Source organism: Bradyrhizobium barranii subsp. apii (assembly GCF_011516635.5).
GTDB classification, from domain to species: domain Bacteria; phylum Pseudomonadota; class Alphaproteobacteria; order Rhizobiales; family Xanthobacteraceae; genus Bradyrhizobium; species Bradyrhizobium barranii.
Window position 1 is genome coordinate 9,317,818 of sequence record NZ_CP096255.1, and the last position, 57,671, is coordinate 9,375,488.

37 protein-coding genes and 17 pseudogenes (2 of these 54 only partly in view) are annotated in these 57,671 nt (G+C 60.6%); 16 read left to right on the plus strand and 38 right to left on the minus strand.

Annotated features, from left to right (window positions below; genetic code table 11):
* The 9 genes and pseudogenes from HAP41_RS44455 to HAP41_RS44495 all read right to left on the minus strand — a co-directional run.
* Nucleotides 1-988 carry the 5' portion of an IS1380 family transposase gene (locus HAP41_RS44455; RefSeq protein ID WP_166065068.1) on the minus strand. It extends 356 nt beyond the left edge of the window, so the window shows 988 of its 1,344 coding nt (coding positions 1-988); the start codon lies at nt 986-988; the stop codon falls past the left edge of the window.
* A gap of 190 nt (nt 989-1,178) precedes the next feature.
* The gene (locus HAP41_RS50855; protein WP_224580978.1) at nt 1,179-1,391 is read right to left on the minus strand and encodes a group II intron maturase-specific domain-containing protein; all 213 of its coding nucleotides are present in this window, start codon (nt 1,389-1,391) and stop codon (nt 1,179-1,181) included.
* Nucleotides 1,392-1,493: 102 nt separating this feature from the next.
* Nucleotides 1,494-1,931, minus strand: a pseudogene (locus tag HAP41_RS44465) (transposase); the annotation flags it as partial.
* Nucleotides 1,932-2,349: 418 nt separating this feature from the next.
* Complete coding sequence (locus tag HAP41_RS44470) at nt 2,350-3,576, minus strand: IS91 family transposase (protein ID WP_166061603.1); 1,227 nt, start codon at nt 3,574-3,576, stop codon at nt 2,350-2,352.
* A gap of 20 nt (nt 3,577-3,596) precedes the next feature.
* Nucleotides 3,597-4,457 (minus strand): tyrosine-type recombinase/integrase, encoded by an 861-nt coding sequence (locus HAP41_RS44475; RefSeq protein ID WP_029085027.1) that lies wholly within the window; start codon nt 4,455-4,457, stop codon nt 3,597-3,599.
* 214 nt (nt 4,458-4,671) lie between these two features.
* Nucleotides 4,672-5,507: pseudogene (locus tag HAP41_RS44480) on the minus strand (IS5 family transposase).
* Between the two features lie 835 nt (nt 5,508-6,342).
* Entirely contained in the window at nt 6,343-7,653 is a 1,311-nt protein-coding gene (locus tag HAP41_RS44485; RefSeq protein ID WP_224580572.1) for an IS1380 family transposase, read from the minus strand.
* 354 nt (nt 7,654-8,007) lie between these two features.
* Nucleotides 8,008-8,814 carry a glycoside hydrolase family 12 protein gene (locus HAP41_RS44490; RefSeq protein ID WP_166072609.1) on the minus strand — a complete coding sequence of 269 codons (807 nt, stop codon included), beginning with the start codon at nt 8,812-8,814 and terminating at the stop codon, nt 8,008-8,010.
* 684 nt (nt 8,815-9,498) lie between these two features.
* Entirely contained in the window at nt 9,499-9,798 is a 300-nt protein-coding gene (locus HAP41_RS44495; protein WP_166072566.1) for a hypothetical protein, read from the minus strand.
* 210 nt (nt 9,799-10,008) lie between these two features.
* Between HAP41_RS44495 and HAP41_RS44500 the strand changes: the two are divergent.
* Nucleotides 10,009-11,291: pseudogene (locus HAP41_RS44500) on the plus strand (IS256 family transposase).
* 138 nt (nt 11,292-11,429) lie between these two features.
* On the opposite strand, the gene HAP41_RS44505 reads toward HAP41_RS44500, so the two are convergent.
* The 4 genes and pseudogenes from HAP41_RS44505 to trpD form a co-directional block, all read right to left on the minus strand.
* Complete coding sequence (locus HAP41_RS44505) at nt 11,430-12,272, minus strand: IS5 family transposase (protein WP_166072549.1); 843 nt, start codon at nt 12,270-12,272, stop codon at nt 11,430-11,432.
* Nucleotides 12,273-12,433: 161 nt separating this feature from the next.
* A pseudogene (locus tag HAP41_RS44510) lies at nt 12,434-12,703 on the minus strand (M20 family peptidase); the annotation flags it as partial.
* Between the two features lie 1,925 nt (nt 12,704-14,628).
* Nucleotides 14,629-14,814 carry a hypothetical protein gene (locus HAP41_RS44515; protein ID WP_166072540.1) on the minus strand — a complete coding sequence of 62 codons (186 nt, stop codon included), beginning with the start codon at nt 14,812-14,814 and terminating at the stop codon, nt 14,629-14,631.
* A 240-nt stretch (nt 14,815-15,054) separates the two neighbouring features.
* The gene (gene trpD / locus HAP41_RS44520) at nt 15,055-16,065 is read right to left on the minus strand and encodes an anthranilate phosphoribosyltransferase (protein ID WP_166072521.1); all 1,011 of its coding nucleotides are present in this window, start codon (nt 16,063-16,065) and stop codon (nt 15,055-15,057) included.
* A 338-nt stretch (nt 16,066-16,403) separates the two neighbouring features.
* On the opposite strand from trpD, the pseudogene HAP41_RS44525 reads away from it, so the two are divergent.
* Nucleotides 16,404-17,239: pseudogene (locus tag HAP41_RS44525) on the plus strand (IS5 family transposase).
* A 142-nt stretch (nt 17,240-17,381) separates the two neighbouring features.
* On the opposite strand, the gene HAP41_RS44530 reads toward HAP41_RS44525, so the two are convergent.
* The 5 genes and pseudogenes from HAP41_RS44530 to HAP41_RS44550 all read right to left on the minus strand — a co-directional run.
* Nucleotides 17,382-17,609 carry a hypothetical protein gene (locus HAP41_RS44530; RefSeq protein WP_166072492.1) on the minus strand — a complete coding sequence of 76 codons (228 nt, stop codon included), beginning with the start codon at nt 17,607-17,609 and terminating at the stop codon, nt 17,382-17,384.
* A 471-nt stretch (nt 17,610-18,080) separates the two neighbouring features.
* Nucleotides 18,081-18,371 (minus strand): annotated as a pseudogene (locus tag HAP41_RS44535) (transposase domain-containing protein); the annotation flags it as partial.
* A 44-nt stretch (nt 18,372-18,415) separates the two neighbouring features.
* Nucleotides 18,416-18,768, minus strand: a pseudogene (gene tnpB / locus HAP41_RS44540) (IS66 family insertion sequence element accessory protein TnpB); the annotation flags it as partial.
* Entirely contained in the window at nt 18,765-18,977 is a 213-nt protein-coding gene (locus tag HAP41_RS44545) for a hypothetical protein (RefSeq protein WP_224581069.1), read from the minus strand. The gene HAP41_RS44545 and the pseudogene tnpB (HAP41_RS44540), both read right to left, overlap by 4 nt.
* A 74-nt stretch (nt 18,978-19,051) precedes the next feature.
* Nucleotides 19,052-19,222: pseudogene (locus tag HAP41_RS44550) on the minus strand (transposase); the annotation flags it as partial.
* 113 nt (nt 19,223-19,335) lie between these two features.
* Here HAP41_RS44550 and HAP41_RS44555 point away from each other — a divergent pair.
* Nucleotides 19,336-20,618: pseudogene (locus HAP41_RS44555) on the plus strand (IS256 family transposase).
* Nucleotides 20,619-22,172: 1,554 nt separating this feature from the next.
* Here the strand turns inward: HAP41_RS44555 and HAP41_RS44560 are convergent.
* Entirely contained in the window at nt 22,173-22,868 is a 696-nt protein-coding gene (locus HAP41_RS44560; protein ID WP_224580571.1) for an IS3 family transposase, read from the minus strand.
* On the minus strand, nt 22,865-23,155 hold the full coding sequence (locus tag HAP41_RS44565; RefSeq protein WP_208067552.1) for a transposase: 291 nt from the start codon (nt 23,153-23,155) through the stop codon (nt 22,865-22,867). The genes HAP41_RS44560 and HAP41_RS44565 overlap by 4 nt, the downstream gene beginning before the upstream one ends.
* Nucleotides 23,156-25,269: 2,114 nt before the next feature.
* On the opposite strand from HAP41_RS44565, the gene HAP41_RS44570 reads away from it, so the two are divergent.
* The gene (locus HAP41_RS44570; RefSeq protein WP_166072483.1) at nt 25,270-25,440 is read left to right on the plus strand and encodes a hypothetical protein; all 171 of its coding nucleotides are present in this window, start codon (nt 25,270-25,272) and stop codon (nt 25,438-25,440) included.
* 182 nt (nt 25,441-25,622) lie between these two features.
* Nucleotides 25,623-25,841 carry a DUF7694 domain-containing protein gene (locus HAP41_RS50980; RefSeq protein ID WP_420840919.1) on the plus strand — a complete coding sequence of 73 codons (219 nt, stop codon included), beginning with the start codon at nt 25,623-25,625 and terminating at the stop codon, nt 25,839-25,841.
* Between the two features lie 611 nt (nt 25,842-26,452).
* On the opposite strand, the pseudogene HAP41_RS44575 reads toward HAP41_RS50980, so the two are convergent.
* Nucleotides 26,453-27,256 (minus strand): annotated as a pseudogene (locus HAP41_RS44575) (IS1380 family transposase); the annotation flags it as partial.
* A gap of 83 nt (nt 27,257-27,339) precedes the next feature.
* On the opposite strand from HAP41_RS44575, the gene tnpA reads away from it, so the two are divergent.
* The 4 genes from tnpA to HAP41_RS44595 are packed head-to-tail and all read left to right on the plus strand — an operon-like array spanning nt 27,340 to nt 30,325.
* A complete protein-coding gene (gene tnpA, locus HAP41_RS44580; protein WP_166055731.1) occupies nt 27,340-27,762 on the plus strand; it encodes an IS66-like element accessory protein TnpA in 423 nt (140 codons plus the stop codon).
* Nucleotides 27,756-28,109, plus strand: a complete 354-nt coding sequence (gene tnpB, locus HAP41_RS44585; RefSeq protein ID WP_166065968.1) for an IS66 family insertion sequence element accessory protein TnpB — start codon at nt 27,756-27,758, stop codon at nt 28,107-28,109. The genes tnpA and tnpB (HAP41_RS44585) overlap by 7 nt, the downstream gene beginning before the upstream one ends.
* A 51-nt stretch (nt 28,110-28,160) precedes the next feature.
* Nucleotides 28,161-29,726, plus strand: coding sequence for an IS66 family transposase (gene tnpC, locus HAP41_RS44590; RefSeq protein WP_166055670.1), 1,566 nt, complete (start codon nt 28,161-28,163; stop codon nt 29,724-29,726).
* Nucleotides 29,723-30,325 carry a plasmid pRiA4b ORF-3 family protein gene (locus HAP41_RS44595; RefSeq protein ID WP_166055583.1) on the plus strand — a complete coding sequence of 201 codons (603 nt, stop codon included), beginning with the start codon at nt 29,723-29,725 and terminating at the stop codon, nt 30,323-30,325. The genes tnpC and HAP41_RS44595 overlap by 4 nt, the downstream gene beginning before the upstream one ends.
* Before the next feature lie 42 nt (nt 30,326-30,367).
* Here HAP41_RS44595 and HAP41_RS44600 read toward each other — a convergent pair.
* Nucleotides 30,368-30,887: pseudogene (locus HAP41_RS44600) on the minus strand (transposase); the annotation flags it as partial.
* A gap of 924 nt (nt 30,888-31,811) precedes the next feature.
* On the opposite strand from HAP41_RS44600, the gene HAP41_RS44605 reads away from it, so the two are divergent.
* The 3 genes and pseudogenes from HAP41_RS44605 (at nt 31,812) to HAP41_RS44615 (ending at nt 34,612) form a co-directional block, all read left to right on the plus strand.
* Complete coding sequence (locus tag HAP41_RS44605) at nt 31,812-32,261, plus strand: RICIN domain-containing protein (RefSeq protein ID WP_166072413.1); 450 nt, start codon at nt 31,812-31,814, stop codon at nt 32,259-32,261.
* A 1,236-nt stretch (nt 32,262-33,497) separates the two neighbouring features.
* Nucleotides 33,498-33,674, plus strand: coding sequence for a glycosyl hydrolase family 28 protein (locus HAP41_RS44610; RefSeq protein ID WP_248577157.1), 177 nt, complete (start codon nt 33,498-33,500; stop codon nt 33,672-33,674).
* 190 nt (nt 33,675-33,864) lie between these two features.
* A pseudogene (locus tag HAP41_RS44615) lies at nt 33,865-34,612 on the plus strand (IS5 family transposase).
* A gap of 704 nt (nt 34,613-35,316) precedes the next feature.
* Here the strand turns inward: HAP41_RS44615 and HAP41_RS44620 are convergent.
* The 3 genes and pseudogenes from HAP41_RS44620 to istA form a co-directional block, all read right to left on the minus strand.
* Nucleotides 35,317-35,690, minus strand: a pseudogene (locus HAP41_RS44620) (transposase); the annotation flags it as partial.
* 106 nt (nt 35,691-35,796) lie between these two features.
* On the minus strand, nt 35,797-36,558 hold the full coding sequence (istB, locus tag HAP41_RS44625; RefSeq protein WP_166063422.1) for an IS21-like element helper ATPase IstB: 762 nt from the start codon (nt 36,556-36,558) through the stop codon (nt 35,797-35,799).
* Nucleotides 36,559-36,574: 16 nt separating this feature from the next.
* Nucleotides 36,575-38,116, minus strand: a complete 1,542-nt coding sequence (gene istA / locus HAP41_RS44630) for an IS21 family transposase (RefSeq protein WP_166063394.1) — start codon at nt 38,114-38,116, stop codon at nt 36,575-36,577.
* A gap of 170 nt (nt 38,117-38,286) precedes the next feature.
* Between istA and HAP41_RS44635 the strand changes: the two are divergent.
* Nucleotides 38,287-38,484 (plus strand): annotated as a pseudogene (locus HAP41_RS44635) (IS3 family transposase); the annotation flags it as partial.
* On the opposite strand, the gene HAP41_RS44640 reads toward HAP41_RS44635, so the two are convergent.
* The 4 genes from HAP41_RS44640 to HAP41_RS44655 all read right to left on the minus strand — a co-directional run bounded on the left by HAP41_RS44640 (nt 38,454) and on the right by HAP41_RS44655 (nt 44,514).
* Complete coding sequence (locus HAP41_RS44640) at nt 38,454-40,523, minus strand: recombinase family protein (RefSeq protein WP_166065785.1); 2,070 nt, start codon at nt 40,521-40,523, stop codon at nt 38,454-38,456. The pseudogene HAP41_RS44635 and the gene HAP41_RS44640 overlap by 31 nt on opposite strands.
* Nucleotides 40,513-40,683, minus strand: a complete 171-nt coding sequence (locus HAP41_RS44645; RefSeq protein ID WP_206706209.1) for a hypothetical protein — start codon at nt 40,681-40,683, stop codon at nt 40,513-40,515. Before HAP41_RS44645 ends, HAP41_RS44640 begins: the two co-directional genes overlap by 11 nt.
* A 734-nt stretch (nt 40,684-41,417) precedes the next feature.
* A complete protein-coding gene (locus tag HAP41_RS44650) occupies nt 41,418-43,007 on the minus strand; it encodes an acyl-CoA dehydrogenase family protein (protein ID WP_166072377.1) in 1,590 nt (529 codons plus the stop codon).
* Between the two features lie 70 nt (nt 43,008-43,077).
* Nucleotides 43,078-44,514 (minus strand): IS701 family transposase, encoded by a 1,437-nt coding sequence (locus HAP41_RS44655; RefSeq protein WP_166105276.1) that lies wholly within the window; start codon nt 44,512-44,514, stop codon nt 43,078-43,080.
* A 161-nt stretch (nt 44,515-44,675) separates the two neighbouring features.
* On the opposite strand from HAP41_RS44655, the pseudogene HAP41_RS44660 reads away from it, so the two are divergent.
* A pseudogene (locus HAP41_RS44660) lies at nt 44,676-45,370 on the plus strand (IS5 family transposase).
* Between the two features lie 184 nt (nt 45,371-45,554).
* Here the strand turns inward: HAP41_RS44660 and HAP41_RS44665 are convergent.
* The 5 genes and pseudogenes from HAP41_RS44665 to HAP41_RS44685 form a co-directional block, all read right to left on the minus strand.
* A pseudogene (locus tag HAP41_RS44665) lies at nt 45,555-46,701 on the minus strand (IS1380 family transposase); the annotation flags it as partial.
* 162 nt (nt 46,702-46,863) lie between these two features.
* Nucleotides 46,864-48,504 carry a chaperonin GroEL gene (gene groL / locus HAP41_RS44670; RefSeq protein WP_166072356.1) on the minus strand — a complete coding sequence of 547 codons (1,641 nt, stop codon included), beginning with the start codon at nt 48,502-48,504 and terminating at the stop codon, nt 46,864-46,866.
* 78 nt (nt 48,505-48,582) lie between these two features.
* Nucleotides 48,583-48,897 carry a co-chaperone GroES gene (locus HAP41_RS44675; RefSeq protein ID WP_166072319.1) on the minus strand — a complete coding sequence of 105 codons (315 nt, stop codon included), beginning with the start codon at nt 48,895-48,897 and terminating at the stop codon, nt 48,583-48,585.
* 730 nt (nt 48,898-49,627) lie between these two features.
* Nucleotides 49,628-50,146: a helix-turn-helix transcriptional regulator gene (locus tag HAP41_RS50865; protein ID WP_166072295.1), complete on the minus strand. Its 519-nt coding sequence runs from the start codon at nt 50,144-50,146 to the stop codon at nt 49,628-49,630.
* The gene (locus tag HAP41_RS44685) at nt 50,143-50,466 is read right to left on the minus strand and encodes a hypothetical protein (RefSeq protein ID WP_166072267.1); all 324 of its coding nucleotides are present in this window, start codon (nt 50,464-50,466) and stop codon (nt 50,143-50,145) included. The genes HAP41_RS50865 and HAP41_RS44685 overlap by 4 nt, the downstream gene beginning before the upstream one ends.
* A 949-nt stretch (nt 50,467-51,415) precedes the next feature.
* Between HAP41_RS44685 and HAP41_RS44690 the strand changes: the two genes are divergently transcribed.
* Nucleotides 51,416-51,709: an AsnC family transcriptional regulator gene (locus tag HAP41_RS44690; RefSeq protein ID WP_166072244.1), complete on the plus strand. Its 294-nt coding sequence runs from the start codon at nt 51,416-51,418 to the stop codon at nt 51,707-51,709.
* On the opposite strand, the pseudogene HAP41_RS44695 reads toward HAP41_RS44690, so the two are convergent.
* Nucleotides 51,663-52,945 (minus strand): annotated as a pseudogene (locus tag HAP41_RS44695) (IS256 family transposase). The gene HAP41_RS44690 and the pseudogene HAP41_RS44695 sit on opposite strands and share 47 nt — an antisense overlap.
* An 873-nt stretch (nt 52,946-53,818) precedes the next feature.
* Between HAP41_RS44695 and HAP41_RS44705 the strand changes: the two are divergent.
* Nucleotides 53,819-54,466: an FkbM family methyltransferase gene (locus tag HAP41_RS44705; protein ID WP_166105386.1), complete on the plus strand. Its 648-nt coding sequence runs from the start codon at nt 53,819-53,821 to the stop codon at nt 54,464-54,466.
* Between the two features lie 209 nt (nt 54,467-54,675).
* Here HAP41_RS44705 and HAP41_RS44710 read toward each other — a convergent pair whose 3' ends face one another.
* The 3 genes from HAP41_RS44710 to HAP41_RS44720 form a co-directional block, all read right to left on the minus strand.
* A complete protein-coding gene (locus tag HAP41_RS44710) occupies nt 54,676-54,858 on the minus strand; it encodes a hypothetical protein (RefSeq protein ID WP_166072233.1) in 183 nt (60 codons plus the stop codon).
* Nucleotides 54,859-55,376: 518 nt separating this feature from the next.
* Nucleotides 55,377-56,137 (minus strand): IS5 family transposase gene (locus tag HAP41_RS44715; RefSeq protein ID WP_224580569.1). Its coding sequence is split into 2 segments (ribosomal slippage): nt 55,377-55,808 and nt 55,811-56,137, totalling 759 coding nucleotides; the frame shifts between segments, so codons are not numbered across the junction.
* Between the two features lie 413 nt (nt 56,138-56,550).
* A protein-coding gene (locus HAP41_RS44720; protein ID WP_166053869.1) for an IS91 family transposase crosses the window boundary here: on the minus strand, nt 56,551-57,671 show its 3' portion. The gene runs 106 nt beyond the window's last position; only the last 1,121 of its 1,227 coding nucleotides appear in the window; its start codon lies beyond the right edge, outside the window — the gene reads right to left on this strand; it ends in the stop codon at nt 56,551-56,553.

Genomic DNA, 57,671 nt, shown 5'->3' on the forward strand with positions numbered 1-57,671 from the left:
CCGAGCCGACATCGAGGCTGGTGACGACGAAGCGGATGTCGAGGCCGAGCATCGTCGCCTCAATACGGGCGACAGTGCGCCGTTCGTGATCCCAGGACTTTGCCTTGTGGCGCGTCTCGGTATAGCCGCGCAGAACAGGCAGGTTCTCGATGGCGCGTCGCGTGCGAATGTCGTCGGCGACCTCGTCGACTTTTCTGGCGAGAGGCTTGGTACCGGACAGACCGAAGATGTAGTCGATGCCGTTGTTCTCGCACCACGTCATGGCCTCCGGCCGAGCATAGTGCCCGTCGCCACGGAACGTAATTCGCGTCTTGTGCCACCGCGTCCGGATATGCCGTATCAGGCGGCGCAGATGGGCACGCACCTCGACGCCGCCCGGCGTCTTGCCGGGCCGCAGCACGACCGCCACGGGCCGGCTCTTCTCCGTGTCGTAGACGTGGATCGGCAGGAAGCAGCGTTCGTCATAATGAGCGTTGAACAGCGAGAGCTGCTGATGGCCGTGGACGACATCGCAGGTATCATCGATGTCGAGCGTGACGGATGCCGGCTCGCGCGGGTAGCTATCCATCCATGCGTCGACCAAAGTGTAGGTCAGTCGGATCACGTCGCGCAGGCGCGGAGCATTCTCCAGACGCGACAGCGTCGGTTGGGAACACAGATCGCGACCGCTGTCCGGCAGCCGTCCGCAGGCCAGCTTGAATGCGGGATCGGACCGCAGATGATCGAGGTCGTCGGCGTCCTCGTAGCCGCAGCAGATCGCGAACATGCGCGCGCGGAACATATCGACAAGGCTGTGCACGACCCGCGTCGGATCGCGCCGATCCGGGAACACCCGGGCCAAATTGTCGGCCAAACCGAGACGCCGCTCGGCCATCGCCAGAAGCATCACGCCCCCATTCGAGGTTAGGCGTCCACCATCGAAGGCAGCTGTGACTTTCTTGGCGTGAACGGCTGGAAACGAGAAGGGCAGAATCGTATCATCGGTCATGGCGGGCGTGGCGTTCGCGGTTGAGGTGATGGGGTTGGCTTCGCAACCGAATCCTACGCCGCATCAGCGCTTTACACCACGCTCGCCAGCCTCTCAGGCGCCCTCTCGCGAATAAGGCGGGCTAACCGATGTGCGTCTAACTGTGATTTTTGCGGATGGCGCGCCGACAACACGCAGATGGGGCGCGTAACTATCGATGAAGAACTTGCCGATATTCAAACTCAATATTTGCTTGAGAAAGGTGTTCAGGATTCCGAGCCAGCTTTCGCAAGAACAGCGAAGCACCGGTTTTGTGGAGCCGGAAGCGCTTGTACTTTCGCATGATCCACGCCTTCAGCTTCTGATTGACGTAGTCGACCAGAGAGAACAGCGCTGAACGGCTGAACCGACCATAATAACCTATCCACCCCGGAGGAGCGGATTGATCTGTTGGGCAAGCTCAGCCAGCGTCCCCGGCGTTTGCCGGGGAATGTGCAAGCTTCGGATCGTTGCTCGCATGGCCTTCCAGCCGGCCCGGATCAAGTCCGGCCTGCCAGGATTGCCAACGCTGGCGCCTACGAGAGACGTCGGCGCGCGCTTGTTCGAGGGCGAACAATGTTTTTTTTGAACCGCAGTCCTTCCCCGGCGCAGGAACAGCCAGACCGCGTTGTGTGAGACCTTGCCCCCCCCGAGCTGCCAGTTCCGCCTTCAGACCATGCAGCGTCAGGTGCGGCGTCTGAGTGATCCGCTCGACAATGAAGGCACGATGCGGATCAAGCACGGGCTTGCGGTGACCGCCCATCTTGCCAGGCGCAACCGAGCCGGTCGCCCGCTGCCGCTGTGACCACTTCACAACCGACGAGACCGCAACACCAAACCGTTCCGCCACAGATCGGCAGCTCTCGCCCGCTAAAACCGACGCCACCACACGCTCGCGAAGATCCAGGGAAAGAGGTCGGGTCATGCGATGCTGGCCTCCAATCCAGTCAGCACCTTGAATCATAAACCGCCAAAAACCGGAATCTGGAGGGTTCTGTGAGGTCGCGCTCACGCGAGGGCGCGGCAGGCGCTTATGACGCGACCTCATTGAAGCCGGATTGAACGAAGGCGCGGGAGGCTATTCGCGGTTTTGCAGCTATGGGGATTGTTCGAGATCGCCATGCCCGATCTGCTGGCTCGGCGCGTGAGGCAGAGACACAGGAGTGCGCATCCTGGAAGAGTTGAGATCAGACGCGCTTCGCCTGAGATCGCGATAGGCCTTTTGCTGCATCGGACGGTTGTTGTCGCGCAGTGTGACAGCACGGATTCGACATCGTCCGCGATGATCGAGACGCTGGGAGCGAAATGACGAATGATGATCGTCGTGCACGACATGACTTGGCTCACGATGTGTCGCATCGGAACGGTGATGTTCGAGGGCTGGGGCGTCTGAAGCTATGTCGAAAGCGCTCAATGATGCGCATGACGCCACCACAATCGGGACAGGCAGGAACCTCGGCCCAGGTTTGAGCCTCCGAATCCACAGGCGACGGCTGGCCATCGTTTGGGGCTGTTCGCTCATGATCGAGAAGTTCGCGGCAAAGGGCGAGCTTGGCAGCGCGATGGCGGTTGGCCATGAAGCCGAAGTGGCGGATGCGGTGGAAGCCGTCAGGCGGCGTATGAAGCAGGAAACGGCGAATGAACTCATCGGGCTTGAGATTCATGATCTTTGTCGCGCTGTTTTGGCGATAGTCCTTCCATGAGAAGGCGACATGATCGTCGTCGAGTGCGACGAGCCGGCTGTTGGCGATCGCGACGCGATGGGTGTAGCGGCCGAGATAGGCCAGGACCTGTGCGGGTCCGCCGAAGGGCCGCTTGGCGTAAGCAACCCAGTTGATGCGTCGCATGGCGTCGAGGTGGGCCGCAAAGGCAGCCGGCTCGGCCAGAGCTCCGAGATCGCCGAAGAAACGCAAGGCACCGGAGTTGAAGGCTGCCGACAGACGTTTGAGAAAAAGTGTGCGAAATAGTCTGGACAACGGTTTGACGGCCAGGAAGAAGTTCGGTCGGCAAGCGGTCCAGCGCGCGCCATCGGGCGAGAGGCCGCCACCCGGAACGACGCAATGGACGTGGGGATGATGCATCAGCGTCTGTCCCCAGGTGTGGAGGACGGCGACGCCGCCGATCGCACCGCCGAGCCGGCGTGGATTGGCGGCGAGCGTCGTCATCGCCTCGGCGGCAGCCTTGAACAGGATGGCATAGACGACGGCCTTGTTCTGGAAAGCGATCGCGGCGATCGGTGCGGGAAGTGTAAAGACGACGTGGAAATAGGGAACCGGAAGCAGGTCGGCTTGACGCGCGGCGAGCCACGCGGCTCGGGCTCTCCCCTGACACTTCGGACAGTGCCGATTGCGGCAGGAATTATAGGCAACGCGTGTCGTGCCGCAGTCGTCGCAAGCCTGCATGTGGCCGCCGAGCGCCTCGGTCCGGCACGCAACGATCGCGCTCATCACGCGCCGCTCGACCCGCCCCAGATGACCGGCATGTACACGGCGATAGGCGTCGCCATGCCGGCGCAGAATATCGGCAATCTCGATGGCGGGCCTGTTGGAGCGGATGTCGGAGCGGGTCATGACCCGCATCCCGCTGCGGGTCATCCAGGTGGCGTCACCTCCAGCGACAGGCGATCGAGCGGGCTCTGCGTCGCTCGGATCGTATCGGTGGCGACCTGCGTGTAGCGCGCTGTCGACGACAAATTATTGTGCCCGAGCAAGACCTGGATGATCCGGATATCGGTTCCGTTCTCGAGAAGATGTGTCGCGAAGCTGTGGCGCAGCGTGTGCAGCGTGACGCGCTTGGTCAGGCCCGCAGCCTTCACCGCCGACCGGCAGGCGGCATGCAGCACGGTCTGATCGATCGGATGATCTTCGTCACGACCAGGGAACAGATAAAGCCGCGGCCGGGCGAGCCGCCAGTAGGTGCGCAGGATGCCCAGCAGCTGGGGCGACAGCATCACGTTGCGATCCTTCGCGCCCTTGCCGTGGCGCACCTGGATGACGCCGCGGGCGCTGTCGATGTCTTCGATCCGCAGTCCCGCAACCTCCGAGGCCCTGAGCCCGGCCGCATAGGCGGTGGTGAGCGCGGCGCGGCTCTTCAGGCTCGATACCGCTTCAAGAAACTGAACCACTTCGTCGGCGCTGAGAACGACCGGCAGCTTGCGCGGTTCTCGCGCATAGGGAATGCGCTCTGGGATGAGCGCCTCGCCGAGCGTGACGCCGTAGAAAAACCGTAGCGCACAGACGATCTGGTTCAGCGCCGGCCATGAGATGCCGGTCGAGACCAAATGCACCTGGAAGGCGCGGACGTCTTCCAGCTCTAACCGGTCAGGCGATCGGCCAAAATAGCGGCTGAACTTCGAAACCGCGCTGATGTAGGATCTTTGCGTCGCCGGCGACAGATTGCGGACGGTCATGTCTTCGATCATGCGGCGGCGAAGAGGGCTCAAATCGGCCATCTCGATACTCCTGTCTGAGGGGGTGGGCTCCAACACCCACATCCTCTCAGCCAGGAGGCGATCTATGCCACCTTGCCCCCTACGCCGCGGCAGCGGCTTCGTTCAATCCCTAGAGTCCACACCGCCTAGGGTTGCACGTTCAAAAACAAGACGCGATGAAAACATCGTGCGGCACCTTTCCGCGCGATGAAGTCTTAGAGTCTGTCCGGAAAGATTACCTTGGATTGCATAGCTTTCGCAGCATGAGTCGGATGGAGGCCAGCTTGAGAAAGGCGAGCGCCCTGTGATTGAAGCATTCCCAATCTTTGGACAGTCTTCGGCATCGCCCGAGCCAGGCAAAGGTACGCTCGACGATCCAGCGTTTGGGCAAGACGACGAAACGGTGAGCCTGATCGGAGCGTTTGACGATTTCGAGGTTCACGCGCTTCAGAGCGCTACGCAGCCCCTTCTGGAAATGTGGCCCTTGATATCCGCCGTCGGCGTAGAGCTTCAGAAGAAAGGGATAGAGGCCGAACAACGTTGCCATCAGGAGCACGCCGCCGTCGCGATCCTGGATGTCCGCCGCATGCACGATGGCGTGCATCAAGAGGCCTTGCGTGTCGACGAGAATGTGCCGCTTCTTGCCCTTGATCTTCTTGCCCGCGTCGTAGCCATGGAGATCATGAGGCCCCCTTTTTCAGCGCTTTTCACGCTCTGGCTATCGATGATGGCGGCGGTGGGAGAAGCCTCGCGCTCGGCCCTTTCGCGACATTCGACATAGAGGGCGTGATGAATTTTATCGAGCGTGCCGTTCCAGCTCCACAGATCGAAGTAGCCATACAGCGTCGAGCGCGGCGGCAGGTCCTTGGGGATCGCGCGCCACTGGCAACCTGTGCTCAGGATGTACATCAGCCCGTTGGCAATCTCGCGCAGGTCCACCGTACGCTTGTTGCCGCCGCGCTTGGCCGGCGGGATGCGAGGCGCGATCAGCGCCCACTCCTCGTCGGTCAAGTCGCTCGGATAGCGCAGGCGGCTGCGGTCGTAGCGTGCACGGTTCTCGGTAGTCCACATTGGCGGCGCGTCCCCATCGAATCAGGCCGCTCACCTTGAATCACAACCGATTCATTCGACTCAACATGTTTTGGAACAGACACTTAGCGGTTCCGACGCTTGTCATCGAATTCCATCACCGCTCAGGAAGAGTATCCCTTGCAGATATCGGGAATGAACTCTTCCGCGCGGAAGCCCGGAGTTTCGCTGAACTGACGCTTGGGGCCGGCTTTCCGGATCGACATCACCGGATCGGGTGACTTCGCTTGACCCGCCGCAAAACACCACCAGCATTTGCATGCTGAAGCCGCGGCAGCGGAGCCGCATTCGCACCGGCATCTCCACGCGCCGCTTCGCCACAAGCATTCGCACTATCCAGATTTGCATTATCGACATCAACACTGTTGCGACTACGCTCTCCGCAGATAACGGCTGCTTCGCGACGGCTCGGGTCCGAATCGGACGAAGGCGATACATCGCATCACCTTCGCAGATAGCGGCTGAACCGAAAACGCTGCGTGTTGCCGCTGGGGGTAACATGATCGTGCCGCTTGGAATCGACCAGGTCGAACTCGGGTCCGAGCGCGGAGGCGCGGCAGCGCAATGGGACGCAGAAAATTAGGTCCACGCCTTCCGGGATCGCAGACCTCGTCAGCTTCTCGAAAGTTTGCCCGATTAGGCTGTTTAGCCGGTCCTATTCGTGAGAGTGCGTTTTTTTTGGGTCCGATTGATGTGGCCACACATCTGCTCTGACGAGGCGCGCGGGATTGCCTTCGGCTTTTCACCGCCTGACGACCGGCACTTTGCAACGCGCTTGAGGTGTAGGTTGGGCGAACGGGGGCGGACGCCTCGCCGGTCAAGGACCGAGCGGCAGCAGCGCGCCTGGCAAGCCGCGGATCAGGTCGGCTTCGGGACATGCCGCGGCAAACGCAAGGCGAATGCGGCTCGTGGTCTCGACGACACGGGCAGCGAGTTTCAAGAGACGAAGACGCAGCGTCGCGAACTCGGCTGTGGCCAATTCCCGGGCTTTGGGAATCGCGTCGCGCACGGTCAGCATCAGCCAATAAGCGGCGGTGTCGAGAACGAGGCGGACTTGATTGGCGAGCGCCGAACGGCAGCTGGTGCGATCGGAGGCGAGCTGCGTCTTATGCAGCTTGATCAGATTCTCGGCTTGGCCGCGCGCGCAATACAGGCTGTCGTAGATCCACTCGGCCGAGCCGACATCGAGGCTGGTGACGACGAAACGGATGTCGAGGCCGAGCATCGTCGCCTCAATACGGGCGACGGTACGTCGTTCGCGATCCCAGGACTTTGCCTTGTGGCGCGTCTCGGTATAGCCACGCAGAACCGGCAGGTTCTCGATGGCGCGTCGCGTGCGGATGTCGTCGGCGGCCTCGTCGACTTTTCTGGCGAGCGGCTTGGTGCCGGACAGACCGAAGATGTAGTCGATGCCGTTGGTCTCGCACCACGCCATTGCCTCCGGCCGGGCATAGCGCCCGTCGCCACGGAACGTAATTCGCGTGTTGTGCCACCGCGTCCGGATATGCCGTATCAGGCGGCGCAGATGGGCACGCACCTCGACGCCGCCCGGCGTCTTGCCGGGCCGCAGCACGACCGCCACGGGCCGGCTCTTCTCCGTGTCGTAGACGTAGATCGGCAGGAAGCAGCGTTCGTCATAATGAGCGTTGAACAGCGAGAGCTGCTGATGGCCGTGGACGACATCGCAGGTATCATCGATGTCGAGCGTGACGGATGCCGGCTCGCGCGGGTAGCTATCCATCCATGCGTCGAAGGCGCGGAGCATTCTCCAGCCGCGACAGCGTCGGTTGGAACACAGATCGCGACCCGTGTCCGGCAGCCGTCCGCAGGCCAGCTTGAATGCGGGATCGGACCGCAGATGATCGAGGTCGTCGGCGTCCTCGTAGCCGCAGCAGATCGCGAACATGCGCGCGCGGAACATATCGACAAGGCTGTGCACGACCCGCGTCGGATCGCGCCGATCCGGGAACACGCGGGCCAAATTGTCGACCAAGCCGAGGCGCCGCTCGGCCATCGCCAGAAGCATCACGCCCCCGTTCGAGGTCAGCCGACCGCCATCGAAGGCAGCTGTGACTTTCTTGGCGTGAACGGCTGGAAACGAGAAGGGCAGAATCGTATCATCGGTCATGGCGGGCGTGGTGTTCGCGGCTGAAGGTGATGGGGTTGGCTTTGCAACCGAATCCTACGCCGCTTCAGCGCTTTACACCACGCTCGCCAGCCTCTCAGGCGCCCTCTGACGAATAAGACGGGCTTTAGAGGCCTTGACCGCGAGGGCCGGCCGTCAAGCAGTCGACGCGAGTGATCCTTCCAGCGAAGCCATCACCGAACGCGTACAGAACGTCCGCGACATTTCATCAGAGGCTGGTGCGGCGGGAATGTGTCCATTACGGCCGCGAGCGAGACGGTAAGCGCAAGCTAGGCCGTCAGCCAGCGTGGCTCATTGGCATAAGCGCAGCTCACCTTGCCGCCCGCACACGGATCTTCACTTCGAGGTCACAGACCAGTTGTTGAAATTGAAGTTCTTTCCCCCCGGGGACGAGGTAATCTCGACGCCGTATTGGACGCTACCGACGTTTATGTCGCCAAAGTACCCCTTCGATTTGATCCACTGCAGGATACTCTTGATGTCCACTGTCCCGCTGTTGGTCTTCGAAGTGCGCAGCAATGAGATGACCTTGTGACCGTCGGGGCCTTCACCTTCAAAAACGTTCCAAGTCGCTCCGCCTACATTGACATTGCTGTAGACCGGAATCGCCGCACCGGAAGGGGCATAATGATATGAAATGGGCTTAACGTTGCCGCTCCCGTCCGAGTTTCCGGTGTAGTTTGTCCAGAGCATTACCTCATGCTGGTTTGAGCTGTCCCAGATATCGTAGGCGACATCCCAGGCGCCGCCAGTAGGAACCTCCTGATTGAAGCTCGAGCTCAGAGTGTTGATTGAACTGAGCGGTTTCCCGATACTAAAAGCCTCGTGCGGATAGCTCTTGATGCCCGGCGTATTAGGCTGGTTCGACCATACGCTCCACCGGTTGACGCCACTCACCGAAATCGTCTGAGGCCCAGGGCGCGGACCCCATACGTCGTTGTTCCAAGAGTAGCCATCGCGTGAAAAGCTTCCGTATGGAGCGCTCGAACTCCAAATCGGAGCCTGCGCCGATACAAGCGCGGCAGATGATAATGACCCGGCTTCATTCGCGGCCTGCCTAAATAGATCATGATGCTCCTGTGTCCGGACGTGCCCCGGTGGGGACCCTTGCGCGCCGCCACCGCTTATCCGATTGGAATCCATAAAGCTCTCCTTTCGATTATAATAACAAAGTCTCCTGCAGATCCGCCCAGCGGGGACCCTAGTTCAGCATAGGCGGCATTGGCATCTTGAGACCGGGTGCGAATGCTAGGAAGGTTGGCTTTCGAGAAGCTGACGAGCTCAAGGAGAAAGGCGGAGCCACGCCCGGGTTTGCCGTCTTTCGGATGACAACAGCCTGCTGAGACAGTGGCAACGATCCACTGGATGACGAACCTAGTTCGAACATACTTAGAGCGAACGTCCAACAAAGAGTGTGGTGCTCTCGTTCGACTTACCGAAGTTCGCAAATTTATGGGTAATGCCGTGACTCCTTCTAAAGGTCGGATTCGCCTGGTTCGTTCATGGGGGGACTCTTATATCTCATAGCCAGACGGTCTAACCAGCGCTGGCGCGCAGTCGGTTGTTCGTCCGTGGCGGGCGACGGCTTTCGTCCACGCTGCCTCTACCCTGAATGCGAACTGACCGAAAGTACGCGGCAAGGTGAGGCCGTCAGGCGGCCGCGTTCCATGGCATAAGCGCATCGATTTCGCTGCTCGGCCAGCCGTTTGGCAAGCGCACGGTCGAACGGATCTGAGCCGGCATCGCGCACAAGCGCAACAAGGCCATTGATACCCTTGCGGAAGTCGACTGGATGGCTGGCGAGGAACACCTTCACACCAGAGGGGATCATGCCGAACGGGCCGCGCGGATCACCCGCTGCAAGTACGCTTCGTCGATATCCACGCCGGCACGCACGACTACCTCGCCTTTGGCAATCTCGATCACTGCGCCTTCCACAGACGCCACCACAACCTCGCAACTCGAGTGCCGCGAGCGATAATGCCGCTCGGCCCGAGCGTCAACGCGCCAGGTGTCCGCGACAATCTGCGCCTTCAAATCATCTGGCCACTGTTTCCGGCCGCCGCCGGCGTACACTTCTATGCGCGGTGACAACGGTCGTCTTATGTCGTCCGAATGGTCGTCCATTGTGAGCACCCTTGCAGAAGATGACTCTTCTAACGGCGCTCACAGGTCTACGCACAAACAATCTGATGGGGCCTCGCAGCCCCGCTTACTGCGTATCTCTTGCCCTAGGTAGGAGCTATCGCTGAAAGTTGGTGACGGCGGGAATCGGGAAGGCGGCATATCGTGGGGGTGCTTGACGCCTCCACTTCTCCACCGAAGGAGCGATATGCCGTGTCCAAAGATAACATCATCAAGTTGATTCAGCCAGGAAACGTCGACGATCAACTCACCGAAATCTTGCGCAATGGGGCGCGTGCTCTGTTGGCCCAGGCGATCGAGGCCGAGGTCGCGGACTTTCTCGGCAAGCATGCCGATTTGAAGACTACGGACGGCCACCAGCGCTCGTGCGCCACGGTCACCTGCCGGAACGCGAGGTGATGACCGGTATCGGTCCGGTCGGCGTCCGCCAGCCGCGTGTACGCGATCGCGAGGCGGAGGCTACCGATCCCGACCGCATCCGGTTCTCTCCGTCGATCCTGCCGCCCTACATGCGCCGCTCGAAATCGATCGAGACGCTGCTGCCGATCCTTTACCTGAAGGGTATCTCCACCGGCGACTTCTCCGAGGCTCTGGCGGCGCTGCTCGGCAAGGATGCTGCCGGGTTGTCGGCATCCGCCATCGGCCGTCTGAAGGACGGTTGGCTTGACGAACACACCGCGTGGCAGAGGCGCGATCTGTCGGCGAAGCGCTACGTCTACATCTGGGCCGATGGCATCCATCTCCAAGCACGCCTCGAAGACGAAAAGCAGTGCATCCTGGTGCTGATCGGCGCGACGCCGGAAGGCCGCAAGGAACTGGTCGGCTTCACCGATGGCGCCCGCGAGAGCGCGCAGGACTGGCGCGATCTGCTGCTCGACCTGAAGCGGCGCGGGCTCGGCGTGCCGCCGCGGCTCACCATCGCCGACGGCGCGCTCGGGTTCTGGAAGGCCGCCGGCGAGGTCTGGCCGAAAACGCGCGAGCAGCGCTGCTGGGTACACAAGACCGCCAACGTGATCGCCAAGTTGCCGAAGAGCCAGCAGCCTAAAGCCAAACGCGCGTTGCAGGAGAGCTGGATGGCCGAAACCAAGGCCGCCGCCGAGCTGGCGTTCGACGCCTTCATCGAGAGCTATACGCCCAAATACGAGAAGGCGGCCGACTGCCTGAGCAAGGATCGGGACACGCTACTGGCGTTCTACGACTTCCCGGCCGAACACTGGAAATACCTGCGGACCACCAATCCCATTGAAAGCACCTTCGCTACCGTGCGCCACCGCACGATCCGATCAAAGGGCTGCCTGTCCAACAGAACGGCGCTCGCGATGGTCTTCAAACTGCTTGAGGCCGCGCAGAAAAGCCGGCGTCGTCTCGATGGCCACAACCAGTTGCCAAAACTCGTTCTCGGTGTGACATTCAACGACGGGATCGAGCTCATCGCCAAACCGACTGACCGTCAGCCCATAACCGCCGCCGCCTGACCGGCCGCGCCGTCACCAAAATTTGGCGATAGCTCCCTAGGTAGTGGACTGCTCTCCTCGCCGGTCAAGATGACATTTCTAAACCCACCGGCTCCATTGTCCAACTTAACAATTGCGCTGCCGGTCTCAGAGCCTGACTCAAAATTGCATTGCTGTTTTTATCGCTGCGATGCGCCTTGTCATGAGTTGGACAGAGGCGAGGAAGAGCCAGGCAGTTGCGCTTTCGATGGTTCGCTCGAAGTCCTTGGCCAATCTGCGGTTGCGGCCGAGCCAGGCGAAGGTTCGTTCGACCACCCAGCGGCGCGGAAGCACCTCGAAGCCCTGTGCGGCATCGGAGCGCTTGATGATCTCGACAGTCCACCGGCCGATCTTTTCCAGCACCGCCTTGAGCTTTTCGCCGGCATAGCCGCCATCGGCGAAGATATGGCGCAGCCAGGGGAAGCGGTAGCGAATGCTGCACAGGACATCTGGCGTGCCGTCACGATCCTGGACGTCGGCAGCGTGAACGATCGCTCCGACCAGGAGCCCTTGGGTGTCGGTGACGATGTGGCGCTTTCGACCCTTGATCTTCTTTCCCGCGTCGTAGCCGCGAGGGCCGCCACTTTCCGTGGTCTTGACCGATTGGCTGTCGATCACGCCGGCCGTCGGCGAGGCCTCCCGGCCGATCGCCTCGCGCGCCAGCATCAGGAGTGCGTGGTTGATCGATTGCCACAATCCGCTGTCGCGCCATTGGTAGAAATAGTACTGCACCGTGGTCATTGGTGGAAACAGAGTGGGCGGCAGCATGCGCCACGGCAATCCGCCGCGCAGCAGATAGAGTACTGCCTCGACGATGTCGCGATAGCTCCATTTCGGGCGCCGCCCGCGATTGGCCCGCACAGGAAGCAACCTCTCCAGCACGCCCCATTCCGCATCCGTCAAGTCGCTTGGCAAACGCAGCTCCTCTCGGGCAAACTGTGCCCGGGTGATATCAGTCCACATTCTCGATCCCTTTGATGCTTCGCAACACCGATGGAATCAGAACTCGCTGATATCACTCAACTTATTTTTCGGTCGGACACTCAGAGCTCAGGGAGGTGACCGCTCTGAATAGTTCGTCTGGGTTCGTCGTGACGCGTCCGTTGGGCAACGGAAGGCCAACACACGTCGCCAATGCCGGGACCGAACGCGCTGTCGCCATCGATCCGGAACGGCAGGCGCTCGATGAAGCCCATCCGGTGTACGGTATCGAGATGGCTCAGCGCCAGGACGCCCGGTGCCTCCTGGCCCCAGGACGAGCGTGCGATCAGGTGATCCCCTCGGCCGTCGCGTCCCGCGACACGTTCCACAGTTGCCGGCAAGTCGCCATAGCCTGCGGCGACGAGGTCGACGAGCTTGTTGACCTGATCCGGCCGCTCCGTTGGAGACTCGATCCCAACCCAACGTCAGATACCCTCGAGGATTGCCGTTGCTCGAAACGGATCGCTGGACGTCGCCTGACGCCTGTGAACTCGCCTCTCATCGCTCATACAAGATCAGGATAAGACCCACGCTAATTCTATCATGATCTCGCGCGAAGGTCTTAAGATGCGCAATTGTTGTGGGGCACCTGTGCCTTCTGAAGCCTGGTCTTGTGAAGCCGGTCTTGCCGCGGCAATGATGCTACGCGGCTATCGATAGTAACTGAGCTACCAGGGCTGGTAGGTGTCGGCGCAATTGTAGAAGCTCAGGAGCGCGCCCTGGTATGGGCCGTCCTCGCATTGCTGACCTGCCTTCTGTTGCGCAAAACCACGACATCAATCCAAGAACGTGCCGTGCCTGGCACGGATTGGCTTCGGCGGGAGCGCAGAATGCACCTGTGGAGCCGGCCGCCCGCCTTCCTCGTTCAAGTGCACGTATTCGATGCGCTGCTCGTGGTCTTATTCCGGGAGGATGTGCTTGCCGGTGATCGGAGAAGCCGTGAGTGCCGGCTCGCACGCGCGCGTGCCGTGATAGCGCAGCGCTCTACAACACCCTGAGAGACAATCTTGTCGATCCTTGCTCGTTCCACGAGGTAGCTGCACGCGCTTTGGTGTCTGGCCGCACGCATTCCTGCGTATGGCCGCGCGCATCGAAGAGGTGGAGGCACCCTCCTGCTCGGCCAGGAGGGTTTGCCGGAGGCCTCGCTGTTCCCCGGCTGCTCGGTTCGGCACATCGGGCTTTGTGAAGGCACATGTCCCGAAAATGCGCGGGTTCGCTTTTTGTCTGTTGACAGCTCTTGTTTGCAGCAGCGTTCGGTCGACGGCCGTGTTGGTGATGTCGGGCGTGCCGGCTTCGTCAATTCGCAGCGATATGGCAAAGACCAAGCAGTGTAGGAGATGTCCGGCAATGCGTGACGGCAACTCACTTCCGAACGAGGGAGCCGGTGCGTCATGGAACGCATGATCCGCAATGCGCAGGTGACAAGGCATCGGCGGCATCCCCTAGTCGGCCGGCGGCAGCAACCGTGGTTGTCCGGTATTGCACTCTCAATGAACCCAGGCGCTGCATGACGGGCAGCTTTTACCGACGTATGAATCGATCCGAGAAATCCCGTGTGCAGCTTGCTTTCGATCTTGTCGAGAGCAGCTTTGGCGGTAGTTGCCATAGCTTCAATAGAATCCCGAACGAGCCTTTTCGCTACGCCCGCTGTTTCGCGGGTCTGCACGAAATGCCGCCCCTGTACGCCGGCAATCCTGTAGGAGTTGTATGTCCCTACCGACGTCACAAGCTTCATCTGCATGCGTTGCGCCGATCGGCCAAAAGAGAATCTGCGCCCTCAGCAGAATCGCCTGGTCCTCGGAAGGGACATCGCTGTCTTTTTGGCAGATCAAGAAGCTCCACCCTGCCGGCCGCCGCGCCCGGATACTTGCGTAGCGGCAAGAAGACAGCGCCTGACAGCAGTCCTCCTGCGGCAGCCGGAACAAGCGGCCATCCTGGGTCCACCGCAAGGCGCTCGATCACCAGCGCCGTGGTTCTGCCGAAAGTGGCAATCTCGGCATGGCTCACCGGCAGGCCGAACGCGGCAGTCAGCCTAAGGCAATCGCCGACGGTTTGGCCGACGGCCGTGCGCGAGAACGGGCCTGAAGCTGGACCATCTCGATGGATATAATGTGCTTGGCTTTCTCTGTAGACCAATGAGCAATTGCTTGATCTTGTCGAGCTCAATCCTATCCCCGCTAGGCAGAAAGGGGCGGCCATGCTGCTGGATTCCGTCGGCGCGATCGGTGCATGGCTCGAACGTCGCCGACTGGCCGTGCGGACAGGATCATGCCGATTGCAGTATTGGCGGGCGCTGGCCAGGGCAAATTGTTTCTCCTTATGCAGGGCATTGGCGCGCTTAATGTCCCCGTGAGAGAACACGCTTTTTTGCATCGATAAGATGCTCATCGAGTATTGCGTGCAGCGCGCCCCGCAGCTCCGGGGGGATCGAGCTGTCCGTATCAATCAATTCCCTAAACTTGCGAATGATGTGTCCTATCGTTGCGATGGATCCGAGTGCTTCCGTTTTTTGTGCGAACGTCATCGATCATCTCCTTTGGCCGGCAGCGTTAGCACCACGTAGCGGGCTCTGAAACCTCGGCAACGGTGCGCCGCAACAGGCTCTCGCCGACGACGAAGGTCGGCTCTTGCCACCTATTCGATGCCAACTGCGTTGATGCATGGGCAAGCGGCGCAAGCTCGCAAGCCTCGCAGGAGCAGCGAGCATTCGCGCTTGTGAACGTTGGCCTTGGCGGTCACAACTGAACAGGGCCCGACTCAGTTGTCATTCGTTGGAAGCCGCGATCAGGCGCTCCAGTCGGGTGGCTGCGGCGCCGCGATCAAGCGCTTCCTGGCCAAGTGCGACGCCTTCCTGTAGCGTGGAGGCCCGGCCGGCCACGATCAATGCCGCCGCCGCGTTCAAAAGGGCGGCATCGCGATATCGACTTGCTGCGCCACCGAGCACGCTTTGCAGCGCGACGGCATTGCCGTCCACATCGCCGCTCTCCAGCGCCTCGGTGTGGCGGGGGAGCCCAGCATCTTCTGGCGTCACCTCGAAGGTGCGGACTGCACCCGCCTCGAGCGCGGCAACAAAGGTCGGGCCGGCAAGGGTTATCTTATCGAGCCCGTCCGAGCCGTGCACCACCCACACCGATTCGGCGCCAAGGTTCTTCAACACTAGGGCCAGTGGCTGCACCCATTCACGAGAGAACACTCCGACCATCTGCCGCTTAACCCCCACGGGGTTGGACAGAAGTGTGATTAGATTAAAAATCGTGCGAGTCCCAAGTGCAGTTCGGATCTGGCGAATACGCTGCATGGCCGGATACTGGGCCGACGCAAACAGAAAGCCGATGCCGGCTTCCTGTAGACAACGAGCAACGGCTTCAGGCGTGAGATCGGTCTTCACGCCTAGGCGCGCCAAAATGTTCGCGGTGCTCGAGCTTGATGACGCTGCGCGGTCGGTGTGCTTGGCGACAGGAACGCCGGCCCCGGCGACGATAAAGGAGGCGCACGTCTCCACGTTGACTGAGCAAAACGGGGTATCATTCGTGCTAGCAATACCGATGGGATCGCATGGCGCATCGACCCGTGGCATTCTATTGCGGATCGCGGAGGCCGCGCCGGTGACCTCTTCGACGGTCTCGCCGCGGACCCGCATTCCCAGCAACAAGCCACCGATCTGTGAAGGGCTCGCTTGACCCGACATCATGCTGTCGAAGGCGAACTCACTTTCCTCACATGTCAGAGTGGTGCCGCTGGCAACTTTGCCAATGATCGATCTAAGCGCTTCCATCGAACTTCACACGTTACCAGTCTATCCTCGGGCTCCTCGTTCAATAGGGGACTTTTCGTCGACGAGGCGTGGCGTCAATTGCATTGATATTGTTGTGCGAGCACCCGCTCGCGGCAGACCGTCCTCGATGCTTGCGTATCTGCCGCTTAAATGCGATTCTTTCGTCAGGCTACAACCTGACGCTACGTGAGGGTCAAGCGCTCCAGGCTGAGCTGCCCGATAGAAGTAATCGGCGACCGTGTCCGTCAGTTCTAAGTGTCTGTTCCAAAACATGTTGAGTCGAATGAATCGGTTGTGATTCAAGGTGAGCGGCCTGATTCGATGGGGACGCGCCGCCAATGTGGACTACCGAGAACCGTGCACGCTACGACCGCAGCCGCCTGCGCTATCCGAGCGACTTGACCGACGAGGAGTGGGCGCTGATCGCGCCTCGCATCCCGCCGGCCAAGCGCGGCGGCAACAAGCGTACGGTGGACCTGCGCGAGATTGCCAACGGGCTGATGTACATCCTGAGCACAGGTTGCCAGTGGCGCGCGATCCCCAAGGACCTGCCGCCGCGCTCGACGCTGTATGGCTACTTCGATCTGTGGAGCTGGAACGGCACGCTCGATAAAATTCATCACGCCCTCTATGTCGAATGTCGCGAAAGGGCCGAGCGCGAGGCTTCTCCCACCGCCGCCATCATCGATAGCCAGAGCGTGAAAAGCGCTGAAAAAGGGGGCCTCATGATCTCCATGGCTACGACGCGGGCAAGAAGATCAAGGGCAAGAAGCGGCACATTCTCGTCGACACGCAAGGCCTCTTGATGCACGCCATCGTGCATGCGGCGGACATCCAGGATCGCGACGGCGGCGTGCTCCTGATGGCAACGTTGTTCGGCCTCTATCCCTTTCTTCTGAAGCTCTACGCCGACGGCGGATATCAAGGGCCACATTTCCAGAAGGGGCTGCGTAGCGCTCTGAAGCGCGTGAACCTCGAAATCGTCAAACGCTCCGATCAGGCTCACCGTTTCGTCGTCTTGCCCAAACGCTGGATCGTCGAGCGTACCTTTGCCTGGCTCGGGCGATGCCGAAGACTGTCCAAAGATTGGGAATGCTTCAATCACAGGGCGCTCGCCTTTCTCAAGCTGGCCTCCATCCGACTCATGCTGCGAAAGCTATGCAATCCAAGGTAATCTTTCCGGACAGACTCTAAGTTATCGACGTCGCTCTCGATTGCCCGTGCCTGTTGTCCCGCCATCGCGTGACGGCCTGCTGGTCACGGTCGGCAATCTCTGAGCCTGAGGCGAAGGAGCAGCCACCTGGTTCGCCATCCCCTCATTTCGGTTCGTTACTCTTCTTGCCAGCGTCACCAGCGGAAATCATGTAGCGACATTTCAGACGACTGAGCCTCGATTGCTTGGATATGAGACAAGCGATGATGGCGACGCGATCAGGAATATGGCTGCTGCACAGGCGGAACACGTCCTCCATGCAGGCTTCTTTCTCCTCTACGGTCGGCGCGTGATCGCGCGCGTCTACTCGCTCTGGGATGAGGGCGGTCATTGCAAAAGCAAGGGGATGGCAGCCTTCAGGGGCGAAGCCAAACGAAGCCGCTGGTTTTGAATCATGGTGTTCCTTCGCGTCGGTTGGTTTGCGGCATGTTCTTCAGGCCTTCCGACCGAAGACATGCCGGATTGTTAGGTGGCGGTAAGCGCTGTTCCGAACACACGGGTTCGAGACGTGAGCTGACCTCTATGTTTTTCGTTTGTGGAGGGCTGCCAGCCGCTCCGCCTCAGCTAGTGCTGCAGTCTTGGTTTTAAATGGACCAACGTCGTGTTCTTGCGTGTCCGGTAGCCAAGCAGGCAAGAACTACCAACCGCCCGGGCGGTAACTCGTGCTGCTCCTGATCGATCCGATGTGTTCGGCCGTAAACCAACCGGGATCGACCCGTCCTGTTGCCACAAGATGTTCTTGTCGCTCACCGGCGCGCCTCAAGAATGTTGGTTCGTCGATTTTCTTCGCCCAGGCCGGATTCTAGCCGTTTCCGTAGTTCCATGGCAACAAACTGTCGAGCTGGCGGTTCGGGTGACCGTTGACGATTCTGGTGAGGACATCGGTGATATAGGCCAGCGGGTCAATGCGATTCAGCTTACAGGTTTCGATCAAGGAGGCGATAACGGCCCAGTGCTGGGCACCGCCGTCAGAGCCTGCGAACAGCGCATTTTTCCAGTTCAGCGTGATCGGACGGATCAAGCGCTCGACGGCGTTGTTGTCCAGCTCGATACGGCCATCATTGATGAAGCGCGTCAGGCCCTCCCAGCGTGAGTTCGACGCTCCTGATTCACTTCGCCGCAGCGCTGCCAACAATATCCGGCTTGCGTTGGCGCCGGCGTCTCTCGCGCCTCATGCACAAGCCGCCAGCCGAGCCCCTCCAGCAGCGCCGACAATTGCGCCGCCGACAGGCGCATCACGCCGTCCTCGATCGTCGGCCAGCGGAAGATCCCATCCTCGAGCCTCTTGGCGAACAGGCACAGACCCGCTCCGCCCAGAACACCAGCTTGATCCGATCCGCCCGCTTGGCCCGAAACACATAGACAGCTCCCGAGAATTGGTCTGCCCGCATGCTCTCGGGCACCAGGATCGCGAGCCCTTCCATCCCCTTGCGGAAGTCCACCGGTTTGGTCGCCACCATCACCCGGACCGCACCCGACGGGCCGATCACCGGCTCGCCTTCAGTGCCTGGACAATCGACGCAATCATCGTCGTATCCGCACCACGACCGGCCCGGATTGTGATGCCGTCGACTTCGATCTCGATGATCCCGGCATCGCAACGGCGAGCCCGGGTATCCGCCTTGGCCTTGCAGCGCACCGCTTTGCGCTCCCGATCAACAGCGGGCGCCGGCACCGCGGCATCCACCACCGCCGGCACAAACTTACTTCTTCTATTTCGGAATGACCGCCTGCTCCTTCTCGCAACTGACGTCGCCAGCCAAACAACTGCTGCGGTGACAATCCATGCCGTCGGGCCACCGAACAGACCGAGCCGCCGCTCGCCACGATCTCCGCAACGATCCGCACCTTGTCCTCATCGCTCCACTTCCGCCGGCGGCCGGCTCCGGTGAAGACCTCAAGCCGCCGCACCGGCTCCGTGATAGCACTATGCTCTGTGTCCATTCTAAGCCTAACGGTGAGCTATCGCTGAAAGTTGGTGACGGCGGGAATCGGGAAGGCGGCATATCGTGGGGGTGCTTGACGCCTCCACTTCTCCACCGAAGGAGCGATATGCCGTGTCCAAAGATAACATCATCAAGTTGATTCAGCCAGGAAACGTCGACGATCAACTCACCGAAATCTTGCGCAATGGGGCGCGTGCTCTGTTGGCCCAGGCGGTCGAGGCCGAGGTCGCGGACTTTCTCGGCAAGCATGCCGATTTGAGGACTGCGGACGGCCACCAGCGCTCGTGCGCCACGGTCACCTGCCGGAACGCGAGGTGATGACCGGTATCGGTCCGGTCGGCGTCCGCCAGCCGCGTGTACGCGATCGCGAGGCGGAGGCTACCGATCCCGACCGCATCCGGTTCTCTCCGTCGATCCTGCCGCCCTACATGCGCCGCTCGAAATCGATCGAGACGCTGCTGCCGATCCTTTACCTGAAGGGTATCTCCACCGGCGACTTCTCCGAGGCTCTGGCGGCGCTGCTCGGCAAGGATGCTGCCGGGTTGTCGGCATCCGCCATCGGCCGTCTGAAGGACGGTTGGCTTGACGAACACACCGCGTGGCAGAGGCGCGATCTGTCGGCGAAGCGCTACGTCTACATCTGGGCCGATGGCATCCATCTCCAAGCACGCCTCGAAGACGAAAAGCAGTGCATCCTGGTGCTGATCGGCGCGACGCCGGAAGGCCGCAAGGAACTGGTCGGCTTCACCGATGGCGCCCGCGAGAGCGCGCAGGACTGGCGCGATCTGCTGCTCGACCTGAAGCGGCGCGGGCTCGGCGTGCCGCCGCGGCTCACCATCGCCGACGGCGCGCTCGGGTTCTGGAAGGCCGCCGGCGAGGTCTGGCCGAAAACGCGCGAGCAGCGCTGCTGGGTACACAAGACCGCCAACGTGATCGCCAAGTTGCCGAAGAGCCAGCAGCCTAAAGCCAAACGCGCGTTGCAGGAGAGCTGGATGGCCGAAACCAAGGCCGCCGCCGAGCTGGCGTTCGACGCCTTCATCGAGAGCTATACGCCCAAATACGAGAAGGCGGCCGACTGCCTGAGCAAGGATCGGGACACGCTACTGGCGTTCTACGACTTCCCGGCCGAACACTGGAAATACCTGCGGACCACCAATCCCATTGAAAGCACCTTCGCTACCGTGCGCCACCGCACGATCCGATCAAAGGGCTGCCTGTCCAACAGAACGGCGCTCGCGATGGTCTTCAAACTGCTTGAGGCCGCGCAGAAAAGCCGGCGTCGTCTCGATGGCCACAACCAGTTGCCAAAACTCGTTCTCGGTGTGACATTCAACGACGGGATCGAGCTCATCGCCAAACCGACTGACCGTCAGCCCATAACCGCCGCCGCCTGACCGGCCGCGCCGTCACCAAAATTTGGCGATAGCTCCTAACGGTTCAAACAAACCGCAGACTCGCAGATCGCCCGTGGTCCGGAAGGTGGCCGCTGAACGGCGCTTACGGTGGGCGCCTGCGAGACCGTTTTTTTCTCTTGCGAAACCATCCGGGCCGGGAGTCGGTATTTTCGCGGCGACTTGTCAGCATCTGTCGTTGCCGGCGCCGAGCTGCACTGACCCAACAATTTGATCACGGTTAAGCTTTCGGTGATCGTGCGGTGGCCGCGGTCATGCCCCGATCTCGTGAGGCATTGGGAGGCTTTTGCATGAGTCTAAAGTGCGGCCGCAGCCTAATGACGAGTCAACCGACGGAGGAGGCCATCGTAGTCCCGACGCAGGGATCGAACAGGACTTGTGACCGCGGGCCAGGAAAGGCGGCGAGGAGCGCCCAAGGCAGGGCTGCTCAATCCATTGACAAATGATGCACTCGACTGCGCAGGCAAAGCTGTCATCGCGCGTGTCCCTGTCACGCGCGGCGCGGTCCCGCAACGTGCGTGCCACTTCATTTGACGCAAGAGCGGGGGCAATCGAGTTGGCGTCAGTACCGGGCGTCCGTTCCCCTGCGCATGCCATGATCGAAAGGGGCCGTCCATGTCTCGAAGAGCGCAATTGTTTCTACCTCTCATTGGACCAGCCACCAATAAGGTGCAGCCAAGTGTGCTTTGAATCTCGCGGTTGAGCTTGGGGTGTTTGAAACATTCGCAGTTCTGGGGATTTGGCGGGAAACGCCCGGATTGTTCGAAACAGTCTTCACTCGTCTAGGATCGTGCAATCTGACGCTACGTGCGATTCAAGCCCTGTCGTCTGAATACATCTTGGGATCTACAGGGTCCGTCAGAAGGACGAGTGTGCTCCGGCGAAACCTCGCGCTGAGTGTTTGTAAACCGCGGCGTCTCTATGACCACGCTCAGGGCAAGTATGAGTTTGCGCGCACCGTTGGTGTCTACTCGCTGATAACCCAGGGCCACAAGCGTCACTGCTACGTAATTGTACGGAGCGCCACTGTCACATTTGTTTGATCTGCAAATTGCATGTTCATCGCTATGAATCCGAAGAGTAAACTCTACGATCCCGACCTTTGGCGCGGCCGTGCGGAAGCAACGCGAGAGAAAGCGGAAGCGCTGGCGTACGGCAAAGCCAGAGATAGGCTTCTCAAGATAGCCAAGGAATACGACGAGCTCGCTCGGCGCGCCCTAGAGTGGCAGACGCACAAGTGAAATGGACCCGCGGAGCGGGGCCGCTTGAGCCGGTTTGTTAGTTGGAAACTGACCGCTCCTGATTACTTCCTATCACGCTGCCAGAGACACTGTTGCTGCTGTGGGCATGTGGTCAACGCGTCAGCGTTGTCCACCATTCCACAGCCTTCGCGGCCTGCATCCGTTCGCGCCAGACCGCCATCGGCGTGCGGTAGCCGAGCGCCTGATGAAGGCGACGATCGTTGTAGAAGGCGATCAGCTCGCGATCCCTGCCTTGGCCTCGCGGCCGTCGGCATAGCCCTTGAGATAGATGTCCTCATGCTTTTAGCGACCGCCACAGCCGCTCGATGAAGACGTTGTCCATCCAACGACCGCGGCCATCCATGGAGATCTTGATCCCTGCGCCCGCCAACGCGCCGGTGAAGGCCGCGCTGGTGAACTGGCTGCCTTGGTCGGTATTGAAAATCTCCGGCCTGCCGTACTTCGCCAGCGCCCCTTCCAGAGCCGCCACGCAGAACGAGACGTCGATCGTGTTCGATAATCGCCACGCCAGAACCGCACGGCTCGCCCAGTCGATGATGGCGACGAGATAAAGAAAAGCCACGGCCGATGGGCAGATACGTGATGTCGGCGGCCCACACCTGGTTCGGCCGGTCGATCGCATGTTGCGCAGCAGATAAGGATAGATCTTGTGGCCCGGCGCCGGCTTGGTCGTGTTCGGCTTCGGTCCCAGCGCCGCGATGCCCATCTTGCGCATCAACCGCTGCACGCGCTTGCGATTGACCTGAAGCCCCTCAGCCTTCAGCATTGCGGTCATTCGCCGCGAGCCCAGGAACGGCCAGGCGATGAAGAGCTCGTCGATCCGCCGCATCAGGGCAAGGTCGTTGTCGTTGGCCGGCCGGGGCGGCCGGTAGACCCCGGAGCGCGCGATGCCAAGCAACAGGCATTGCCAACGGATCGACAGCGCCTTGTCCGCGCGATCGAGCATTCCTCGACGGTCCGGCGTGCTCATCTTCCGGACCTCCGCGCTAAAAAATCGCGCTCGACCGTCAGTTGTCCAATCTTGGCGTGCAGCTTCTCGATCTCGCGTTCGCGCGTTTCCTCGCTCTCGCGCCCGACACCCGCATCAAAGGCCCGCGCCGCATGGTCCAGCAGTTGCTTCTTCCAGGCATAGATCTGGTTCGGGTGAACCTCATAGCGCTGGGCCAGATCGGCCACCGTCGCCTGCTCCCGCACGGCTTCCAGCGCAATCTTTGCCTTCAGTGCCGCGTCGATCTTGCGTCTCGTCTTCGTCGTCATCATGCCCTCCGTCTATCAAACGGAGCGGCCCTTTTCCAACTAACCTCTGGTCCCAAAATCGGGGTCCATTTCACAAGAACGAGCGGGGCACTTGGTCCGGCCAAGAGTCGTAGCGTCTCGCGTGTCGATGGAACCTCCATCGGCAGATCGCCACGAATGCCAACGGCGAGCAACAATCTGGCTCGGTACTCGGGTGGGCGATTCATTGCAGAGGCTGCCGTGCCGAGAATCTCCAGACGGTCCTCTCTCGCACAAAGCGTTCCAATCGAATCCCAGTCAGCATGCCGCCTCAGCGCAGCGAGCCGCTTTAACGACCTACAAGGGATTGTATAGGCGCAAGCGTACTCTTTTCGTCAGCTTCTCGAAAGCTAATCCGCCTACTATCGAGCCGGCGCGCCGATCTTAGTCCCGCTCTTGCGCGAGAAACGTAAAGCACTTGTCGGGCGTAGTGCCGAATACCGGATGGGAAAATAGCTGCCGTCAGGTCAAGTCAAGCTTGCAGGCATATAAGTCCGATAATCCGCGACATCCAACACTTCTTCACCTGCCTGTCTGACCTCGGAGGTTTTCATATCTAGCCACTCAACAATTGCAAGACCGCGGCCGCGGTATACGACGGCATCGAAAAGCCCTCCTATACCAGCACCCATCCACTGAGATCTCCTCTGGCTCATCGTTTCGCTCATAAGGACGCTGCGATGATCCAACATATACTGGCCCAAAGCAGCGCATGAAGGAGAAGCCCGGCCAGCGGCGACAGGTTCCATCTCCTCTGCGTCTGCCAAGAGCGGCGGTCAGCAGCGTAATGCTTCACCATGGACTGCTTTGGTGCGCGCCAGTGCGTCATTCCTCGCATGCTCCACTGGTCCAGGGAAAAAGGTTAGCGTCCGGACGCCTCGTGTTATCCATCAGTTGGTCTTCCAAAGCTCGGAGTGTCAGAATTCGGCTTGTTGCACGTGAGGTATGCGGCCTGTCGACTTGGTCGCGTATTATCGATCAGGGAGATGCCGTGCAAGTCCGAAACGTGCTTTGGCAATGCATAAGTCAAAACCAAACACCAAACAACGAGTCCAATGCAAATTGATGTCAGGATAGCGTGTCCTTCCTGTTTCGACACTACAGCAATCAGTATGCCAGTAATCGAGAAGTGCCCGCACCGCTCGACAAGGGTTAGATGCGTGCCTCTAGAGTGCGGCGCTGTGGACCGATCGACGATTGTTGGAGTTGCGACCATCGATGTCCGAAAGCCGACGCCAGCAATGTGAGGCAAGCGTGAATGTTTGCTGACGTCATACCTGCAACGATGCGCCAGTTGTTGCATTGTATCGACGCGCCTGAAGATCCGCGGATGGTCGCAGTGATGGTCTGTCCAAAGGACTAACTCGTCATGTCGGATCATCCTCGCGAGGAGCCGTAGGATGCTATCAACTCGATCCGAAACACATTGTGCCAAGCATTCACGAGCTAGACGCGCCCGTTCGAATTTTTGGTCCGACAAGTTCTTCATGGTCACATAGATGACGTATTGGCATTGTTTCAGGCTCCGCTAGCGGCGAGAGCTGCGAATGATTCAAGTGCTGCCACGTCACAAGGCCGCATCGGGCCAAAGCCGATATTGCTTTTGCGTCGCGTCAGTCCGTGCGGCGTGACGTCGTTTCGGCGAGCCATAATCGAGTGCACAAACGGATATCGGATGCGACATCAGAACAGGAGGGATGAAGTGATACGCGTCGATTGACAAATTTCATATTGCCGAGATGCATCCTCGAGACTTGAACGGAAAGGCTAATGAACACTCGTTTTGCAAGTGCGGGAAATCGAGCGCGGATCTTACCTTGCTGAAGCGCACTCTGTCCGGCGCCGGGTGATCAGCGCCCGCGGGCATGGGTAAGTAAGATGTGTCGCCAAAAGCGCGCTTCGTGACCGAGTTGTCTGGCGGGGCTGGTTACCCCATCGGGTGTTCGTGAGTGTGGAGGTCAATTCCGCGGATGAATCGGATTGAGCACTTCGTGCATTGCCGGCCTTTCATGCAATCGGGGAGTGCAGTGAAGGCGTTCGTCGGGTGCTTGAAGAGGATGTGAGCTGCCGAGAACTAAGTAATGGGAGAACAAGTGATGATGGACATCTGCGGCTTTCTCAGCAGATGGTTCGCTGGAGAGTGGTGCTCGACCGCTACGCTGCTGACGGAGCTTGCGCTGGCTCATGAGTTGCCAAACAACGTCATCTACGTCGACTTCAAAGCGATCCGTAAAGCAAAGGAGGGTGCGTGCGAGCGCAGATCATAGAGAAGCTGGAAGCCGGCCGCGTACGATCCGGCAAGTTCGCCAGCGTACCAGGATCAGGCCCCGGTGGGCTGTTCTTGGTGCAGGGCCCTTGCGGGAGTGAACTGAAAATCAGTGGCTTTGTCCGTCCGGGCTGGGAGCAGGTCGCCGTTTCGACGCCGCGGCGTTGTCCGAACTGGCAAGAGATGTGCTTTGTCAAAGACTTGTTCTGGGATGAGGAGGAATGCGTCATGCAATTGCATCCGCCGCATTCGCAGTATGTCAATAACAGCCGGTACTGCCTTCACCTCTGGAGACCCACTGATCGGCACATCCCAAGGCCGCCGCCGAGCTTTGTAGGTATTGTTGGGCTAGGACCATCCGAAGCGGCAATGTTGTCTGCTAAGATTCGCGCGACGGTATGATGGTTTAGAGGACGAGGCAGAGCGGGTGCAGAAAGATCGGTTCGGCGTCGCCGGAAGGCCGTGCAACCAGCTCACGTCGCAAGTGTTCTTCTGTGTGCGACGGACGGGAGGTCAACCCGGGATCACTGCCGCCAAGCGAGAGGCGGCAGTGGAGAGGATGTCTCACGCGGCTGGCCTCAGGGGGAGCTTCGACGACTTCTTGGCGATAATTCGCGCCGTCGGAGTGATTATCAGGTCCGCAAGTCGGTCATCGCGCATCTCTCGTAGTCAGCCTGACCACCCGCCTTCGCGGGGCAAGCGCATCATGATCTATTCGCAAACGATATCGCGCGGCGAGCGGCCGCATTAGTGCTTCAGCCCTTGGTTCAGCACTTTGAGACCGATTCTGTGCCCGCGGCAGCCGACTTCAGCTTCCCAAGCGGAAGCTGAGAGCGGAGCTTTGGCTAACCCGTCCTATTCGTGAGAGTGCTTTTTTAGTCCGCTTGATGTGGCCACACATCTGCTCTGACGAGGCGCGCGGGATTGCCTTCGGCTTTTCACCGCCTGACGACCGGCACTTTGCAACGCGCTTGAGGTGTAGGTTGGGCGAACGGGGGCGGACGCCTCGCCGGTCAAGGACCGAGCGGCAGCAGCGCGCCTGGCAAGCCGCGGATCAGGTCGGCTTCGGGACATGCCGCGGCAAACGCAAGGCGAATGCGGCTCGTGGTCTCGACGACACGGGCAGCGAGTTTCAAGAGACGAAGACGCAGCGTCGCGAACTCGGCTGTGGCCAATTCCCGGGCTTTGGGAATCGCGTCGCGCACGGTCAGCATCAGCCAATAAGCGGCGGTGTCGAGAACGAGGCGGACTTGATTGGCGAGCGCCGAACGGCAGCTGGTGCGATCGGAGGCGAGCTGCGTCTTATGCAGCTTGATCAGATTCTCGGCTTGGCCGCGCGCGCAATACAGGCTGTCGTAGATCCACTCGGCCGAGCCGACATCGAGGCTGGTGACGACGAAACGGATGTCGAGGCCGAGCATCGTCGCCTCAATACGGGCGACGGTACGTCGTTCGCGATCCCAGGACTTTGCCTTGTGGCGCGTCTCGGTATAGCCACGCAGAACCGGCAGGTTCTCGATGGTGCGTCGCGTGCGGATGCCGTCGGCGGCCTCGTCGACTTTTCTGGCGAGCGGCTTGGTGCCGGACAGACCGAAGATGTAGTCGATGCCGTTGGTCTCGCACCACGCCATTGCCTCCGGCCGGGCATAGCGCCCGTCGCCACGGAACGTAATTCGCGTGTTGTGCCACCGCGTCCGGATATGCCGTATCAGGCGGCGCAGATGGGCACGCACCTCGACGCCGCCCGGCGTCTTGCCGGGCCGCAGCACGACCGCCACGGGCCGGCTCTTCTCCGTGTCGTAGACGTAGATCGTAAGCGTAGCGCCGAGGCCCGTCTGATTGTTTGTGCGGAGTCTTGAGAGCACCGTTAGAAGAGTCATCTTCTGGAAGGGTGCTCACAATGGACGACCATTCTGACGACATAAGACGACCGTTGTCACCGCGTATTGAAGTGTTCGCTGGCGCAGGTCGAAAGCGCTGGCCGGATGATTTGAAGGCGCAGATTGCGGCGGAAAGCCTCGAACCGGGGGCGGTTGTAACAGACGTCGCTCGTCGCCATGGCTGCCGGCCCCAGCAGGTGCATGATTGGCGGCGCCGGGCGCGTTTGGGCCAGTTGGTATTGCCGGCGTCGGCGGACACGCTGTCGTTCGTGCCGGTGGTGTCGGAATTAGCGTTGCCTGCGGCCGCAGAGCCCTCCGGTTCGCCGGAAGCAGCCATTGTTACGGTTGAGTTCCAGGGCGCGCGCGTGGAGGTGCGCGGGGCGCCTGGCCTTGCTGCGTTGAGCGATGTGTTCATTGCGCTGCGACGGACACGTTCATGCTGACGATGCCGGCGAGCCTCATGATCTACGTGGCGACGCAACCTGTGGACTTCAGGAAGGGTGCAGAGGGCTTGGCGCTGCTGGCGAAGGATACGCTGGGCCATGACCCGATGAAGGGCGTGGCGGTGGTGTTCCGTGCGAAGCGCGCCGATCGGGTGAAGATCGTCGTCTGGGATGGCAGCGGCCTTGTGATGTACTGGAAGCGGCTCGATGGCAGCGGCTTCAAATGGCCACCCATCGTGGCCGGTGTGATGCGGATGAATGGGGCCCAGCTGTCAGCACTGCTGGCCGGCATGGATTGGACGCGCATGCACGCGCCTCGGATCCCGCAGCCGAAAGCGCTTGCGTAAAAATGCAAATCATCGCTGCATCGTGACGCGAAGCATGGCAAGCTCGGGCCAATGAGTGATTTGCCTGATGAGCTACCGAGCGATCCAGCCGAGTTGCGTGCCTTTGCCGCGGCTCTGCTGGATCGCTGCGCCCGGCTCGAGCGGTTGCTCAAGCTTGCGAAAGATGCGCAGTTCGGTCGGTCCTCGGAAAAGCTGGACGCTGATCAGCTGCAGCTTGTTCTGGAGGATATCGATCAGGCCGTTGCGGCTCTCGAAGCCGCCGAGAATCGTGCCAATCCCAAAACAGGCGAGAAGAGAGCTGCCGCGCGCAGAGCCAACCGTGGTCAGCTGCCGGAGCATTTGCCGCGCGTCATCGAGACTATGATGCCGGCCGAGAGCTGCTGCCCGTCTTGTAAGGGCAACCTCTTCGAGATTGGTCAGGATGAGAGCCAGAGGCTCGACGTCGTTCCGGCGCAGTATCGCGTCATCATCACCCGCCGTCCCAAGCTGGCCTGCCGCGCCTGTCATGGCGTCGTCCTGCAGCACGCGGCTCCCGAGCGATTGATCAGGGGAGGATTGCCCACCGAGCGGCTGGTCGCGCATGTGATCGATGCCAAGTATCACTGGCATTTGCCGCTTTACCGCCAGGCGCAGATGCTGGCGACGCACGGAATAGCGCTGGATCGTTCCACGCTCGCCTTCTGGGTCGGCTATGCCGCCCAGGAATTGAAGCCCGTGTGGCATCGTCTGCGCCAGCTTCTGCTCGCCTCCTCGAAGCTCTGTGTCGATGAGACCCCGGCGCCGGTGCTGGATCCGGGGCGCGGCAGAACAAAAACCGGCTACTTCTGGGCGCTGTCACGCGATGACAGGCCTTGGGCCGGACCTGATCCGCCTGGGGTAGTCTATGCCTATGCACCGGGCCGCGGCGCCGTTCATGGCTTGCGGCTGCTGGAGGGCTATCGCGGCATCATCCACTGCGACGGCTATCAGGCTTACAAGACCATGACCCGAGAGACGCGTGCGGACGCCCTGTCCGGGACGCTCGCCTTCTGCTGGTCGCATCTGCGGCGCCAGTTTGTGAAGATCGAGCGGGAGGCTGCGCCTGCGCCAGCTCCGGTTGCCCGCGAGGCTCTTGAGCGCATCGCCCAGCTTTACGCGGTCGAGAAGGCCCTCCGCGGCCGATCTGCGGACGAGCGCCGTGCTGGCCGACAAGCGCATACCCGGCCTCTGGTTGCAGCCTTGAAGCAGTGGTTTGAGGCCAAGCTCGATCACCTTGCGCAGAAGAGCGACACGGCGAAGGCTTTGCGCTATGCACTACGTCATTGGGACGGCCTGACGCTCTATCTTGATGATGGGCGCATCGAAATGGACACGAATGCTGTCGAGCGTGCGATGCGACCGATCAAGCTCAACGCCAAGAACTCTCTTTTTGCCGGTTGCGACGAAGGCGCCGGGAATTGGGCATTGCTGGCTTCGCTCATTGAGACCTGTAAGCTCAATGGCGTCAGTGCCGAGCACTGGCTCGCTGACGTTCTCGCCAAGCTCGTCAATGGTTGGCCTGCAGCGCGACTGGACGAACTGCTTCCCTGGGCGTCGACCTATACGATGCATACACGCGATCCGAGGCTGGCGGCATGAGCCTGAACACGACCGCGGTCCGGATCAAGGTGACCCTCAAGGATGTGAAGCCGGAGGTGATGCGTCGCCTTGTCGTACCCGTCACCCTGCGCCTTGATCGGCTGCATCTGACGCTTCAGGAGGCATTCGGCTGGACGAACAGTCACCTCTTCGAGTTCTTTGCTGGTGAGGCACATTGGGGGATTCCCGACCCCGACAATGATTACGGTCACCAGCCCATGGATGCCCGCAAAGCGCGGCTGTGCGATATCGTTCGCGAGACCGGCGCCAAGACGATCCACTATCTCTATGACTTCGGCGACAGCTGGGACCATGTGATCAAGCTCGAAAAATGGTTCGAGAACACCACGACGGAGGGGCTTCCCTTCCTGCTCGAGGCCGCCGGTCGTTGTCCTCCGGAAGACGTCGGCGGTGCGCCAGGCTATGCCGAATACCTCGCCGCCATCAGCGACCCCGCCCATCCCGAGCACGGACACATGCGCCTCTGGGGCCCGGAGCGGTTCGATCCCAACGTCGTCGACCGGAAGGCACTCGAAGCCGCCGTCAACGCGTTGTCCGACACAAGGAAGCCGCGGCGACGCGCCACGCGAACAAAATAGGCGTCAAGCGCCATTCAAAAGGGCCGCAGAGCTACGCTTACCGTAGATCGGCAGGAAGCAGCGTTCGTCATAATGAGCGTTGAACAGCGAGAGCTGCTGATGGCCGTGGACGACATCGCAGGTATCATCGATGTCGAGCGTGACGGATGCCGGCTCGCGCGGGTAGCTATCCATCCATGCGTCGAAGGCGCGGAGCATTCTCCAGCCGCGACAGCGTCGGTTGGGAACACAGATCGCGACCCGTGTCCGGCAGCCGTCCGCAGGCCAGCTTGAATGCGGGATCGGACCGCAGATGATCGAGGTCGTCGGCGTCCTCGTAGCCGCAGCAGATCGCGAACATGCGCGCGCGGAACATATCGACAAGGCTGTGCACGACCCGCGTCGGATCGCGCCGATCCGGGAACACGCGGGCCAAATTGTCGGCCAAGCCGAGGCGCCGCTCGGCCATCGCCAGAAGCATCACGCCCCCGTTCGAGGTCAGCCGACCGCCATCGAAGGCAGCTGTGACTTTCTTGGCGTGAACGGCTGGAAACGAGAAGGGCAGAATCGTATCATCGGTCATGGCGGCCGTGCTGTTCGCGGCTGAAGGTGATGGGGTTGGCTTTGCAACCGAATCCTACGCCGCTTCAGCGCTTTACACCACGCTCGCCAGCCTCTCGGGCGCCCTCTGACGAATAAGACGGGTTAAGCGCGTTTGTTTCTTTGCCCCACTTCGTTCATTTGCTTGCACGTGATGACGGGCATGTCCGAAAGCTGATACTGATTGACCGCGAGAAGCCTCCGGGCGCTGTGAAAGCACATCGTTTTCCCTCGAACATCCAATGACCGTCTGGCACGCAAGTTGCTGAGATATCGACGGCTTGGGTGCTTCTACGTTAGTGACGCTTACGAGACAATCAAGCCCTTTCGTAGCGCCAACTCGCACGGGCGGCGATCCACCCCACCGTCCGTGCGTCTTTACTGTTGATCGGTCTCAGCCATCCATCACAGGGGATCATGCCGTGACCCGCGAAGAGGCTCTGACAAAGGCGATAGCGGCGCTTAAAGAATGGTCGGAGGGGAATATCTCGATTAGCGACGTGCTCGACGCGATTGTAGAGCTTCACAAGACTGTTCAGCCACCCGAGCCCCCAAAGCCACCAAAACAGAAAGGCCTTTCATAGCATTCCGCTCTCTATTGCCTGCGTGCGTACAAGGGCGAGATGCAGCCGTGATGGCGCGCTCGTGCGTGCGGTTGTCGAAGAGCTATTCCATTGAACCTGAACTCGCGACGTCCATCGTTATTTTGAGGATAGCCAAAGTACGTGGTCTTGAATGCCGTGATCGAGAACAGCGCAAGCGTTGCTCGAGTAGCCTCTTCCCAGAGCACAACGCAGCCGTGGCATGTCATTTGCTTAGATCACAACGAAGGCTCAAACGCCCAGCCCCCTCTGCGTGCTGGATAGGACTCGCCTTCGCAAGCTCAGCAAACCAACAGGAGGAAAATATGGGTCTTTACCTTATCGAGTACAAACAAGACCGAAACTTCGTGCTCGGCGTGAAGGATCAGCAAGACGGTGCGGCGGTCGTGCTACGGAAGAAAGATACGCCTCTCCGTTACGTTCTCTGGGACCTCAACTTCGATACTGGAGCGATTACACTGAACTCGAGCGGGGGCAATCTCGCGGTCGGCACCGATCGCGTCGCGCCGGAGGCTCTCCTCTCGCTCAAAGTGTATAACCCAGCCATCCAAAGTCAGCGGTGGGAATTTCTCAAGAGCCCCGGCTTCATCCTTAGCCTCCCGGATAACAGTCTGTGTATCGATAATAAGACCCGTGGCACGAGTGACGGCAACCCGGTTTGGCTGTTCAAGTTCAACGGCTCGCCCGCGCAGCAATGGAACTTCGTTCCCTTGATGAACCTGCGGGCCTTGGAAGTTGCGGAGAATGCGGCCTGACGCCGTTCGGCCGCTCGGCTCCTCAATGGCGACGGGTAGCGGTACGCGACAATGCGGCGGCGAGCATTCCGGTTGTGAATATTCGCCGCCACAGAACCGGACGTTGCGCAGCGGTGCAACAGGTGGAATAGCATTGATCCGAGATCTGCGCACTCGATGGTGTGTGTTTGGTAAGTCCGCCCAGACCACTTGCAGTATGAGCCATTTCAGCCCAGTGATCGAAGACGTCGGTTGTCCGAAGCCCGACGTCGGTATCCAGACAGCGCGCCGAGAGGTGCCGCGATTCGTCAAAAACGGCGGTCGGCGTCACTGGCACGTCGGTTGCTCGATGTGCCGAGCGTCCGCTGCGGCGACTATTGCGATCTCGCGGCACCTGATCTGTGAGTCAGATGAAACTTGCTCGTTCATTTCAAGCGGTCAGCGAGCTGCATCGGAGACGCAGCCTCGCCTGGCAAGCTCTCTATCTTCCGGTGCGGCTTCGGTCCTGCGCCGAGGATGAGATTGCTCTGTACGGTATCGACGAATGGTGATCCTAAACGTGCTACGCACAATTCGAGCAACTTGCTGTGAACAGTGCCTCAAGTCGTTCTGGCAAAGGTCCACCTGCGCCGGAGATCGACAGTCCGAGGCTTTGAGGATTGTAGTCATCTGCAGATCGGAGACCGTACGTAAATGACCATTGAGCCGATCGAGGATAATTGGCGGCTTGAAGAGGAATCGAGGCGACGAGACGAGATCAAAGTCAAGCTCCTTCGCGCGCGATCGGATGTGGCCAGGTACCAAGCAGAATTGACAGAGCTCGAGCAAACGCCGAAGCGTGAAGACGGCTCATCGATCTGCTCTGGGACACTTCAGCGCACGTGCGCAGGAGGTCGGAGAGCATAACGTGCGACCACGTCAATTGGAGCCTGTCTTGGATCCCGCTAACCTGCGAGCGGATGCTGGGGGCAGCGTCCAACCGAGCGACAGCTGGAAGTAGGCTGCCAACCGGGTCTTCGCAACAGGGGCTTGGCTTGGTGCAATGGCTGAGCGGTGTAGAGCGCAAGAATTCGCGCACAAGTGCAAGTGGCGAGAAGCCAAGCCACGAACGCTCACGCGCGTGACAAGTGTTGGGATCAGCCGTTTTGACCGGCTCATCTTTGTTCGCTCACAAGCAAGGTGCTGTCGCCGGGTTGCAAGGTTCACGTCTCGCGCCGCCGCGATCAGACTGAGAGCGGCAATCAGAACGCCCCGCGTTTGATCCAGATCGATCAGGCGCAGAACATCACGTTCTATGGTGTCACGCTACGCAATGCGCCCAATTTCCACGTCGCGATGAACAGGGTCGGAGGTGCCACCTTTTGGGGGCTCACGATCGGTGCGCCGGCCGAGGCCCGCAACACCGACGGCATCGACCCTGGCGCAGGCCCATAGGCGTTAAAATAGGATTGCGTGTTGAATTTGTATGTGATTCCAAGAAGGGATGAGACACGAATCGCTTGTGAACGAAGACTGGGCGCGTGTTGTTGCTCGGCTTGGTGGGGCTGAGGCTCTAGGTGGTTTGGACTCTAGGGATTTCCTTTTAGGCGCAAATCAGATTCAAGGCTGCTTTGGGGAGGCAGTCTTGGGTGTGATGGACTGCTTGGTATTAAGCGACGCGGCTTGGGAGCGGATGGCGCCGCTGATTATAGGTCGCCCCGACCAGAAGGGCTCCACTTGGCGCGACAATCGGATGTTCGTGGAAGGTGTACTTTGGATTGTTCGCACGGGCTCTCCCTGGCGTGATCTCCCGGAGGCGTTCGGGGATTGGAACAGCGTGTTCTCCGGCGCTTCAGTCGATGGAGCATCAAGGGCGTCTGGTGGCGGATCTTCGAGGCGATGTCCGATGATCCTGACTTCGAATATCTGATCGTCGATTCAACCATCGTCCGGGCGCATCAGCACGCCGCCGGGGCCAAAAAAGGGGGTCTGAAGATCAGGCGATCGGCCGCTCGCGCGGGGGGCTGAGCACCAAGATACATATGGCCGTTCGTGGCTTGGGATGTCCCGTACGGTTCGCGCTGACCGCAGGCCAGAAGGGCGATGCACCGCAAGCTGCCGCATTGATCGAGGGACTACCTGCCGAGGTCGTCATGGCCGACACGGCCTATGACGCCGATCATTTGCGCCAAGCCATCGCCGCCAAGGGCGCGCTCGCCGTCATCCCCAACAACCCGTCACGCGCACTCAAATACCCGCTGGACAAGCACCTCTTCGAATGCTGCTTCTCAAAGCTCAAGCAGTTCCGCCGCGTCGCAACCCGCTTCGAAAAGACCGCCCGAGATTACCTAGCCGTCGTCACTCTCGCAGCCATCGTTCTTTGGATGCGGTAAGTGTCCACACGACCTAGAGGTTAGCGCGCGCGAGACGAAGGCGTTTGTTCGTCCGCGCGAGATCACCAATGCGGTTGATTTGCTGCGGCTGATACTTGCGTATTGTCTGGGCACGCGGGGTCTGCGGCTGACGGCGGCGTGGGCGACGTCGGTGGGCCTTGTCGGCATCTCCAACGTGGCTTTGTTGTATCGCTTGCGTCAGTCCGGAGATTGGCTGGCGCAACTGATAGGTCAGGCACTTGCGAGTGGTGCGCCGAAGGCAAGCCGCGGTCGGCTGATCCGCATCGTTGATGCCACGACGGTCCCCAAAGCGGGACCGAGGGCAGGCAAAACAACGCAGTGTGGCGTATCCACAGTGCGTCGATGCCGGCGCGGACTTCGTGATCCGCGCGGGCTGGAAGAGCGCGCGTTGGCTGGATCGCAACGGCAACCTTGTCGGTCTCATCGCAGAGCTGCGCAAGGCCTTGGCAGGCGGCATGATCGATCGACCGATCTGGATAGAGCGCAAGTCCGGCGCGCAACCGCTTGCTGTGCGCTTGGTCGCGGTCAAAAAGCAGGCGCATGCGGCCGCGGAGGCGCGACGCAAGGCACGCAAGACGGCCCAGAAGGGAGGCCATCAACTCTCCAGGCAAACACTTGAGGCCGCTGATTGGGTAATCCTGGCGACCTCGCTCAAGGGCTAGGACTTCACGGCCGCTGACGTCATTGCCCTCTACCGGCTTCACGCTCTTCATCGAGGCCCAGGCCTCGATCAGCGTGCCATCGACCGAGAAGTGATCGCTCGACAGCAGCTTCTTCACCTTGGGCTGCGCCAGCACCGCCGCGAGGAACTTGGCCGCGATGTCGCCTTCCGGCAACCGGTCGCGGTTTTTCGAGAACACCGAATGGTCCCAGGCTCCGTCGTCGACGCCAATTCCGACGAACCAGCGGAACAGCAGGTCGTATTCCAGCCGTTCGATCAAAAGCCGCTCCGAACGGATCGAATAAACGCTTGCAACAGCATCGCCCGCAGCAACTTCTCCGGCGGGATCGACGGCCGCCAAATCGGCGAATAGAGCGCGGTAAACTCGCGCTCCAGCGTCGACTGCATATTTCAGTGATCGTGAGCAGCGATTTCGCGCGATCATGAGCGCCGAATTCAGACGATCGTGAGCAGCCTCGCTCCGGCCGAGGCGGTGATAGGGTCAGCGTTCTGGCTGCTCGTCAAGGGTGATGGTTTTGGCGTTGCGTTTTCGCATGCTTTCGCCAGCAAGCTGGAGGCGGTGAGCGTTGTGGACGAGGCGATCCAGAATCGCGTCGCCTAGCGTGGGATCTCCGATAACTTCGTGCCATGTGTCCACAGGGAGTTGGCTGGTTACGATGGTGGAGGAGCGGCCATGGCGATCGTCAAGGATTTCCAGTAGATCGCGCCGCTCGGCAGCGGTGAGCACCGACAATCCCCAATCATCCAAAATCAGAACCTGGGCGCGGCCAAGGGTTTTGAGCAAGCGGGCATAACGTCCATCGCCCCGCGCGAGCCCCAACGCTTCGAACAATCTTGGGACGCGGTGATAGAGGACCGAGCGATTATCTCGGCAGGCCTTGTGGCCGAGGGCACAGGCTAACCAACTTTTGCCCAATCCGGTCGCCCCGGTTATGAGCAAATTCTCGTGGCGATCGATCCAGTCGCCGCTGGCGAGCTTGGCGAAGACGGCCCGGTCGATACCCCGCGGCGTGCGCAAATCGACGTCCTCCACGCAGGCATTCTGGCGGAGCGAGGCCAGCTTGAGGCGCGTGGTGAGCCGCCTGGTGTCGCGTTCCGCCGCTTCCCGGTCGACCAGCAGGCCGATGCGATCTTCGAACGGCAAGGCTTCGAGATCAGGCGATCGTCGCTGCTCCTCGAAGGCCTTGGCCATGCCGCTCAAGCCGAGCTCGATCAGGCGTTCGTGGGTGGGATGGTTGAGCATACAGGTCTCCTTGGCTTCAGTGAAAATAATCGCGGCCGCGGATGTTGCCGTGGCGCAGGGGTTGGTGTTCGGAGGGCTCGTCGAGAAAGGTACGATCCAGACCGTTCTGGAGGATGGAGCGGATCGAGGCGACGGATCGCGCCTTGATCAGAATGCCGCGCCGGCAGGCCGCTTCGACGCGCTCCGCGCTGTAGCTTTTGACCAGTGACAGAATGCCGAGGCAGGTGCGAAAGCCTTGCTCGGGATGCGGCCGGGCCGCGATCACGGCCTGGAAGAAGGCGGCGGTCGACGGACCGATCCGCTCGCCGGCGACGATCACTCCGGCGGGCGTCCATTGACCGTAGCGCCGATGGGCGCTGGGCATATGGTCGGCGATGGTGGTGTGGCCCCGCCGGTTGGGCGCGCGGGCGTGGCTGGCGATCCTGCGGCCGTTGTGGAAGATCTCGACCGTTCTGTCATCGATGCGTGCGTCGACAAGCTCACGGATGAGCCGATACGGCGCGGAATACCAGTGTCCATCGATCTCGATATGATAGTCGGGGCCGATCCGGCATCGCTTCCAGCGTGCGAAAGCGTAAGCCTGGTCCGGCAGCTTTGTAAGCTTGGGCTTGTCGAGCTCGGCGAACAGTTCGGCGCGACTGGCGCCAAAGTCGCGCATCTGCCTTGCATTGAGTTCGACGACGAGTGTTTTGATGGCTGCGTTCAGCTCCGCCAACGAAAAGAAGCGTTGGTTGCGCAGCCGCGCCAGAATCCATCGCTGGGCGACTTGCACCGCAACTTCGACCTTTGCCTTATCTTTTGGGCGCCGCGGCCGGGCTGCGAGAATGGCCGTGCCGTAATGGCTCGCCATCTCGGCATAGGTTCGGTTGAGGCCGGGATCGTGGCGGTCGGGATTGGTGACGGCGGCCTTGAGATTGTCGCAGACTACGAATGTCGGCACGCCGCCGAGGAAGGCGAAAAGATTGATGTGGACCCGGATCCAGTCGGCGAGCCCCTCGCTTGGACAGGCCTCGGCATAGGTATAGTTGGAGGCGCCCATCGCCGCGACGAACAGCTTCATCGACTGCACTTCCCCGTTTGAGGGATCGATGACGTCGATGGTGTCGCCGGCGAAATCCACGAAAACCTTCTCGCCGCCCAGATGCGTCTGCCGCATCGAAGGCCGGGCTCGCCCCTTCCAGGCCTCGTACGTCGTGCAGAACCAGGTGTAGCCGAAGCCATCGGGATGGGTGGCGCGATACTCGTCCCACAGCAGCCGACGGGTCACGTTGCGTCGGCGCAGCTCCTTGTCGACATAGCCCCAGTCGGGAACGGCCCGCTGGGGGCTCTGCGACGCAGGCCTCGGCGCCGGGAAAAGCAGCAGCTCCAGGTCCTCGTCGCTCATTCCGGCCGGCAACGGCCACTTCAGCCCGGCAGCCCCGGCTCGGCGTAGATAGCTGTGCACGGCGCCGTTGCTGATGCCCAAGGTGCGCGCGATGGCTCGCTCCGGCAAGCCTTGAACATGTTTTAAGCGGAGAACCTCTTTGATCCGGCGCATCGACAATCTCTGGGTGGGCATCGGCCTTCCTCGTTCACTGACGAGGCAGTTCCTAAGCCGGTTGAGTTGTCGGCCGAAGCGGGCTGAGTTGCTGAAAAGCTGCTCACGATCCCGCGAAATCCGTGCTCACGATCGTCTGAAATCTCTGCTCACGATCCCCTGAAATCCGTGCTCACGATCCCGCGAAACATGCACGCAAGGCCGATTGCTACGACAACGCCCCGATGGAGAGCTTCTTTCATACGTTGAAAACCGAGCTCGTCCATCATCGCGACTACAACACCCGCGCCGAAGCCCAGCGCGATATCTTCGCCTTCATCGAGGGCTTCTACAACCGCGCATCAGAACACCCATCTGTCTATGTTGTTGAAGAGAAGAGACTTTGCTGATTGGGATGCGATCCCGTGGGGTATCTTGGGTTCTGTCGCGCTCGTTCGGCGATAGATTGAGCGGCAGTTGTTATCAGCGAGGCGCGGGCGAAGATCCACGGGCCGTCCGACAGCGGATGGAAGGCTTCGATTTCGCCGGCTTCAGCGGCCAGCCGGAGCGTCTTGGGCGCGATCTTCAGGAGCTTTGCGGCGTTGCTAAGGTTGAGCCAGGGTTCGATCCCGTCATCGGCGGGCTTGAATACCGGGAGGTGGTAGCTCGAGCGCATTGATGTGACGCGCTCGCGGGTCCAGCGATTGCCGTTGCCCGTCTTGAGGCCGTTTCGGTTGAGGAGGCCGGCAATCAGATCGTCGCTGGCGATCAGCACCAGTTGACGCACGGCTTGGATAATATCGGCGGAAGTGCTGTTGCGCTGTCCGCGCCGGCGCTTGGGCAAGCGCAACTCGCTGTGAGCGCCACCCACCCAGTGGACGATGAGAACGATCTCGGACGCCGCGTCGTCTATATCGGCCACGACCTCATGGACGAGGGTGCGTACAATGCGCTTCTTGAGACGAGCATCCGTCGTCGGCGCATCCCAGACCGTTTTGAGGTTCGAGGCCAGTACGCCGAGCGAAGCTGGATCAGCAATGGGTGCGGGCGTCGCCGCATCATGCATGGCGATCTTGCCCTCGACCTCCGCCGCGTGAGCGAGTGCCCTGTTCCAGCGCGCTTCCAGCTCACTCGCCACCAACCGGTTCGCGGGGTCAGCGGCATCGTATTGCCGGAAAGCCCGGTCGGCGGCATAGCGCGCCGCTTCCAGATCGCGACTGAGCGCATCGCGCACCTGATCCCGCCGTTCCCTGGCTCCTTCGGCGGCAGCGGTTGCAGCGGCGATAGCGCCCGGACCGACGACGCCAAGCAGTGCGTCCTCGATTGCATCATCGACACGCAATCCGCCGAAGGCGATGCAGTGGGCCCCGCCATTGTCCATCCAGGCGCGGCTGCAGCTGTAGCGCGGGATATGGTTTTCCATGCCGGAGTACCGGAGTGTGAGCTTGCGGCCGCAGCGCTTGCACCGGATCAGACCGGCCAGCAGCGCGTCCCCATGCTTGGGTGCGCCGTGATGCCGACCGGTGGGAACGTTGCTGCTGACCATGGTGCGGATCGCCTCGAACCTCTCCCAGCTCACATACCCGTCGTGGGTGTTGGGCATCAGCGCCAGCCATTCGTTCCGCGTCTTGCGGCGGATCTTCACGCTCACGCCCCCGGCGCTGTATCCCGCCGCCACAGCCGTCTTACCATAGGCATAGGCGCCGCCGTAGACCGGGTTCTCAATGATCCGGTGGATGGCGGAGTAACTCGGTCGCCGCCAGGCTGTGTCGCCGTTGGACTGCTTCACTGGTAGATCGAGATTGTACTCGTGGAGCCAGCAGAGCGCCTGTCGCGCGCTGCCCAGTTCCTCGACCTTGTCGAACACCAGCTTGATCGCTTCCTGGACACGCCGATCCGGATCTTTCTCATAACGGTCGCCGGCCTTCACGAAACCGACGGGCGCCGCCACAACCAACTCGCCCCGGCGCGCCTTCTCGTAGCGGGCCGAGAGCGAGCGTTGGCGCAACAAATCCAGTTCGTACTCGTTGAGGCTGCCCTTGAGCCCGAGTAGCAGGCGATCGTTGCCGTGCCTCGGTGCATAGATCGTCTCCTGATCGACCAGAACGGTATCGACCACGCGGCACATCTCGATGAGTTGCTGCCAATCCCGGCTGTTGCGGGCGAAGCGCGAGACCTCGCGGGCGCAAACCGCACCAACCTTACCGAGGCAAACCTCCGCTACCATTCGCTCGAAACCGGCGCGTTGCACGCCGCCGGCGGCTGAACGACCGAGATCATCATCGATCACTTCGATCTCTGACCACCCGAGTGCCGTCAGCCGGTCCCGCATGGCGTATTGCAATGCGCTGCTCTCGCGATTGTGCAACACCTGATGTGCTGAGGATTGGCGCACGTAAAGAATCGCCTTACGCTCCAGATGATGAGGCCTGACCTTGTCAGAGATCATGATCGACCCCCTTCGCGGGCGGCGTCGCTGTCATCGCAGCATGGTCGAGGATCAACTGCGTCATCAGGCTTGTGAGGGCCGCCCGGGCTTCCGCCGGCAACTCCGGCCATGCTGGCGCGCGGATGGCGCCGTTCGGCAGGCCGCTCCCGAACAGATCCATCTGTTGCTGCGGCCGCGGTTGTCGATTGTGTCGGTATCCGCTCCCTGGCATTGCCGTCTGCCGTGACATGGGTCTCTCCCCGATTCTGGTCGTGAGAGGCTCTGGATGCGCTAGAAAGCAGGGCAGCTGATGGCGTTCGATCCATCAACACCAGATCGAGAAGCGCAGAAAGCGCTGCAAGTGCGGTTATGCTGACAAATGGCCGAGCTGCCAAAAGCTCCGCCTCAGGGCATGCCGTCCGGTCGAACATCCATGCTGGAACCTCCAGCCAACGATCTGCTTGCGATCCATCCAGTGTGCAGCGGAAGGCGACATCGCCAGCCTTGTCGACGGCCCCATGAACGCAAACTCGGCAACCAAACCAAGGATGATATCGATAAAGAACCACGCGAAGAGCGGTCCTGTGGGCGTTCTCAAACCTCGTTGTACAACACGACCCGCAGGCACTCGACCATCGGCGATCTCAGCCCGCTTGAGTTCGAGCGCAAGGTGGGATTAGCTTAACCGGGTGTCCATCAAACCGGCAGCAGCTCAGAGAAGCCTTAAGTACCATGAGTGAGGCTACCGTGGCGCCGTCCTCTCCCCGCCGGGACGCAAGCTGAGGCGCTCAGCGTTTTCTTCGAGCGGGCTTTCGGACGCCAAGCGTTCGCTGAGAGGAGCAAGCGTGAATCGGGGCGTTCACAATGCCAGCAGTTATAAGACGGGCCTCCTCGCTCCCCTTGTTAGCTACGGGATCAGACATACTGCTCCAGCTTGAGGTAATCGCTCGTGAGGACAGGTGAGCGGATAGAAGAAGCTGCGTCTTGAAGGAAGGTATCCAGTGTCCGACTAGCGCGAACGCGGCCTTCGAAAGATAGCCGTGCCGGTGCGCGAGTACGGAGAGTTGCTAGTTCGGAACCAACAAGGTCAGCCGCGGCAGCGGCGCAATCTGAGGCGGAGAAGCAACCAGCAGACATGACTGCTTGTGCAAGTCCTAATGTGGTGAGCCAACCGGCATAGATGAGCACGGTACCATCTGTCTCATTGAGCCCAGAGAGTTCCTCAATTGCAGCAGCATGGACCGGCGCCGCACCAAGAGACAGAAAAAGATCGGCTATCTCATCACGCGTGGCTCTAGAGAGAAGGCAGCGGCCGAGATGTGATAGGAGCGTCTCTGTCGGACCTTCGAAGATGCGGAGAATGCGAGCGTCTCGATAGATTTTAGCTACAGGCGTTCCCTCATCGTAACCACGGCCCCCCAACAGCTGGAGGCATTGATCAGCGACGAGGCCGCACCACTCCGACGACAAAACCTTCGTTGCTGACGCAAGGTGGACATTGGGCGCGCCCTTCGCTGAGATAAGTCGGCAGGATGCAGCTAGCATTGCCTTCACTACTTCCCGCCGGAGCACCATTTGCCCGAATAGCTGCTCGATATAGCTGTTCTCAATCATGCGCAGCTTACCTAGTCGACGATGTCTTGCATATGAGGCTGCGACCTGGATAGCGCGCTCAAGGGCTCCAAGGCCCATCGCAGCCACACCGATGCGCCCGCGGTTCATACTGGATGCTGCTGTTCCCCAGCCGTCTTGATCGCGAGAAAGAACGTAAGCGCTCGGCACCTCGACATCCTTGAACTCCAAAGTATTCTGGATAATGCCACGTAGACCGAGTGTGCGATGCTCGTGTGTGACCATTAAGCCCGGAGCCTGCCTATCAACTAGTACACCAACGAGCCGACCTTTCACGTCGGGACCAGAGGCTCGTGCAAAGCAAACGATCCAGCGAGCCCAGTCAGCGAGGCCAATCCAAATTTTGCGGCCAGAGATGCGAACTCTATCCTCGTGCATGAAAGCCGAAGTCTCTATGTGCCGCGGGGCAGAGCCAGCCCCAGGCTCTGTCAAAGCGAAAGCGCAAAGGTCTCCGCGTGTTGCACCCCACATGACATGCCTTTGTTCAGGGATGCGCGGTGCTGCTTCGATGCAGGGCAAGGCCAGAAAGTTATGGATAACGAGGGTAGAGGCGGCCGAGATATCGAAGGATGCAGTGGCAGAGATGAGGTCGATGGCCTCTTGCAAGGGAAGAGCTAGTCCGCCGTGCTCTGTTCGTGTAGTGAGCCCGAACAGTCCGTGCCTTGCTAATATGCTGTGTAGGGTCGGAGGAAATGCCCGACGGTCATCCGCATCAGCGAAATTCAGCTGACTCAGGTCATCGATCAAACTGGAATATAGGGTAGGTACAGCACCTTCAGCTGTGCGTTCCTGCGCCTCCCCGAATGGAGAGTAAACTTGAGAGTACATAGCCATTAGTGCATAATAGATGAGCCCGCGCTTCGTGACAATCATCCCCGGGGCTAGCTCGATCACACAATGGTATATGTGGGTGGGAGCGTAGCATGAGCAGGCTGCTCTAGTCTTACTGCGTCACAAACGGTGGTCTGTGAAATGGGCGAACTTGATTGCACAACAAGGACATCTCGACAACGTTCGGACCAGCCCTTGTTCGAGTCGCCGTCGCATCGTCGTGATCGAATTTGGAATGTGACGTTGGGTCCGTAGCGGCAGAACCGCGGGGTCTGTAATCCGCGGAAACGCGAGCGAGCGGGATCGGCCGGGCGCGCCGAGCGCCCGAGGGGGGAAACGCCTCCCGCTCGGAGATCAGGAATCCGAAGGCTGCAATGCACATCGTTGCGTGATGATGAAAGCCGCGCCAGCCGCGTCCCTCGAAGTGGCCAAGCCCGACCTCCTGCTTGAGTTCCTGATAGTCGCGTTCGATGCGCCAGCGCAATTTAGCCGTCTCTACGAGAGTCCGGAATGCCACATCCTCCGGCAATGTCGAGAGCCAGTATTTGGTAGGCTGGTCCTCGCCTTTCGGCCATTCGATCAGCAACCATTCCTCCAACCGCTGGGTGGTTTGCCAATAATCACGGTGCGCGGCACGGACCCGCACGCGGGCAAAGCGCGAGCTCAGCTTTTCGTTCGTTCCTTGCCGCCACGTGATGGTGCGCCAAGCTTTGGCCGGCAGGCCGATCGCGAGCGCTTTAACGGCGGCCGGCCGACGCTGACGGTTGCGGCGCATCAGTTTCGGGGGACGGCCGCGGCCCGACCATGGCTTCGGCGGCAAGGGACCGGTGCCGGGCGCCCATACCGTTGTGCTCGACAGAAGACCCGCCACATAGGTCAATCCCAGCGCCGTGATCTCCGTGCGCAGATCGCTGTTGTTGCCATAGCCCGCGTCCATCAGCACGACACCACGCGGAAGGCCGGTCGCACAGGCCCACCGCAACTGCTCCAGCGCGATCTCCGGCTTGGTCCGGAAGCCGACTTCGGCAGGAATGCCCACCTTGCGCCGCCGATCGCAATCCTCAGTCCATTCCTTCGGAAGATAAAGGCGGTAGGCAACAGGCAGGCTGGCGTGGTGATTGGCAATCGATAATGACACCGCCACCTGGCAATTATCCTGCTTGCCGAGCTGCCCGCAATATTGCCGTGCAACTCCAACCGAATGTCGCCCCTGCTTGGGAAATCCGGTGTCATCGATGATCCAAGCTTCGATCGGGCCCTGGCGTTCGATCGCCGGCAGGACCATCTCTCGTACCTTGCCCAGCACCTTCTCATCCGACCAGGCGCCGCTGCCGACGAAATGCAGCAGCGATTGATGTTGGGCGGCCGTCCGTTCCGGAGCCGTCATCGCCGCCATTGGCTCCACGCTCTTACGACCGCCACAGGCCATGAGGCCGACGCAATAGTCGCGCAGCGGTGCCTTCCGATCAGCATGACCGATGACGCTGGCAAGCCCTTCCAAATACGTCGCAAATCGCATCTCACTGGTCTTGGTGCCACGCCCGCTCATGTAGCCTCCTCGGCTGATGGTCCATGCTTCAACCATCGCTGATTCCGGCCGGATAAAGCCTGCGGTTTTGTGACTCAGTCGTACTAGACTAGGTGGTTTGGACTCTAGGGATTTCCTTTTAGGCGCAAATCAGATTCAAGGCTGCTTTTGGGGAGGCAGTCTTGGGTGTGATGGACCGCTTGGTATTGAGCGACGCGGCTTGGGAGCGAATGGCGCCGCTGATTATAGGTCGCCCCGACCAGAAGGGCTCCACTTGGCGCGACAATCGGATGTTCGTGGAAGGTGTACTTTGGATTGTTCGCACGGGCTCTCCCTGGCGTGATCTCCCGGAGGCGTTCGGGGATTGGAACAGCGTGTTCCGGCGCTTCAGTCGATGGAGCATCAAGGGCTGATCGTCGATTCAACCATCGTCCGGGCGCATCAGCACGCCGCCGGGGCCAAAAAAGGGGGTCTGAAGATCAGGCGATCGGCCGCTCGCGCGGGGGGGCTGAGCACCAAGTTACATATGGCCGTTCGTGGCTTGGGATGTCCCGTACGGTTCGCGCTGACCGCAGGCCAGAAGGGCGATGCACCGCAAGCTGCCGCATTGATCGAGGGACTACCTGCCGAGGTCGTCATGGCCGACACGGCCTATGACGCCGATCATTTGCGCCAAGCCATCGCCGCCAAGGGCGCGCTCGCCGTCATCCCCAACAACCCGTCACGCGCACTCAAATACCCGCTGGACAAGCACCTCTTCGAATGCTGCTTCTCAAAGCTCAAGCAGTTCCGCCGCGTCGCAACCCGCTTCGAAAAGACCGCCCGAGATTACCTAGCCGTCGTCACTCTCGCAGCCATCGTTCTTTGGATGCGGTAAGTGTCCACACGACCTAACCCGTCTTATTCGTCAGAGTGCGTTTTTTTTGGTCCGATTGATGTGGCCGCACATCTGCTCTGACGAGGCGCGCGGGATTGCCTTCGGCCTTTCACCGCCTGACGACCGGCACTTTGCAACGCGCTTGAGGTGTAGGTTGGGCGAACGGGGGCGGACGCCTCGCCGGTCAAGGACCGAGCGGCAGCAGCGCGCCTGGCAAGCCGCGGATCAGGTCGGCTTCGGGACATGCCGCGGCAAACGCAAGGCGAATGCGGCTCGTGGTCTCGACGACACGGGCAGCGAGTTTCAAGAGACGAAGACGCAGCGTCGCGAACTCGGCTGTGGCCAATTCCCGGACTTTGGGAATCGCGTCGCGCACGGTCAGCATCAGCCAATAAGCGGCGGTGTCGAGAACGAGGCGGACTTGATTGGCGAGCGCCGAACGGCAGCTGGTGCGATCGGAGGCGAGCTGCGTCTTATGCAGCTTGATCAGATTCTCGGCTTGGCCGCGCGCGCAATACAGGCTGTCGTAGATCCACTCGGCCGAGCCGACATCGAGGCTGGTGACGACGAAACGGATGTCGAGGCCGAGCATCGTCGCCTCAATACGGGCGACGGTACGTCGTTCGCGATCCCAGGACTTTGCCTTGTGGCGCGTCTCGGTATAGCCACGCAGAACCGGCAGGTTCTCGATGGTGCATCGCGTGCGGATGCCGTCGGCGGCCTCGTCGACTTTTCTGGCGAGCGGCTTGGTGCCGGACAGACCGAAGATGTAGTCGATGCCGTTGGTCTCGCACCACGCCATTGCCTCCGGCCGGGCATAGCGCCCGTCGCCACGGAACGTAATTCGCGTGTTGTGCCACCGCGTCCGGATATGCCGTATCAGGCGGCGCAGATGGGCACGCACCTCGACGCCGCCCGGCGTCTTGCCGGGCCGCAGCACGGCCGCCACGGGCCGGCTCTTCTCCGTGTCGTAGACGTAGATCGGCAGGAAGCAGCGTTCGTCATAATGAGCGTTGAACAGCGAGAGCTGCTGATGGCCGTGGACGACATCGCAGGTATCATCGATGTCGAGCGTGACGGATGCCGGCTCGCGCGGGTAGCTATCCATCCATGCGTCGAAGGCGCGGAGCATTCTCCAGCCGCGACAGCGTCGGTTGGGAACACAGATCGCGACCCGTGTCCGGCAGCCGTCCGCAGGCCAGCTTGAATGCGGGATCGGACCGCAGATGATCGAGGTCGTCGGCGTCCTCGTAGCCGCAGCAGATCGCGAACATGCGCGCGCGGAACATATCGACAAGGCTGTGCACGACCCGCGTCGGATCGCGCAGCGACTCAAAAGCGTCCCCAATTGATCTTGAGTATCTCGGCGCAAGCTGCCGATCCAGTTCGAAGCCTCGCAAGGGCTGAGGATCATTGCAAGCCCGACCGAAGGCGCAAGAACCCCGGCATTGCTGCCAGGGTTCTGCCAGTCATGGCTGCCGAGAGAGGCTGGATCAGAAGTCCATGCCGCCCATGCCCCCGCCCGGGGGCATTGCGGGCCCGGCCGCAGCCTTCTTCGGCAGCTCGGCGACCATCGCTTCCGTGGTAATCAGGAGTGCAGCAACCGAGGCGGCGTTCTGAACTGCGATGCGCACGACCTTGGTCGGGTCGATGATGCCCTTGGAGACAAGATTGCTGTATTCGCCGGTCTGCGCATCGAAGCCGAAAGAATATTGATCCTTCTCAAGCACTTTGCCGACCACGACCGAGCCGTCTTCGCCAGCATTGATCGCGATCTGGCGGGCAGGCCAGGACAGCGCCTTGCGCACGATCTCGACGCCGGTCTTCTGGTCGTCGTTCTTGGTGCTCAGGCCCTTGAGTTGCCCGGACGCTCGGAGCAGGGCGACGCCCCCGCCAGGCAAAATACCTTCCTCGACGGCCGCACGGGTCGCATGCATCGCGTCATCAACGCGATCCTTGCGCTCCTTCACCTCGACCTCAGTCGCGCCGCCGACGCGGATCACCGCGACGCCGCCTGCGAGCTTGGCGAGACGCTCCTGCAGCTTCTCACGGTCGTAGTCCGAGGTGGTCTCCTCGATCTGCGCCTTGATCTGGGCAACGCGGGCGTCGATGTCGGCCTTCTTGCCGGCGCCGTTGACGATCGTGGTGTTTTCCTTGTCGATCATCATCTTCTTGGCGCGACCGAGCATCTGCAGCGTGACGTTCTCGAGCTTGATGCCGAGGTCTTCCGAGATGGCCTGGCCGCCGGTCAGGATCGCGATGTCCTGCAGCATGGCCTTGCGGCGATCGCCGAAGCCCGGAGCCTTGACGGCCGCGACCTTCAGGCCGCCACGCAGGCGGTTGACGACGAGGGTGGCGAGGGCTTCGCCTTCGACGTCTTCAGCGACGATCACCAGCGGCTTGCCGGTCTGCACCACGGCCTCGAGCAGCGGCAGCAGCTCGTTCAGCGAGGAGAGCTTCTTCTCGTTGATGAGGATGTAGGCGTCGTCCATCTCAACGCGCATCTTGTCGGCGTTGGTGACGAAGTAGGGCGAGATGTAGCCGCGATCAAACTGCATGCCCTCGACGACGTCGAGCTCGGTCTCGAGCGACTTGGCTTCCTCGACCGTGATCACGCCCTCGTTGCCGACCTTCTTCATGGCGTCGGCGAGGAACTTGCCGATCTCGGCATCGCCGTTGGCCGAAATGGTGCCGACCTGGGCGATCTCCTCGTTCGAGGTGACCTTCTTCGAGTTCTTCTGGAGGTCCGCAACGACGGCTTCGACCGCGAGGTCGATACCGCGCTTCAGATCCATCGGGTTCATGCCGGCCGCAACCGACTTGGCGCCTTCACGCACGATGGCAGCCGCAAGCACGGTCGCGGTCGTGGTGCCATCTCCGGCCGCGTCAGCGGCTTTGGCGGCGACCTCGCGCACCATCTGGGCGCCCATATTCTCGAACTTTTCCTCCAGCTCCACCTCCTTGACGACCGCGACCCCATCCTTGGTGATGCGCGGAGCGCCGAACGATTTGTCGAGCACCACGTTGCGGCCCTTCGGACCGAGCGTGACCTGAACGGCGTTCGCGAGGATATCGATACCCCGAAGCATGCGATCGCGCGCTTCTACGCCGAATTTGACCTCTTTGGCTGACATAATGATTCCTTCAGTTGTATTTCGACCTTCGGGGCGCCCGGCCGGCACTCTTCGGGGATAAGCAGTGTGAACGACGAACTAGGCGGCCTTCTTTCTTGAGAACACGTCGGTAAGAACGCCCATGACATCGCTTTCCTTCATGATCAATAGCTCTTGGCTGTCGATCTTGACCTCGGTGCCCGACCACTTGCCGAACAGCACGCGGTCGCCGACCTGCACGTCGATCGGGATCAGCTTGCCGGTCTCGTCACGGCCACCCGGGCCAACGGCGATAACTTCGCCTTGCGAGGGCTTTTCCTTGGCTGTGTCGGGAATGATGATACCGCCAGCGGTCTTCTCTTCTGCGTCGATGCGTTTGACCACGACGCGATCGTGAAGCGGACGGAAATTCATGCAGGCCTCCTGAGCATTTGAACGGGTTGGAGATAGGCACATTGCGAACAGCGCCGTTATAGCAAGAGGCAGGCCAAAGATGAGCTGATTGATCCTGCCTGCAGTTCTGCTAAATCGTACACTTGCGCGTATGTTCGTCCGGAAGCAAACGCGCTGGCGTACTCAGCCCGTCAAGCTGTCGTGAAAGTGACATTGCATCTCGTCAAAGCACCAGCATCGATCGTCACGCCTTGGCCTAAATCATGCAGGCTTGGGTCGCGGCAAGTCAGGCTGGTCAGAGGAGTCCGATGCATGCAGGCTCACGATTGGCAGTGCACTCGAGTGCCAACCCTCGTGATCCGCGGCTTCTCCGCGGCTCTGCGCTGTTGGGCTTTGGCATCGAAACCGCTTGGACGGATTTGGAAGGAGCAATCATGCAGTCCGCGTCAAAAGAGAACGGGTCTATCAAGATCGTCGGCCCTGCCGACCGTCCGAAGGTCATTGCCGTTCTGACGACAGCCTTTACGACCTGCCTGCTGCTAAGATGGCTATATCCAGAACCGGAGCGCTACTTACGCCATTTCGCCGGCTTCCTGGAATACTACGCCGGCGATCCCTACTTCGATGGAAGTGGCGCGTATCTCGAAGACGGCCAGAAAGGTGCGTTGTTGTGGGTAACCGACAAAGCGCACCGTAATGACAAGCGCATGATGGAATATTTGCTCGGCAGTGTTCCACTTCAGTCGGCCCCCTATTTGCAAGCGGGCGATGCAGTCGGCAAAATGCGTTTCAGGCGCGCTCGATCTGACGATCGGTCCGTGCGCGGCGAGACGAACAGCTGCTGTGCGATTTGCGGGTTTGACGCGCCGGTTGCAACCAGATGTAACACTTGGATCTCTCTGAGCGAGAGATCGTATGGCCACGAAATCTGCTCCTCGGTGACCACGACCATGGTATGCTGGCAAGGTTGAGACGTGATGGCATTGGCCGCTGTCATCGCTCCACAGGAAGCGTCGCGGGGTCCAGGGCCTAAGCATTTCCGCGAGCAGTTTGCACCCCCGTCGCCCAGCTCTCGACCCGCTGCACGTGCCAGCAAGTTGAAAGCGGCGCCACTTGAAGAAATCACCAACGCAAACGAGTTAGGAGCCACGCCTTCTGCGAGTAGAGGGGGCGTTCTCAGCCGGTCGCAGAGCTCGGCCAGAATGGGACGAAATCGCTGAGTGATGTCCTTGGGCTCATCCGTTGCCCCCGCTGACGTAGTCCACTTCATTGGAAAGCACCGACGTAGCGGCAGTCCGACAACCGCAAGCACATCGTCGAGCCCTCGTGGAGGCCCGATGGAATGAGAAATTCGCGCGCCGTCAGAGTCTCGGGAAACCAAAGGGTCCAGTCTCGCTCACAATCGCGCCACCTGAGCGAGCGCGGATCATCCTGATGCGCAATGGTGAAGGCAGGATTGTCTTTGACGAAATCATCATTGATGTGATCGAGCAGCTTCTCGGAGTAACCGTCACTTGCGAGCGTCTGATGCAGATGAGTCTGCGATAGCGGATCCCAAGCACTCAAAGTAAAAGCGGAACACTGCACCAAGGTCCTATCAATCAGTTACGCCCGTGGATCGACGGATGCCGCATCCCACGGAACGATCACCGAGCTCTCTAAAAGTGCTCTCACCGATTCCCCCCTTAAGATATCACTGCGGAAGAAGCCCGCCGGTCACGCTCGGTCGATGTTAGGTTGCGTTTTGGGCGGCTGTCGCGCCGCCTTGTTGCTCTCAGCGCTCCTGGCGGCTCGTTGTTTTAGCCAGCTTACGACAGTTAATATTCGTTCGCGCCGGCTATTGGACTGCTCGGGGCCGTCAAAGGTTAGGTCGGTTGTCCGAGAGGGGCTTTTCCACTAGCCCACCAGCTGTTCGACGACGTCCTCGCCAAGCGAATAGAGCGGGCGTTACACGCGCGCATTGGGCGAGACAAGCTGTTCGCTAGCGCAGTCCGTCTGTGCGGCGCTGCTACTGGCTTCGCAAAATCGGTCAACTGATGTATTGAAGCAAGGTGCGGCGCGTCCGAAGCTTGGTCATCGCAGCATTTTGGTCTCGCGATGTCTAAGCCGGCGCTGCGGTGAAAAGGTCTGCGATAGAGCGCATCGTGTACGCAATGGGTGTGAAGGGAGATCAGCCGGGCAAGGCACGAAGAGACAACAATGCGCTACTGCTCTGAAACTCTCGGAATTAGCATCGTCAAACGATGCGCCGTCTGTAATGGTCAGTTCGGACTGGTCCGGTACTACTCATGGCGGACCTCTCTTTGTCCAAGGAAGTGCCTCGATCGCCTGCGCGCCCGCCGGCAAGCCGACCGTAGCTGGCTGAGCAAGCTCGTCGCTCGAGAATCAACAAAGCGATCGGGCGTGCGAGCCGAGCTGGTCTGACGCCCTACCGCTCCCCGCTTGAACGATCTGATTACGTATTGGAAGGGCAGGGCTCAAGCGAGGGGCCGGGTTTGGTCGTGGAAAAACCTGCTCGCCCGTTGATCCCGCCAGAACCATGAAACTTGACAGAACGGATGCCCGCCTTCTTGACTTACTGCAAAGAAACAACCGTCTGAGCAGTGAAATACTCGGCGCGAAGGTCGGGTTGTCGGCCTCTGGCGTTCAGCGCCGACTGAAGCGCCTGCGAGCACTGCGCGGAATCGAAGCGGACGTCTCAATCATTTCTCCGAAAGCAATCGGACGAAACGTGACCCTGCTGGTTCTCGTGAGCTATCGCCAAATTGTGGTGACGGCGCGGCCGGTCAGGCGGCGGCGGTTATGGGCTGACGGTCAGTCGGTTTGGCGATGACCTCGATCCCGTCGTTGAATGTCACACCGAGAACGAGTTTTGGCAACTGGTTGTGACCATCGAGACGACGCCGGCTTTTCTGCGCGGCCTCAAGCAGTTTGAAGACCATCGCGAGCGCCGTTCTGTTGGACAGGCAGCCCTTCGATCGGATCGTGCGGTGGCGCACGGTAGCGAAGGTGCTTTCAATGGGATTGGTGGTCCGCAGGTGTTTCCAGTGTTCGGCCGGGAAGTCGTAGAACGCCAGTAGCGTGTCCCGATCCTTGCTCAGGCAGTCGGCCGCCTTCTCGTATTTGGGCGTATAGCTCTCGATGAAGGCGTCGAACGCCAGCTCGGCGGCGGCCTTGGTTTCGGCCATCCAGCTCTCCTGCAACGCGCGTTTGGCTTTAGGCTGCTGGCTCTTCGGCAACTTGGCGATCACGTTGGCGGTCTTGTGTACCCAGCAGCGCTGCCCGCGCGTTTTCGGCCAGACCTCGCCGGCGGCCTTCCAGAACCCGAGCGCGCCGTCGGCGATGGTGAGCCGCGGCGGCACGCCGAGCCCGCGCCGCTTCAGGTCGAGCAGCAGATCGCGCCAGTCCTGCGCGCTCTCGCGGGCGCCATCGGTGAAGCCGACCAGTTCCTTGCGGCCTTCCGGCGTCGCGCCGATCAGCACCAGGATGCACTGCTTTTCGTCTTCGAGGCGTGCTTGGAGATGGATGCCATCGGCCCAGATGTAGACGTAGCGCTTCGCCGACAGATCGCGCCTCTGCCACGCGGTGTGTTCGTCAAGCCAACCGTCCTTCAGACGGCCGATGGCGGATGCCGACAACCCGGCAGCATCCTTGCCGAGCAGCGCCGCCAGAGCCTCGGAGAAGTCGCCGGTGGAGATACCCTTCAGGTAAAGGATCGGCAGCAGCGTCTCGATCGATTTCGAGCGGCGCATGTAGGGCGGCAGGATCGACGGAGAGAACCGGATGCGGTCGGGATCGGTAGCCTCCGCCTCGCGATCGCGTACACGCGGCTGGCGGACGCCGACCGGACCGATACCATCCATCACCTCGCGTTCCGGCAGGTGACCGTGGCGCACGAGCGCTGGTGGCCGTCCGCAGTCCTCAAATCGGCATGCTTGCCGAGAAAGTCCGCGACCTCGGCCTCGACCGCCTGGGCCAACAGAGCACGCGCCCCATTGCGCAAGATTTCGGTGAGTTGATCGTCGACGTTTCCTGGCTGAATCAACTTGATGATGTTATCTTTGGACACGGCATATCGCTCCTTCGGTGGAGAAGTGGAGGCGTCAAGCACCCCCACGATATGCCGCCTTCCCGATTCCCGCCGTCACCAACTTTCAGCGATAGCTCGGTTCTCGTCTCACTTCACCGGAATTGAGCCGACATCGTTGATCGCTTCAAGCGCGCAATCTGCAAAAATGACTGAGGTGATGAGCGGATTCTATGTCACCGGTCAGCCCCACTTCGTCCTGCTCGTTACCGCAGATAATCTGGAGGAGTAAGAGAAATTTACCCGCCGCCTCTCTCATGAAGATCCGGACATAGAGCGCTTCGAAACCATGGTGGTTATGGATAGGGTCAAGGCAGGCTTTACCTTGCCAATTTTTTCGATCGCATGCTGGTGATCGCCCGATACCGTTCGAACGGAGGCCGGCGCTCGTTCAGTTCATCACAATTATCATCTATGCGGAGTGAACGTCGATCAGTAGCCTTTCCTGGAGCGGGCGCAGTCGCCCGTGGCCGCTCCCGGTACCTGGTGCCCGAAGGTGGTACCAAGACTGGTGACAATCAGACCACAATCCGTTCGGCGCGGGTCTTTATCGCCTTGCGAAGCCAGATCGCGATGCAGTGGTCAAAGGGCCACTCGCAAATCACCTATGTTACCGCGAAGATCGCATTCCAGATGGCGCCATCGAGAGCACGCCGCGGCCCGCTTCGCAAGACAAGCCGGCAGTGGCGGCAGCATCATCCCTCGCCACGCTCGAGCGAAAGAGAGCGCCATCCGCGACCGCTCGCGCGCCGGCATATGAATTATATACGTTGATATACGTTGTGCTGGGATGTCGGACGTGTGATTGCGCGTCTAGGACAAAGTGTCAACGGAGTTCCAATGGAAAAACAACCCGTGTCTTCTGTGGACGTACATCAGCATATTCTGTCACTTCTTGGGATGTCCAATCCAGTGATCTTGGATATCGGCTGCAATGACGGAACCGATACGGCACATTTTCTTACCCTGTGCCCACAAGCTCAGCTTTACTGCTTTGAGCCGGACCCCCGAGCGATCGCGCGTTTCAAGAAGAAGCTCGGTCCAAATCTCGATAAGGTGAAGCTGCTTGAAATTGCGATCAGCGAACGAAACGGGACGATCGACTTCCATCCAAGCAATGCAGATGGAGATGCAAAGGAATGGGACCTCTCTGGCTCAATACGCCGCCCGAAGAACCATCTTACCGAGTATGATTGGGTTCGCTTCGACGGTCCCTTCTCGGTTGAAACTCGACGGCTCGACGATTGGTGCAGCGAAGCTGGACTGAACACGGTCGATTTCATCTGGATGGACGTTCAAGGAGCCGAGGCCGATGTCATCGCCGGTGGCGTGCAGACGTTAAGCAACACGCGCTTCATCTACACGGAATATAGCGATCGCGAGCTCTACGAGGGGCAGCTGTCCCTGCAAGCCATTCTCGACCTATTACCATCATTCGAAGTGGCGGCTCATTATCCCCGCGAAGTGGAGGGTGACGTATTGCTGAAAAATACGCAATTCTAGCTGCCATATCCGGCAGCCCGTTCGTCGGTGAAAGAGCTTGCCCCAGATTTATGTAGCACATTGTTGTGTAACAGCGATCGATCGGGCAAGCGGGCTCGTTGCCTCGCTCGCGGCATGTCCTTTGACGTTCTCGGTTGTTGCCGTTGCACGGGCTTACGGACGGGAGATGCATAAGACTCCCGTGATAATTGCTGAGTTGCCGATAATCGCTATTTTGATATATCGGCGCGGTGAGTGACGTCCCGGATAGCCGCGCGAGCCGTTTCAGATGCTTGAATCAGCTCCATCAGCCGGCGCTCATACTGTTTAAGCGTCTGAACGGTTGCTGCATGCTCTGGGCCTCTAGGAAGCTGCTGCACTGATTCGAACAACTGCCAAAGCAGCTGCATCATGTCGCGTAGTTCCTTGAGCCTCGCCAGTTTTGTCACCCGGTCAACCTTGCTCTAATTGCTCCAATGCGAAGACGGGCTGAAGCATCGGCGTTCGATCCGATCAACACCGCAGATAGGAAGACGTGAGATCGGTAAAAAGGGTCGTTTTTCCCCGCCGGATGCAGTTGGTCGCACGATCGTCTCCGTTGGTTAGTTTCTTTCTCGCGGTTTTTCAGTCCTGCCGTCTCGCTCATGATCCTGGCGGGAACCATTCAGTCTGCTGTACAGAGGCAAATGTTGCGTGAGGGTTTTGCAACGACCGTGCCATCAGCTCGATCTAGCCTACGGATCTGAGAATACTAGGTTCGTGGTTGTTGCGGATCCGACATCGCCTCGGCGCCCGGCCTGTCAGTGTCCATACAGCATCAATGGATTCCAAGCACCGGCTTTGGCTCTGAGCGTTGTGTTGCGACGCGTGCAATACGCGCTGTGGTCCTTGGCGCCGGAAAGCTCGCTTACAGCTGCTCTAGGATCCGGACTCAATTGATCCACCAAGTGATCGCGGCGGCCAGCAGGATTGCAGACAGGAAGATGTCTGCGCGCTTGTCGTATCGGGTTGCGATGCGGCGGAAGTCCTCGAGACGGCAGAACATCCGCTCGATGACGTTGCGGCCTTTGTAGGCGACCTTATCGTAGCGATGCGGATGCTTGCGGGTCGGATTTGGCGGGATCACGGCCTTGATGCGGCGTGCGGCTAGTTCGTCGCGCAGGCTTCTGGCGTCGTAGGCTCGATCAGCCAGCAGACGGCGCGGGGTACGAACCATGCCGATCAAACCGCGTGCACCGACCAGGTCGTGGGTGTTGCCGGGGGTGATCAGGAAGGCAAGCGGACGGCCGATATCGTCGGTCAGCGCGTGGATTTTGGTGGTCTGCCCGCCGCGCGAGCGGCCGATCGCGTTGTTGAAGGCCCCCCTTTTGCGCCGGCCGCGGAGCGATGGGCTTTGATGTAACTGGAATCCACCGACATCGATCCGTACATGCCGGTCGATCCGGTCAGGGCGTAAAAAATATCCGTCCAAATCCCCTGTCGGTTCCAGCGGTTGAAGCGGTTGTAGACCGTCGTGTAGGGGCCGTAGACTTCCGGGCAATCGCGCCAGCGCGAACCAGATTTCAGCATGTGCACAATGCCGCTGATCACGCGTCTATCATCGACCCGATGCGCTCCCTTGCGCCCTCGTGGCAACAACGGCTCAATCCGCCGCCATTCCGCATCGCTGAGCCAGTAGACCTGCTTTGCCATTCAAGCCTCCCTTCCGCTGAGAAGCTTGAATCACAGTCCAATTCCAGATGGAATCTGGAGGGTTCTGTGAGGTCGCGCTCACGCGAGGGCGCGGCAGGCGCTTATGACGCGACCTCATTGAAGCCGGATTGAACGAAGGCGCGGGAGGCTATTCGCGGTTTTGCAGCTATGGGGATTGTTCGAGATCGCCATGCCCGATCTGCTGGCTCGGCGCGTGAGGCAGAGACACAGGAGTGCGCATCCTGGAAGAGTTGAGATCAGACGCGCTTCGCCTGAGATCGCGATAGGCCTTTTGCTGCATCGGACGGTTGTTGTCGCGCAGTGTGACAGCACGGATTCGACATCGTCCGCGATGATCGAGACGCTGGGAGCGAAATGACGAATGATGATCGTCGTGCACGACATGACTTGGCTCACGATGTGTCGCATCGGAACGGTGATGTTCGAGGGCTGGGGCGTCTGAAGCTATGTCGAAAGCGCTCAATGATGCGCATGACGCCACCACAATCGGGACAGGCAGGAACCTCGGCCCAGGTTTGAGCCTCCGAATCCACAGGCGACGGCTGGCCATCGTTTGGGGCTGTTCGCTCATGATCGAGAAGTTCGCGGCAAAGGGCGAGCTTGGCAGCGCGATGGCGGTTGGCCATGAAGCCGAAGTGGCGGATGCGGTGGAAGCCGTCAGGCGGCGTATGAAGCAGGAAACGGCGAATGAACTCATCGGGCTTGAGATTCATGATCTTTGTCGCGCTGTTTTGGCGATAGTCCTTCCATGAGAAGGCGACATGATCGTCGTCGAGTGCGACGAGCCGGCTGTTGGCGATCGCGACGCGATGGGTGTAGCGGCCGAGATAGGCCAGGACCTGTGCGGGTCCGCCGAAGGGCCGCTTGGCGTAAACAACCCAGTTGATGCGTCGCATGGCGTCGAGGTGGGCCGCAAAGGCAGCCGGCTCGGCCAGAGCTCCGAGATCGCCGAAGAAACGCAAGGCACCGGAGTTGAAGGCTGCCGACAGACGTTTGAGAAAAAGTGTGCGAAATAGTCTGGACAACGGTTTGACGGCCAGGAAGAAGTTCGGTCGGCAAGCGGTCCAGCGCGCGCCATCGGGCGAGAGGCCGCCACCCGGAACGACGCAATGGACGTGGGGATGATGCATCAGCGTCTGTCCCCAGGTGTGGAGGACGGCGACGCCGCCGATCGCACCGCCGAGCCGGCGTGGATTGGCGGCGAGCGTCGTCATCGCCTCGGCGGCAGCCTTGAACAGGATGGCATAGACGACGGCCTTGTTCTGGAAAGCGATCGCGGCGATCGGTGCGGGAAGTGTAAAGACGACGTGGAAATAGGGAACCGGAAGCAGGTCGGCTTGACGCGCGGCGAGCCACGCGGCTCGGGCTCTCCCCTGACACTTCGGACAGTGCCGATTGCGGCAGGAATTATAGGCAACGCGTGTCGTGCCGCAGTCGTCGCAAGCCTGCATGTGGCCGCCGAGCGCCTCGGTCCGGCACGCAACGATCGCGCTCATCACGCGCCGCTCGACCC

What these genes read in the sequence shown, in the direction of transcription:
- HAP41_RS50980 (WP_420840919.1), top strand. Translation starts at nt 25,623, where the DNA reads ATGTGCTTTGTCAAAGACTTGTTCTGGGATGAGGAGGAATGCGTCATG.
- HAP41_RS44690 (WP_166072244.1), top strand. Translation starts at nt 51,416, where the DNA reads ATGAAACTTGACAGAACGGATGCCCGCCTTCTTGACTTACTGCAAAGA.
- tnpA (WP_166055731.1), top strand. Translation starts at nt 27,340, where the DNA reads ATGGACGACCATTCTGACGACATAAGACGACCGTTGTCACCGCGTATT.
- HAP41_RS44490 (WP_166072609.1), bottom strand. Translation starts at nt 8,814, where the DNA reads ATGGATTCCAATCGGATAAGCGGTGGCGGCGCGCAAGGGTCCCCACCG.
- istA (WP_166063394.1), bottom strand. Translation starts at nt 38,116, where the DNA reads ATGCCCACCCAGAGATTGTCGATGCGCCGGATCAAAGAGGTTCTCCGC.
- HAP41_RS44655 (WP_166105276.1), bottom strand. Translation starts at nt 44,514, where the DNA reads ATGAGCGGGCGTGGCACCAAGACCAGTGAGATGCGATTTGCGACGTAT.
- HAP41_RS44605 (WP_166072413.1), top strand. Translation starts at nt 31,812, where the DNA reads ATGGGTCTTTACCTTATCGAGTACAAACAAGACCGAAACTTCGTGCTC.
- HAP41_RS44475 (WP_029085027.1), bottom strand. Translation starts at nt 4,457, where the DNA reads ATGGCCGATTTGAGCCCTCTTCGCCGCCGCATGATCGAAGACATGACC.
- HAP41_RS44710 (WP_166072233.1), bottom strand. Translation starts at nt 54,858, where the DNA reads ATGATGCAGCTGCTTTGGCAGTTGTTCGAATCAGTGCAGCAGCTTCCT.
- istB (WP_166063422.1), bottom strand. Translation starts at nt 36,558, where the DNA reads ATGCTCAACCATCCCACCCACGAACGCCTGATCGAGCTCGGCTTGAGC.
- HAP41_RS44565 (WP_208067552.1), bottom strand. Translation starts at nt 23,155, where the DNA reads ATGACGACGAAGACGAGACGCAAGATCGACGCGGCACTGAAGGCAAAG.
- groL (WP_166072356.1), bottom strand. Translation starts at nt 48,504, where the DNA reads ATGTCAGCCAAAGAGGTCAAATTCGGCGTAGAAGCGCGCGATCGCATG.
- HAP41_RS50865 (WP_166072295.1), bottom strand. Translation starts at nt 50,146, where the DNA reads ATGAAGTGGACTACGTCAGCGGGGGCAACGGATGAGCCCAAGGACATC.
- HAP41_RS44470 (WP_166061603.1), bottom strand. Translation starts at nt 3,576, where the DNA reads ATGACCCGCTCCGACATCCGCTCCAACAGGCCCGCCATCGAGATTGCC.
- trpD (WP_166072521.1), bottom strand. Translation starts at nt 16,065, where the DNA reads ATGGAAGCGCTTAGATCGATCATTGGCAAAGTTGCCAGCGGCACCACT.
- HAP41_RS44650 (WP_166072377.1), bottom strand. Translation starts at nt 43,007, where the DNA reads ATGATTGTCACGAAGCGCGGGCTCATCTATTATGCACTAATGGCTATG.
- HAP41_RS44485 (WP_224580572.1), bottom strand. Translation starts at nt 7,653, where the DNA reads ATGACCGATGATACGATTCTGCCCTTCTCGTTTCCAGCCGTTCACGCC.
- HAP41_RS44495 (WP_166072566.1), bottom strand. Translation starts at nt 9,798, where the DNA reads ATGGACGACCATTCGGACGACATAAGACGACCGTTGTCACCGCGCATA.
- HAP41_RS44675 (WP_166072319.1), bottom strand. Translation starts at nt 48,897, where the DNA reads ATGAATTTCCGTCCGCTTCACGATCGCGTCGTGGTCAAACGCATCGAC.
- HAP41_RS44570 (WP_166072483.1), top strand. Translation starts at nt 25,270, where the DNA reads ATGATGGACATCTGCGGCTTTCTCAGCAGATGGTTCGCTGGAGAGTGG.
- tnpC (WP_166055670.1), top strand. Translation starts at nt 28,161, where the DNA reads ATGAGTGATTTGCCTGATGAGCTACCGAGCGATCCAGCCGAGTTGCGT.
- HAP41_RS44645 (WP_206706209.1), bottom strand. Translation starts at nt 40,683, where the DNA reads ATGGATCTGTTCGGGAGCGGCCTGCCGAACGGCGCCATCCGCGCGCCA.
- tnpB (WP_166065968.1), top strand. Translation starts at nt 27,756, where the DNA reads ATGCTGACGATGCCGGCGAGCCTCATGATCTACGTGGCGACGCAACCT.
- HAP41_RS44530 (WP_166072492.1), bottom strand. Translation starts at nt 17,609, where the DNA reads ATGACCGCCCTCATCCCAGAGCGAGTAGACGCGCGCGATCACGCGCCG.
- HAP41_RS44560 (WP_224580571.1), bottom strand. Translation starts at nt 22,868, where the DNA reads ATGAGCACGCCGGACCGTCGAGGAATGCTCGATCGCGCGGACAAGGCG.
- HAP41_RS44640 (WP_166065785.1), bottom strand. Translation starts at nt 40,523, where the DNA reads ATGATCTCTGACAAGGTCAGGCCTCATCATCTGGAGCGTAAGGCGATT.
- HAP41_RS44505 (WP_166072549.1), bottom strand. Translation starts at nt 12,272, where the DNA reads ATGTGGACTGATATCACCCGGGCACAGTTTGCCCGAGAGGAGCTGCGT.
- HAP41_RS44595 (WP_166055583.1), top strand. Translation starts at nt 29,723, where the DNA reads ATGAGCCTGAACACGACCGCGGTCCGGATCAAGGTGACCCTCAAGGAT.
- HAP41_RS44515 (WP_166072540.1), bottom strand. Translation starts at nt 14,814, where the DNA reads ATGACGTTCGCACAAAAAACGGAAGCACTCGGATCCATCGCAACGATA.